Source organism: Scrofimicrobium canadense, from assembly GCF_009696615.1.
In the GTDB taxonomy this organism is placed as follows: Bacteria; Actinomycetota; Actinomycetes; order Actinomycetales; family Actinomycetaceae; genus Scrofimicrobium; species Scrofimicrobium canadense.
On the sequence record NZ_VULO01000010.1, the window covers coordinates 57,672 to 115,342 of the forward strand.

General features: G+C 51.7%; 52 protein-coding genes and 2 tRNA genes (2 of these 54 cut by a window edge). 19 read left to right on the forward strand and 35 right to left on the reverse strand.

Annotated elements, in window-relative coordinates; translation table 11 throughout:
• Positions 1 to 40: the 3' end of an aspartate kinase gene (locus FYJ24_RS08880; protein WP_154545606.1), read on the forward strand. 1,274 nt of this gene lie to the left of the window's left edge; only the last 40 of its 1,314 coding nucleotides appear in the window; its start codon lies beyond the left edge, outside the window; it ends in the stop codon at positions 38 to 40.
• Here FYJ24_RS08880 and metX read toward each other — a convergent pair.
• Both metX and FYJ24_RS08890 read right to left on the reverse strand, forming a co-directional pair.
• Positions 37 to 1,191, reverse strand: coding sequence for a homoserine O-acetyltransferase MetX (gene metX / locus FYJ24_RS08885; RefSeq protein ID WP_225872094.1), 1,155 nt, complete (start codon positions 1,189 to 1,191; stop codon positions 37 to 39). The genes FYJ24_RS08880 and metX overlap by 4 nt on opposite strands.
• Positions 1,169 to 2,491: a bifunctional o-acetylhomoserine/o-acetylserine sulfhydrylase gene (locus FYJ24_RS08890; RefSeq protein WP_154545609.1), complete on the reverse strand. Its 1,323-nt coding sequence runs from the start codon at positions 2,489 to 2,491 to the stop codon at positions 1,169 to 1,171. The genes metX and FYJ24_RS08890 overlap by 23 nt, the downstream gene beginning before the upstream one ends.
• 339 nt (positions 2,492 to 2,830) lie before the next feature.
• On the opposite strand from FYJ24_RS08890, the gene FYJ24_RS08895 reads away from it, so the two are divergent.
• Positions 2,831 to 3,286: a hypothetical protein gene (locus FYJ24_RS08895; RefSeq protein WP_154545611.1), complete on the forward strand. Its 456-nt coding sequence runs from the start codon at positions 2,831 to 2,833 to the stop codon at positions 3,284 to 3,286.
• Positions 3,287 to 3,291: 5 nt separating this feature from the next.
• On the opposite strand, the gene FYJ24_RS08900 is transcribed toward FYJ24_RS08895, so the two are convergent.
• From FYJ24_RS08900 to FYJ24_RS08910, 3 genes are read right to left on the reverse strand one after another with little or no spacing between them, the layout of a single operon-like run.
• Positions 3,292 to 3,642, reverse strand: coding sequence for a hypothetical protein (locus FYJ24_RS08900; protein WP_154545612.1), 351 nt, complete (start codon positions 3,640 to 3,642; stop codon positions 3,292 to 3,294).
• 45 nt (positions 3,643 to 3,687) lie between these two features.
• The gene (locus FYJ24_RS08905) at positions 3,688 to 4,764 is read right to left on the reverse strand and encodes a hypothetical protein (protein ID WP_154545614.1); all 1,077 of its coding nucleotides are present in this window, start codon (positions 4,762 to 4,764) and stop codon (positions 3,688 to 3,690) included.
• The gene (locus FYJ24_RS08910; protein WP_154545616.1) at positions 4,764 to 7,283 is read right to left on the reverse strand and encodes an AAA family ATPase; all 2,520 of its coding nucleotides are present in this window, start codon (positions 7,281 to 7,283) and stop codon (positions 4,764 to 4,766) included. The genes FYJ24_RS08905 and FYJ24_RS08910 overlap by 1 nt, the downstream gene beginning before the upstream one ends.
• 100 nt (positions 7,284 to 7,383) lie before the next feature.
• Between FYJ24_RS08910 and FYJ24_RS08915 the strand changes: the two genes are divergently transcribed.
• The gene (locus FYJ24_RS08915) at positions 7,384 to 8,442 is read left to right on the forward strand and encodes a DUF2804 domain-containing protein (RefSeq protein ID WP_154545618.1); all 1,059 of its coding nucleotides are present in this window, start codon (positions 7,384 to 7,386) and stop codon (positions 8,440 to 8,442) included.
• A 71-nt stretch (positions 8,443 to 8,513) separates the two neighbouring features.
• On the opposite strand, the gene FYJ24_RS08920 is transcribed toward FYJ24_RS08915, so the two are convergent.
• The gene (locus FYJ24_RS08920) at positions 8,514 to 10,313 is read right to left on the reverse strand and encodes an oleate hydratase (RefSeq protein ID WP_154545620.1); all 1,800 of its coding nucleotides are present in this window, start codon (positions 10,311 to 10,313) and stop codon (positions 8,514 to 8,516) included.
• Between the two features lie 42 nt (positions 10,314 to 10,355).
• On the opposite strand from FYJ24_RS08920, the gene FYJ24_RS08925 reads away from it, so the two are divergent.
• On the forward strand, positions 10,356 to 10,751 hold the full coding sequence (locus FYJ24_RS08925; RefSeq protein ID WP_154545622.1) for an ASCH domain-containing protein: 396 nt from the start codon (positions 10,356 to 10,358) through the stop codon (positions 10,749 to 10,751).
• On the opposite strand, the gene FYJ24_RS08930 is transcribed toward FYJ24_RS08925, so the two are convergent.
• Positions 10,748 to 11,602: a cytochrome c biogenesis CcdA family protein gene (locus tag FYJ24_RS08930; protein ID WP_154545624.1), complete on the reverse strand. Its 855-nt coding sequence runs from the start codon at positions 11,600 to 11,602 to the stop codon at positions 10,748 to 10,750. The genes FYJ24_RS08925 and FYJ24_RS08930 overlap by 4 nt on opposite strands.
• Positions 11,603 to 12,355, reverse strand: a complete 753-nt coding sequence (locus FYJ24_RS08935) for a DsbA family protein (protein ID WP_154545626.1) — start codon at positions 12,353 to 12,355, stop codon at positions 11,603 to 11,605. It lies immediately after the preceding gene.
• Positions 12,356 to 12,429: 74 nt separating this feature from the next.
• On the opposite strand from FYJ24_RS08935, the gene FYJ24_RS08940 reads away from it, so the two are divergent.
• Both FYJ24_RS08940 and FYJ24_RS08945 read left to right on the forward strand, forming a co-directional pair.
• Positions 12,430 to 12,957: a YbhB/YbcL family Raf kinase inhibitor-like protein gene (locus FYJ24_RS08940; RefSeq protein ID WP_154545628.1), complete on the forward strand. Its 528-nt coding sequence runs from the start codon at positions 12,430 to 12,432 to the stop codon at positions 12,955 to 12,957.
• Between the two features lie 28 nt (positions 12,958 to 12,985).
• Positions 12,986 to 13,759 (forward strand): nitroreductase family protein, encoded by a 774-nt coding sequence (locus FYJ24_RS08945; protein WP_154545630.1) that lies wholly within the window; start codon positions 12,986 to 12,988, stop codon positions 13,757 to 13,759.
• A gap of 12 nt (positions 13,760 to 13,771) precedes the next feature.
• On the opposite strand, the gene FYJ24_RS08950 is transcribed toward FYJ24_RS08945, so the two are convergent.
• The 7 genes from FYJ24_RS08950 to purC form a co-directional block, all read right to left on the reverse strand.
• On the reverse strand, positions 13,772 to 14,230 hold the full coding sequence (locus FYJ24_RS08950; RefSeq protein ID WP_206192612.1) for a hypothetical protein: 459 nt from the start codon (positions 14,228 to 14,230) through the stop codon (positions 13,772 to 13,774).
• 171 nt (positions 14,231 to 14,401) lie between these two features.
• The gene (gene purK, locus FYJ24_RS08955) at positions 14,402 to 15,463 is read right to left on the reverse strand and encodes a 5-(carboxyamino)imidazole ribonucleotide synthase (RefSeq protein WP_154545634.1); all 1,062 of its coding nucleotides are present in this window, start codon (positions 15,461 to 15,463) and stop codon (positions 14,402 to 14,404) included.
• Positions 15,456 to 15,938: a 5-(carboxyamino)imidazole ribonucleotide mutase gene (purE, locus tag FYJ24_RS08960; protein WP_450097630.1), complete on the reverse strand. Its 483-nt coding sequence runs from the start codon at positions 15,936 to 15,938 to the stop codon at positions 15,456 to 15,458. The genes purK and purE overlap by 8 nt, the downstream gene beginning before the upstream one ends.
• Entirely contained in the window at positions 15,935 to 16,471 is a 537-nt protein-coding gene (purN, locus tag FYJ24_RS08965) for a phosphoribosylglycinamide formyltransferase (protein ID WP_318656617.1), read from the reverse strand. Before purN ends, purE begins: the two co-directional genes overlap by 4 nt.
• Positions 16,462 to 17,490: a phosphoribosylformylglycinamidine cyclo-ligase gene (purM, locus tag FYJ24_RS08970; RefSeq protein ID WP_154545636.1), complete on the reverse strand. Its 1,029-nt coding sequence runs from the start codon at positions 17,488 to 17,490 to the stop codon at positions 16,462 to 16,464. The genes purN and purM overlap by 10 nt, the downstream gene beginning before the upstream one ends.
• A gap of 12 nt (positions 17,491 to 17,502) precedes the next feature.
• Positions 17,503 to 18,939, reverse strand: coding sequence for an amidophosphoribosyltransferase (purF, locus tag FYJ24_RS08975; RefSeq protein ID WP_318656618.1), 1,437 nt, complete (start codon positions 18,937 to 18,939; stop codon positions 17,503 to 17,505).
• Positions 18,936 to 19,658 carry a phosphoribosylaminoimidazolesuccinocarboxamide synthase gene (purC, locus tag FYJ24_RS08980; protein WP_318656619.1) on the reverse strand — a complete coding sequence of 241 codons (723 nt, stop codon included), beginning with the start codon at positions 19,656 to 19,658 and terminating at the stop codon, positions 18,936 to 18,938. Before purC ends, purF begins: the two co-directional genes overlap by 4 nt.
• Positions 19,659 to 19,820: 162 nt before the next feature.
• Here purC and FYJ24_RS08985 point away from each other — a divergent pair, with 162 nt between their 5' ends.
• From FYJ24_RS08985 to FYJ24_RS12645, 3 genes are all read left to right on the forward strand, one after another.
• Positions 19,821 to 20,795, forward strand: coding sequence for an aldo/keto reductase (locus FYJ24_RS08985; RefSeq protein WP_154545640.1), 975 nt, complete (start codon positions 19,821 to 19,823; stop codon positions 20,793 to 20,795).
• A gap of 74 nt (positions 20,796 to 20,869) precedes the next feature.
• On the forward strand, positions 20,870 to 21,784 hold the full coding sequence (locus tag FYJ24_RS08990; RefSeq protein WP_154545642.1) for an SPFH domain-containing protein: 915 nt from the start codon (positions 20,870 to 20,872) through the stop codon (positions 21,782 to 21,784).
• Positions 21,777 to 21,935 carry a hypothetical protein gene (locus FYJ24_RS12645; RefSeq protein WP_206192614.1) on the forward strand — a complete coding sequence of 53 codons (159 nt, stop codon included), beginning with the start codon at positions 21,777 to 21,779 and terminating at the stop codon, positions 21,933 to 21,935. The genes FYJ24_RS08990 and FYJ24_RS12645 overlap by 8 nt, the downstream gene beginning before the upstream one ends.
• Positions 21,936 to 22,087: 152 nt before the next feature.
• On the opposite strand, the gene FYJ24_RS08995 is transcribed toward FYJ24_RS12645, so the two are convergent.
• From FYJ24_RS08995 to FYJ24_RS09025, 7 genes are all read right to left on the reverse strand, one after another.
• Positions 22,088 to 23,080 carry a bifunctional riboflavin kinase/FAD synthetase gene (locus FYJ24_RS08995; RefSeq protein ID WP_318656620.1) on the reverse strand — a complete coding sequence of 331 codons (993 nt, stop codon included), beginning with the start codon at positions 23,078 to 23,080 and terminating at the stop codon, positions 22,088 to 22,090.
• Positions 23,081 to 23,256: 176 nt separating this feature from the next.
• Complete coding sequence (truB, locus tag FYJ24_RS09000) at positions 23,257 to 24,129, reverse strand: tRNA pseudouridine(55) synthase TruB (RefSeq protein ID WP_154545644.1); 873 nt, start codon at positions 24,127 to 24,129, stop codon at positions 23,257 to 23,259.
• Positions 24,113 to 24,541: a 30S ribosome-binding factor RbfA gene (gene rbfA / locus FYJ24_RS09005; protein WP_154545646.1), complete on the reverse strand. Its 429-nt coding sequence runs from the start codon at positions 24,539 to 24,541 to the stop codon at positions 24,113 to 24,115. Before rbfA ends, truB begins: the two co-directional genes overlap by 17 nt.
• 4 nt (positions 24,542 to 24,545) lie before the next feature.
• Complete coding sequence (infB, locus tag FYJ24_RS09010; RefSeq protein ID WP_318656621.1) at positions 24,546 to 27,302, reverse strand: translation initiation factor IF-2; 2,757 nt, start codon at positions 27,300 to 27,302, stop codon at positions 24,546 to 24,548.
• A 55-nt stretch (positions 27,303 to 27,357) separates the two neighbouring features.
• Positions 27,358 to 27,669 carry a YlxR family protein gene (locus FYJ24_RS09015; protein WP_154545727.1) on the reverse strand — a complete coding sequence of 104 codons (312 nt, stop codon included), beginning with the start codon at positions 27,667 to 27,669 and terminating at the stop codon, positions 27,358 to 27,360.
• A 50-nt stretch (positions 27,670 to 27,719) separates the two neighbouring features.
• Positions 27,720 to 28,778 (reverse strand): transcription termination factor NusA, encoded by a 1,059-nt coding sequence (nusA, locus tag FYJ24_RS09020; protein ID WP_154545648.1) that lies wholly within the window; start codon positions 28,776 to 28,778, stop codon positions 27,720 to 27,722.
• A 9-nt stretch (positions 28,779 to 28,787) separates the two neighbouring features.
• A complete protein-coding gene (locus FYJ24_RS09025) occupies positions 28,788 to 29,249 on the reverse strand; it encodes a ribosome maturation factor RimP (RefSeq protein ID WP_154545650.1) in 462 nt (153 codons plus the stop codon).
• A 78-nt stretch (positions 29,250 to 29,327) separates the two neighbouring features.
• Between FYJ24_RS09025 and FYJ24_RS09030 the strand changes: the two genes are divergently transcribed.
• Both FYJ24_RS09030 and FYJ24_RS09035 read left to right on the forward strand, forming a co-directional pair.
• Positions 29,328 to 30,323, forward strand: a complete 996-nt coding sequence (locus tag FYJ24_RS09030) for a hypothetical protein (protein WP_154545652.1) — start codon at positions 29,328 to 29,330, stop codon at positions 30,321 to 30,323.
• 6 nt (positions 30,324 to 30,329) lie between these two features.
• Positions 30,330 to 30,575: a hypothetical protein gene (locus FYJ24_RS09035; protein ID WP_154545654.1), complete on the forward strand. Its 246-nt coding sequence runs from the start codon at positions 30,330 to 30,332 to the stop codon at positions 30,573 to 30,575.
• Between the two features lie 14 nt (positions 30,576 to 30,589).
• Here FYJ24_RS09035 and FYJ24_RS09040 read toward each other — a convergent pair whose 3' ends face one another.
• Positions 30,590 to 31,297 (reverse strand): SGNH/GDSL hydrolase family protein, encoded by a 708-nt coding sequence (locus FYJ24_RS09040; protein ID WP_318656622.1) that lies wholly within the window; start codon positions 31,295 to 31,297, stop codon positions 30,590 to 30,592.
• A gap of 375 nt (positions 31,298 to 31,672) precedes the next feature.
• Here FYJ24_RS09040 and FYJ24_RS09045 point away from each other — a divergent pair, with 375 nt between their 5' ends.
• Positions 31,673 to 34,849, forward strand: coding sequence for a hypothetical protein (locus tag FYJ24_RS09045; RefSeq protein ID WP_154545656.1), 3,177 nt, complete (start codon positions 31,673 to 31,675; stop codon positions 34,847 to 34,849).
• A 126-nt stretch (positions 34,850 to 34,975) separates the two neighbouring features.
• The gene (locus FYJ24_RS13185; protein WP_263970227.1) at positions 34,976 to 35,110 is read left to right on the forward strand and encodes a hypothetical protein; all 135 of its coding nucleotides are present in this window, start codon (positions 34,976 to 34,978) and stop codon (positions 35,108 to 35,110) included.
• A 188-nt stretch (positions 35,111 to 35,298) separates the two neighbouring features.
• Here the strand turns inward: FYJ24_RS13185 and FYJ24_RS12650 are convergent, their stop codons facing one another.
• The 3 genes from FYJ24_RS12650 to FYJ24_RS09060 form a co-directional block, all read right to left on the reverse strand.
• Positions 35,299 to 35,499, reverse strand: a complete 201-nt coding sequence (locus FYJ24_RS12650) for a hypothetical protein (RefSeq protein ID WP_206192615.1) — start codon at positions 35,497 to 35,499, stop codon at positions 35,299 to 35,301.
• A gap of 817 nt (positions 35,500 to 36,316) precedes the next feature.
• Positions 36,317 to 36,388: transfer RNA gene (locus FYJ24_RS09055), tRNA-Asn, on the reverse strand.
• Between the two features lie 56 nt (positions 36,389 to 36,444).
• Positions 36,445 to 36,900: a hypothetical protein gene (locus FYJ24_RS09060; RefSeq protein WP_154545660.1), complete on the reverse strand. Its 456-nt coding sequence runs from the start codon at positions 36,898 to 36,900 to the stop codon at positions 36,445 to 36,447.
• 62 nt (positions 36,901 to 36,962) lie between these two features.
• On the opposite strand from FYJ24_RS09060, the gene FYJ24_RS09065 reads away from it, so the two are divergent.
• Positions 36,963 to 37,039: transfer RNA gene (locus FYJ24_RS09065), tRNA-Ile, on the forward strand.
• A 301-nt stretch (positions 37,040 to 37,340) separates the two neighbouring features.
• Here the strand turns inward: FYJ24_RS09065 and FYJ24_RS09070 are convergent.
• Both FYJ24_RS09070 and FYJ24_RS09075 read right to left on the reverse strand, forming a co-directional pair.
• On the reverse strand, positions 37,341 to 39,995 hold the full coding sequence (locus FYJ24_RS09070) for a DEAD/DEAH box helicase (protein ID WP_154545662.1): 2,655 nt from the start codon (positions 39,993 to 39,995) through the stop codon (positions 37,341 to 37,343).
• Between the two features lie 14 nt (positions 39,996 to 40,009).
• Positions 40,010 to 41,971 (reverse strand): site-specific DNA-methyltransferase, encoded by a 1,962-nt coding sequence (locus tag FYJ24_RS09075; RefSeq protein WP_154545664.1) that lies wholly within the window; start codon positions 41,969 to 41,971, stop codon positions 40,010 to 40,012.
• A gap of 695 nt (positions 41,972 to 42,666) precedes the next feature.
• Between FYJ24_RS09075 and FYJ24_RS09080 the strand changes: the two genes are divergently transcribed.
• The gene (locus FYJ24_RS09080; RefSeq protein ID WP_318656623.1) at positions 42,667 to 43,998 is read left to right on the forward strand and encodes a DUF2130 domain-containing protein; all 1,332 of its coding nucleotides are present in this window, start codon (positions 42,667 to 42,669) and stop codon (positions 43,996 to 43,998) included.
• A gap of 37 nt (positions 43,999 to 44,035) precedes the next feature.
• On the opposite strand, the gene malQ is transcribed toward FYJ24_RS09080, so the two are convergent.
• Complete coding sequence (gene malQ / locus FYJ24_RS09085; RefSeq protein WP_154545666.1) at positions 44,036 to 46,144, reverse strand: 4-alpha-glucanotransferase; 2,109 nt, start codon at positions 46,142 to 46,144, stop codon at positions 44,036 to 44,038.
• A 90-nt stretch (positions 46,145 to 46,234) separates the two neighbouring features.
• Here malQ and FYJ24_RS09090 point away from each other — a divergent pair, with 90 nt between their 5' ends.
• Positions 46,235 to 47,161 (forward strand): acyl-CoA thioesterase, encoded by a 927-nt coding sequence (locus FYJ24_RS09090; protein ID WP_154545668.1) that lies wholly within the window; start codon positions 46,235 to 46,237, stop codon positions 47,159 to 47,161.
• Between the two features lie 95 nt (positions 47,162 to 47,256).
• Here the strand turns inward: FYJ24_RS09090 and ettA are convergent, their stop codons facing one another.
• A complete protein-coding gene (ettA, locus tag FYJ24_RS09095) occupies positions 47,257 to 48,939 on the reverse strand; it encodes an energy-dependent translational throttle protein EttA (protein ID WP_318656624.1) in 1,683 nt (560 codons plus the stop codon).
• 148 nt (positions 48,940 to 49,087) lie between these two features.
• On the opposite strand from ettA, the gene FYJ24_RS09100 reads away from it, so the two are divergent.
• A complete protein-coding gene (locus FYJ24_RS09100) occupies positions 49,088 to 50,692 on the forward strand; it encodes an ABC-F family ATP-binding cassette domain-containing protein (RefSeq protein ID WP_154545672.1) in 1,605 nt (534 codons plus the stop codon).
• Positions 50,693 to 50,882: 190 nt separating this feature from the next.
• Here FYJ24_RS09100 and FYJ24_RS09105 read toward each other — a convergent pair whose 3' ends face one another.
• Positions 50,883 to 51,266, reverse strand: coding sequence for a radical SAM family protein (locus tag FYJ24_RS09105; protein WP_206192616.1), 384 nt, complete (start codon positions 51,264 to 51,266; stop codon positions 50,883 to 50,885).
• 73 nt (positions 51,267 to 51,339) lie between these two features.
• On the opposite strand from FYJ24_RS09105, the gene FYJ24_RS13430 reads away from it, so the two are divergent.
• Complete coding sequence (locus FYJ24_RS13430) at positions 51,340 to 52,509, forward strand: histidine kinase (protein WP_206192617.1); 1,170 nt, start codon at positions 51,340 to 51,342, stop codon at positions 52,507 to 52,509.
• Positions 52,506 to 53,141: a response regulator transcription factor gene (locus FYJ24_RS09115; RefSeq protein WP_154545676.1), complete on the forward strand. Its 636-nt coding sequence runs from the start codon at positions 52,506 to 52,508 to the stop codon at positions 53,139 to 53,141. The genes FYJ24_RS13430 and FYJ24_RS09115 overlap by 4 nt, the downstream gene beginning before the upstream one ends.
• A 27-nt stretch (positions 53,142 to 53,168) precedes the next feature.
• On the opposite strand, the gene FYJ24_RS09120 is transcribed toward FYJ24_RS09115, so the two are convergent.
• The 4 genes from FYJ24_RS09120 to FYJ24_RS09135 all read right to left on the reverse strand — a co-directional run.
• The gene (locus tag FYJ24_RS09120) at positions 53,169 to 54,557 is read right to left on the reverse strand and encodes a PAS domain-containing protein (protein WP_154545677.1); all 1,389 of its coding nucleotides are present in this window, start codon (positions 54,555 to 54,557) and stop codon (positions 53,169 to 53,171) included.
• Positions 54,554 to 55,906, reverse strand: coding sequence for a hypothetical protein (locus tag FYJ24_RS09125; protein ID WP_154545679.1), 1,353 nt, complete (start codon positions 55,904 to 55,906; stop codon positions 54,554 to 54,556). The genes FYJ24_RS09120 and FYJ24_RS09125 overlap by 4 nt, the downstream gene beginning before the upstream one ends.
• Positions 55,907 to 56,064: 158 nt before the next feature.
• Positions 56,065 to 56,403 carry an NAD(P)H-dependent oxidoreductase gene (locus FYJ24_RS09130; RefSeq protein ID WP_206192618.1) on the reverse strand — a complete coding sequence of 113 codons (339 nt, stop codon included), beginning with the start codon at positions 56,401 to 56,403 and terminating at the stop codon, positions 56,065 to 56,067.
• Positions 56,404 to 56,951: 548 nt separating this feature from the next.
• On the reverse strand, positions 56,952 to 57,671 hold the 3' portion of the coding sequence (locus FYJ24_RS09135; RefSeq protein WP_206192619.1) for a bifunctional alpha,alpha-trehalose-phosphate synthase (UDP-forming)/trehalose-phosphatase. 1,554 nt of this gene lie beyond the right edge of the window; only the last 720 of its 2,274 coding nucleotides appear in the window; the start codon falls outside the window, past its right edge — the gene reads right to left on this strand; the stop codon is at positions 56,952 to 56,954.

A 57,671-nucleotide genomic window follows, 5' to 3' on the forward strand; every position in this document is an offset into this window, starting at 1 on the left:
CAACAATGCAATTGCAGCTATTGCCGAAGTCGAGTTTTAGACACTGAGAAAGTTACTCAGCAGCGGACCGAACTGATTAAATTCCAAGAGGAATCCGTCGTGCCCGCTACGAGAACGCACCAGCTCAACACCGGCGCAATGAGGTACACCCTCGGCTATGCGCTCAGACTCAGAGGGCAGGCACAGCCGGTCCGAATCCACTGCAACGACAAGAGTGTGAGCCGTTATCTCAGCTAATGCATCTTCTACACGGCCACGTCCTCGACCAAGATTATGAGACATGAAAGCTTCGGTTAGTACCTTGTAAGAATTGGCATCGAATCGACGAATAAGTTTATCGCCTTGGTATTCCAGGTATGACTGTACTGCGTAGCGCCCACCTTCCCATGGGTTTTCGTTTCCTTGTGGAGCTTGACCAAATCGTTCGCCAAATTCCTCGGCACTGCGATACGTTGTCTGGGCGATTTGGCGCGCAACAGACAGACCTTTATGTGGGCCCTTCCCAGGTCCCGCATCATAATAGTTGCCCTCATTAAACGCGGGATCAGCATCTATCGCTGCAAGTTGCGTATGGGCCCAGGCGATTTGGTCGGCGCTTGTTTGTGCGGTCGTTGCAACAGCGACGAGCTTCTCGACTCTGTGAGGATACATCACTGCCCACTCCAAGGCTCTCATTCCTCCAAAGGATCCTCCCAGAACAAGGCGCCACCGTGTAATACCTAAGGCATCGGCCAGTTTTGCTTCGGCAGTCACTGAATCACGAATTGTCAGAAAAGGAAACCTTGGCCCCCAAGGTTTCCCGTCAGGAGCACGTGAAGCAGGACCTGTAGTTCCTTGGCAGCCACCCAACACGTTCGGAGCGACAACATAGTATTTGTCCGTGTCAATTGGCGCGCCGGACCCTATAAGGTCAGTCCACCATCCGGAAGTAGGGTGTCCTGGAATGGCGTCACCTCGAATATGACTATCTCCTGTCAACGCATGAAGTACCAGCAGGGCATTATCACGCTGAGGGGACAAGGTGCCCCACGTCTCATACGCTATCGTCACGTCAGGGAGATAACTGCCCGACTCTAGCCCTAAGGCGCCAACTGAAAGAAACTTCCTCTTCCCCACTGGGTCTCCCTCCCGCCACGCCCCACTGGCGGGAGGGAGTAGACAGTGGTCCTCACCTATTTCGCGCTGCAGCAAAACCGACCTCCAAATCAGCGATGATGTCGTCAACGTCCTCCAGTCCGACAGCTAATCGGACTAATCCTGGGGTCACTCCTGACTTCGCCTGGTCTTCCGCACTCAGCTGACTGTGGGTCGTTGAGGCTGGATGGATAACCAGAGAACGCACATCACCAATATTTGCGACATTGGAGTGTAACTCAAGGGCATCGACAAAAGCACGACCTGCAGGCTCTCCCCCGTCGATCTCAAACGCGAGAACAGCTCCCGGCCCTTTCGGTGCATATTTTTCAGCCAGCTCGTAGTAGGGGCTTGATTGTAAACCCGGATAGGTAATAGAAATAACTTGGGGATGCTCTTCCAAGAACTGCGCCACCTTGAGAGCATTGTCCACATGGCGCTGCACTCTCAGGGACAGTGTCTCGATTCCCTGCGCAATCAAAAATGCGTTGAAGGGAGAAATGGATGCTCCCAAATCACGAAGAAGTTGAACTCTTGCTTTGAGAATAAATGAAACATTGGCTCCGAAAGGCCCGTCGGCGCCAAGATCTTTGGCATAGACAAGTCCGTTGTAGGAAGAATCGGGCTCATTGAAGCCTGGGAAACGGCTCGGTTCTTTGCCGTAGTCAAAAGTACCACCGTCCACGATGACGCCCCCCAAAGAAGTGCCATGTCCTCCCAAGTATTTCGTTGCTGAATGTACTACGACGTCAGCTCCCCACTCCAAAGGTCTCACCAAATAGGGCGTGGCAACAGTACTGTCAACAATGAGAGGCACGCCCACCTCGTGAGCCACCGATGCTATTGACTCGATATCCAAGATATCACCACGGGGATTAGGAATTACTTCTCCGAAAAACGCCTTCGTATTTGGACGAGCAGCAGCCCTCCATTGTTCGGGGTCAGCAGGGTCTTCCACAAACGTCGTTTCAATACCCAATCTACGAAGCGTCTGGTCAAGAAGATTATACGTTCCGCCGTATAGTGACGAGCTAGAGACAATATGGTCACCGGATCCAGCCACATTGAGGATTGCATATGTTTCCGCAGCCTGTCCCGAAGCAACAAGAAGTGCCCCTACTCCACCTTCCAAAGCAGCGATACGATTCTCAACCACCTCCGTCGTGGGATTTGTAATGCGAGTATAGATCGGACCTAAATCACTCAATGCAAATCTATTAGCAGCTTGATCTGCATTTTCGAATACGTATGAGGTTGTCTGATACAGAGGTAATGCTCTGGCACCAGTGGTGGGATCGGGAATTTGACCGGCATGAATTTGCTGAGTGTCAAAAGACCATTTTTCTCGATTAGACATGATTCTCCTGGATGAGTTTAAAAGAAATTGTCCTAACTCCACAGGAAGATTGTCCGGAATGACCGATACTCTGCGGAGATTCGGACGCGGACTGCGAATATAATTCCAGCACTGAAAGGCGAGGCGTCCTTTCAGTAACACATTCGATTCTGGAACATGCACTCACTCTACGGTCCGACTCGGCTTCTTCGCTTCCCAGTGTCCATATAGTGAAATGCCACAAGGTCTCTGTCGAATAGCTTGCACATACGGACATCGCATACACAACGCAGTATGAACAGACTACGATGCTGATAGCAATAATATCCCCGCATCACGGTATTCCTTTCAAGGAGAAATATGGCTGACGGCGCTGTCCCACCCTTTCCAGGAAGTCGTATGTCTCGCCGACGCGACAAGGACAAAAAGTCATCATCTGAACTGCCATCCAATAAGAAAAAGCCCCGCGGAATACTTGCCGTGATTCTCGCAGTCGCAGGGGTAATTATTGTGGCCTGCATTATTATTGGCGTGATTATATGGACGCAGAAACCACATTCGTCGGCCCCAGCTTCCGAAGACGCTACGGTTTCACAGTCAAATACCCAATTCTCAGTTCAGCCGTCGAATAAAGACGTCGCTATTTTGTATCAAGAATGCAGCGAAGGCATAATGCTTTCTTGCGATCAACTCTATTTTGAAGCGCCAGTTGGATCTGAAGAAGAAGCCTTTGGAGATACGTGCGGCAACACTCAAAACCCCGGTTCCTATTGCCAAGCAAATCCTGATCGCCCCCAATCGACCCCTCAAAGCTAATCTCTTTATTGGGACTTCGGAAAGAGTTTCAGTAATTCTTCTGCCGCTGCCCGCACCTGTTCGTATCCGTATTGAGCTGCCCGCTCTTCGGCCGCAATAAGTCCCGATCGATAGACATTCTTGTAGTCGCCAAATGGGAAAGAATAAGCACTTTTGGTTTCTGGATTTGCGGATGGATTGATACCCAAGTGCCATTGCGCGAATGCGTCGATTCCTTTATCTTCGATGTAGACATCTTGCTGGTCGGCATCTGGATTGATCGTTCCCCACTCACCGTGGAGATCGTCAACCACACGACCCGATTTTATTAGTCCTTCTGCAAAGATAAATGCTTCATCATTCAGTTCGATAGCCATGATAGAAGCATAAAACGTACGCTGTGGTTTTGCCTGGCGACTATGCTAGTCTTTGATCTTCCATTCAGCCCAACTCATGTCCGCGCTATTCCGGATAAGAGATTCATCTTCGCGCATCTTCCTTACGTGTTCAGGACGCCACGCGTACGAATAGCTGAAACCTGAGTCATAAGCAATCGTTGGATGCGCTAAGCGATCCAGACCTTCGTCAAGCTTAAATCCCAGTGAGTCCCCGAACCGAATGTGTCGATTGTGGGGGTGAGTCTTGGCTCGCCATTGAACACCACACACCTCAATCGTCTCGATTCTGCCGTCTTCCAGTGGCGCCCAATGTCTATCTATGAGGTCCAGCGCCGAGTCCGCATCGATAGGCCCATACCCATCTGCACGAGGATTTTCCAACTGGGTATAGATAGTGACGCGAGTACCAGGAGGCGATATATAATCAAGTCTGCTCAGAAACCACACTAGATGTTCCGGGGCTTTAAACTGTGCTGATGTACCCCGTGATTCCCTATTGACCAGTTCAGTTAATACATACCGATCTAAAATAGAGACCCGTGGAAAACGCGCAGCAAGTGAGGCAAAGAGATCGTTCCATACTTTTTCCCGCGCCGTGCCTGAAGAGAAGTTCTGCGCTTGGGCTAATTCTTGGAGTTTCTGTAACTGAGTAGCCTGTGAAACGGTCTCTCCCACCGTTACCTCAGCACCATCACGGATATGCGCCAACCCCTCATTATTCTCTGGAAAAAGCCGGACAAACGTATCTCCGGGTACCACTGCTATCAGAGGTAGCATCTTATGCAACTCTTCTATATCTTTTGAAGTTTGTACTCTAGAAAGGGGGCCACTAAGTGGAGGATTTGCAGTGTCGATGCGATTTTCTTTTTTTAGTTTGGTGATAAGTGCCGTGAGACGTTTTTTCTCATCAACAGTCAAATCTGTTCCCCTGAGGATATCAATAAACCTCGCCATTTCTTCACGTGAGGACAGCAGAAGTGAACCGTGAGAACGCAGTACTTCAGAGAGGGCCTCCCACGCCAATCGGCTCCCAAATTTCCCTCCTTTTTGAGCACTAATATCGAGAAGAGCATCAGGTGACAAGCCAATATGCGCCAACATCAGTATTCTCCGAAAAGTTCTTCAAATTGCTCTACGAAAAAACCATGAGGCCATTCGTCAAGGAAGTCTCCACTATCATCCAAGCGCAACCGTCGAACGGTTCCCTTGCCTTCATGATTTTGATCAATGTAAATGATAGACACGTCATCGGCATCAATCGTCCCATCTTTGATTCGCCGCTGTAGTCGCAGTACAAGGTTTTCACTGTGAGTCTCGACAATTACCTGGTTTGCGTTTCCTGATGGATTCACAGAATCAATGAACAAGTCAGCCAGCTCGGCCTGCATGCCAGGGTGTAGGTGTATTTCCGGTTGCTCGACCATAATGATAGATTGTCGCCGTGCTGCCAGCTCAACAATGATCGGTAATACTTGAGAAACCCCAAAACCAACATCGGAAGGGCTCAAACGTACCCCTGTCCGAGAGTCCGTGAGAACAAGACCGGCCAATTCCCCAACGAGAGAATCTCCACTAGGGGTTACCACAGGAACCGCATCAAGCCGATAGTGCATTCCTAAGTCTTGAAGATGCTGCGAGATTATGCGCCGTTGAGAAACATTGTGGAGGAGGTGGAATGGTATATCCAAACCGTCGTCAACCATTCCACGCTGGCTAATGCGCGTTGGAGCCTGACGCAGTGGCCCTAAGTAAACGACTCGGTCAAGGAGCATTCCCAGTTCTTGCCCAACTTCGCTGACAAGACCACCGATTCTGTCAAGCAACGCGGCCGAGGTGCCGGCCCATGCCACGGAGGTATCATGAGCTTCTTTTAAACGTTGGAGGTCCGTGTCCGCCACGGTTGCTGGAAGTAGTCCGTTACGTTCGAATGTGAGAGAGCTAAGACCAGCGGATTCTAACGTTGACCCTAACTTACGATATACCGATATAGACCCTGGTTCTCCCCCACGTTCCCTTTCTGCCTCTTCTATCTCCGCAAGACGCATGAGTGCCTCGACAGAAAGGCGAAATGACTGGGAATCGGAATCAAGCGTCCATGTCACCTGTCGGCCTTGAAAAACCCCAGAGACTTCTTGAGGCAGTGCAGCTTGTTGGTCGCTATCCCAGTGAAAGCTCACATCGATCTCTCTGAGCCGCCCGGGCGCTGGCACGATACCGGATTCACCCAACACTGGGGCAAAAGTGATACCCCAATGGAATGGAAGCGAAAGGTCGTGCCCGTGTACAAGTCCCGCATACGATCCAAGACGCGCTTGAGGGCCATAGGGATTGAGAGTTGGCTGCCCCACCGACTGTTTCATAAGCAGTATCGATTGAAGAACCGATGATTTCCCAGCAGAGTTTTTCCCGAAGATCAGAGTAAGGGGGCTAAGGGGTATTGAAACAGCGTGACCAATACTCTTGAAATTCGCTAGCTTCAGTCGTGTGAGCAGGCGCTCCGACCGGCCTAGAGTACCAGGGCCCACAAGAATATCTGTCTCTTTTTCACGTCGTTCAAGAAGTGCCGATGGAAGGGCCGTATCCTGATGGAGCAGTTCTTCGACAGACATCGTCTGTGCAAGCCACTCAGGGACTTGTGGTTGTGTTCCATGCTGGAGCCATTCGACACAGGTGTGCACCGCACCAGCTGCCACATCCCACTCAAATTGATCGGCCCCCACGACTGCTGCCATATTCGCAACGAGAACTTGACCTTTCATATGTGGCACTTCTTCGGGACCACTTACCCATAGAACAGATGGGGCGTCGTTGTCGTGAATTGACTTTGCAGGCAACTCGATTATTGCTTGGAGCCGTCCGCTAGCAATCAGTTCTCGTCTAATCCTCGCTCCAGCACCAGCACGAGTAGCAGAAACCGCTGGCAACAATATGCATGCACGCCCACCTTTCGAAAGTACCTTTTGAGTTTGTTCAGACCACGAAAATTCTCGTCTGTCTGTCCTTCCAGATTCCTTCGTCAAGATTGCCTGGCGGGCTTTTGGAGGCGGAGATACGACTACGCCATCCCAGCGGTCCTGACGACCTTCAGGCTTCCACGCCTCCATATGGATACGAGCTGAAATACCAGCAAGCGCCAATCGTTGTGCCGCTAAGCGAGCAGCTTCAGTGTTCGATTCGAATCCGACAAGTTCTGCGTCAGGGGAATTGAGGCCTACAGCAAGCAAACACGTACCGATACCACAAGCTGGGTCAAGTATGCTCGCACCTTTTCCGACAAGTGCTGCCATCAAGTCTGCAATGATAGGAGTCGGACCTTGCCTAAGCCCAGCACCATCAAGCCTCTGAGCCCTAAGAACAAGAAGTTCCTCAAATACTTGCCGATGCTTTTCGGTGTCCGCACCCTCCAAGAGTCTTTTGACCTCATAGTGCATACGTTTTTTTGCGCTGCCACTGAGAGTACGCAAAGAATCATCGTCGAATTCCGAGCTCCCTTCAGCGTCCCTCCAATGGTCGTAGACCATCGTGCAAGCAGCAACCACCGCCACTTCAAAGGATTCTTGCTGAGACGTCCTTACCAAAGCATTGGCTATCTGAGTGGCGGTTAGCTGAGACTGCGTCATCCCACTATTCTAATTGCCCTTGCCTCTAATCGCCCTGCGGTATCCCCTTGTACGTATTACATTCGATCATTCATTCCACAAGTGAACTACTATCTACAGTATGGACACTCCCCATGAAATCACTTTTCCTACTCCACTTGTCAATGCAGACGGTCGCCTTAACCCTCATGCAATTGGGTGGATGAGGCAGCCTCTCATTGATACTTCAGGGATCAAGTCCTCGAGCAGGTGGGGACGGAACAAGCGATGGGAATATTGGTGTATCCTCACACCCGAGCATCTACTCGCTCTCACAGTCTCTTCCTTAGATTACGCTGGAGTGTACGAGGTATGGGTTCATGAACGTGCAACCGGCAAAAGCTGGGGAAAAACAGCTATCGCACCACTGCCCCTATTAAAGATCCCAAAGAACCTGGGGCAGGGAAATATCGATCTCACGCAACGAAGACTGAGTATCGGCATCCACGAATCACAGGAAGGTACGCGCCTTAGAGCCCGTATTCCCGGGGCTGCATTCGAAGTTTTTGTTCCTCTTCCGCCCGATCACGAGCGCTTGGGGGTGGTAGTACCCTGGTCGCGCGATCTTTTCCAATACACCGTCAAAGACCTAGGACGACCAGCGCGCGGCTGGGTGATGTGCGACAGGACGGCAACGCGATTTTCAGATGATTCGTGGGCTGTTCTTGATCACGGTCGCGGTAGGTGGCCGCGCGAGGTCGAATGGAATTGGGGTACCGCCAACGGAGAAGTCTCTGGCTGGAAAATACTCTTCGATAGAGACTATTTAGCTAGCCATCCTGATGCCCGCGAGTACACATATCGTTTGGGCATCCAGTTCGGAGCAAAGTGGACCGATGGCAGCGGCGTTACCGAAAACTCGGTCTTTTTCGATGGCCATATCTACAAAATTCATGATGACGTGACACTGACATATGACCTCGACAACCCACTTGAACCTTGGCGCATAGTCGGAGGCGGCCTCGACCTCACTCTTAAGCCTTTTCACAATAAACAGTCACGAACTGATGTGAAATATGTTGCCAGTCGTACAGACCAGCTTTTTGGCACCTATTCGGGAGTCGTCACGATTCCCGGCGTGGGAACAATGATGGTTACAGACTTGATCGGTTTCGCCGAAGATGTCATGCAGCGATGGTAGTTATGAAGAGAGGGAAGTTGTAAGTCGCCATACCGAGCCGCAACTCCCCTCTCTCAAAGACTCTTCGATCCCTATCCCCCTGTCGGGGTGACAGCACCACTGGGGCTCGGAACCTCATTATCTTTCTCGATCAGGCCGAATTGCGCCATTAGACGTCCGATTTCTCCCTTTTCCATATACTTACGGAAAGGACCAGCTATTGGTAGCGGCTTACCATCGCGCAGATAGGCAGTAGATTTTATAAGTTGACGTACATCGTATATTGAACCGAATACTTCTGGTACTCCTCGATCTACTTCTAATAGTTGATAGACAGCTTCCATTGCAGTACGTACAGAATACTCAGTAGTGAAAATACAGTCACGTGTGGATTCCGCAAACTGACCAATAAAAGCAAAATTCTTCACTCCTTCTGGAACTACTTTCGGTCTGTCGGTTCCATTGCGGGGCAAGAAAAATGCTGTAACAAAAGGCATCATGCAAGGGTTTGTGATGGCGCCGTCTTTTGCCAGTTCCTCGATCTCATCTATGGGAGCCCCCAGGTGATAAAGCCACTCTTGAGTGATCTCTTCACCTGTACAGTCACGCATCGGTTTCTTCACATAGTTACCTGGGCGATCGGTGAAGAGACCATATACCCAGACAACGGTCTCATCATCAGGTTGTGTAGGAAAATGTGGTTGGCGGTTAACAGTCCATGACATCAACCAATTCGAATCCATGACCGATACGATGCCACCGGTCACGACTTTGCCCGTATTAGTATCTCGCCGACAAATATCAGTAATCAGATGGCGAATGCGGTCGTCTTTGACTGTGACTGTTGCCGATTCCCACTGTGACTCTTCAACATGCGTACAAAATTTATCAGGATTACCAAAGCTGGGGTCTTGAGCCGCAACTTTACGCCACAGCCACCATGATCCGCCCTCATGAATCTCAGGGTCGAGCACCGCGGGTGTCTCGTGTGATCCCCAATTAGAGTTCTCTACCAACGAGCCATTAGTGAAGAAAACCAGGTCATCATCGGTAAGCTCTACAGTGTTTTCTTCTCCTGCATGAATCCACGTTATTGACCGCGCGCTTTTTGATTCCCCGTTAATCTCGAATTGGATATCCACGACTTTGGAGTCGTTACTAAAAATAACGCCCTGGTCCACAAGCCATTCCTTGAGTGGTCGGACCAACGAATCGTATTGGTTATATTTTGTGAATTTTAGTGCCGAAAAATCTGGGAGGCCCGCTATATGGTGAATGAAGCGTTGTACGTACAGTTTCATCTCCAACGCTGAATGCCATTCTTCAAAGGCAAACATGGTTCGCCAATAGAGCCAAAAATTCGAGCGAAGGAACTCTTTTCCAACTACCTCATTGATACGTTTATCGTAGAAGTCTTCCGGAATGGATAAAACCATCTCCATAATATCCTTGGCTCCAGCATCACCTAACGTGAATTTCTTGTCGGTTCCGCCGTCTTGGCCTCGATGCTTGGTTGCACGCATCAGAGAAAAATTGGGGTCTTCTTTGTTAAGCCAGTAGAACTCATCAAGGACTGAAGCGTCCTCAACCTCTAAGCTAGGGACGGACCGGAACAGGTCCCATAAACACTCGAAGTGGTTTTCCATTTCTCTGCCGCCCCGAATAAACCAGCCTTGTGCAGGAGTTCCCGTACCGTCAAGAGCTCCACCATCGACAGATGAAGCTTCGAGAATGGTGATGCGATCACCACTCATGCGTCCGTCACGCAACAAAAAACCTGCGGCGGCCATGGATGCCAAGCCTCCGCCAATCAGCCACGCACGTTTATCATCTACGCCCGCTGGCTTTTTGGGGCGAGCAAATGCCTCGTAATTTCCACTCGAATAGTACATACTTCGATCCTATAGCACCGTTGGTCCCGTAGAGTGATGAACATGAACTTTAATCAATCAGTATTACCTATCGATCAAAACGCAGTAGCTCTATTTTTCTCTGAGGCCTGGACAGCTTTGGGGTGGGACGGGATGCCTTCGATCATGGGAGAACAGACCTCAGATGGCCTCCTGCCACCGGCTTTTCAGTTCTCGGACAATCGCGAGGAAGCCACCCACATTGCTCATGACGTGGCCAACGGGAAAAAGACGAGTTTTTCTACACCGCGAAAAGATTTTGATGATGCTGGTGTAGCTCTTCCAGCGGTGGGAGATCTTTCGATCATTTGTGATGGGGAAGGAAAACCTGTCGCGCTCATAGAAGACAAAACCGTCGATACCAGTGACGATACTGTAGTTGAACACTTCGATTGTCGTTATCCCAAGGATCTTTCTTAGTCCGATATCGATGTTGACTCGCTGTCACCACCCATGACTCGAGTTATTTTCGCTCTTCGATTCCCAACTCTTGCAGCGAAGAATGCAATACCGATAAGGGCCAGAGCGATGACGATCACCAACCAGTTGGGTACAGCCCCTGCTGTAATCATCGCCCATGACTCCACATGGTACTGGTCAGTGGCAGACAGTATTCCTTGGTTTATGGAACCTCCGCTCACAAAGAGGAATAGACCGATTGCAACGGAAATTAATCCGCTAATTACCTGAGTCCATGTATTGTGCCAAGGGCCAATCGTGAGCTCGCGAGGACGCAACCATCCTTGAATGCGGTGAAATCGTGACCATAGGAAGGAAAGAATCAGTAGAGGAACTATCATCCCGCATGCAAAAATCAGGAGTACCACGCCTCCGTATAGCGCCGATCCCCCCATCGCAGCCAATGCCAAGACAGCTCCCAGAATGGGTCCAGTGCACGCACCAGTAAGACCATAGACGGTACCCAGTAGATAGACCGCTAGTGGCCCGGTTCCCTCCGTGTGTGTCTTCGACGTAAAACTTGGAACTTCGATGCCCAATAGCTGGATAAAACCAAATACGATGATTGCGGCTGCAGCGACGCGGATGAGTAACACCTGGTTTTCCGTCACGAACGATCCAACTGTGCCTGCTAGCACTCCTACAGGTACCAGTGTCGATATGAGACCAAGATAGAAGATACCGGTGCGAGACAATAGCTGCCCAGACTGCGAAAAAGCATAGGAAAAGAATGCAGGAAGCAGCATCACTGAACAAGGGCTGAGCAGTGTGAGGATTCCCCCTAGGAACGCACTGGCGAAACCAATATCCATCTATTCACCAAGTTGTTCATCGATAAGCTGACGGAAAGTCTCGAGAGGTTGCGCGCCGGAGAAATACTGACCGGCAACAACAAAGGCTGGGACTCCCTGGATTCCCCACTGCTGGGCTTGAGATTGACTCGACTGAACTGCTTCATAGAGATCTGGTGAGTCCAGGTCGCTTTGGAACTTGGCCATATCTGAAACACCCGCAGCCTCGGCAAAACCGATCAGTTTTTCGCGAGGCATATCTGGATGACCCTGTTCAGGGGCGTCCGCATATAGTGCTTCCATGAAGTCTAGGTATTTTCCTTGATTGGCCGCCGCCCGAGCCGCGACAGCTGCTGAGAGAGAGTCTTCCCCAAAGAATGCCACATCGTTGAACTCGATACGTAGAAGCCCTTTATCCACATACTCCTGAACTAGTCTCGGCAATGTTTCATTAGTGAAGACTGCGCAGAACGGACACCTATAGTCGGTCCATTCCACCATGACCACTGGAGCATCAACGTCGCCGATCGCCATGGGGTCCCCCTCGATACCTCGAATATATGGCGTCTGTTGGTTTGGCTGTTGTGCTTCCGATTGGGTGCTGGCCACATCGTGGTCGTCGGACTGTACCCCAGCAAATGGAGTGGCCCCCCGAGTCGCCTGGGCAACAACCACGATGAGAAGAAAGACTACGATAACAGCTAATATCACGATGGCCATCCGTGATCGACGTAGACGCGCTTGTAGATGATGAGTTGGGGTTGCTTGTGTCATTGTTTCACTCTATGCTTTTTTACTCTCTTTTCTCAAACGCTCCCATATAAGCCACAGTGAGGCACAATATCACTATGGATCTCCACAAGCGCCCCGTTGCCCCAGTTCCCTACAATCAGCTTCCTCCGGTGCCATCGTTCCGTGTGGAGTCGCAGTCGTTCGTTGATGGAGGGGTTCTCGCTCCCCGCCTAGGCGGTGATTCTGGCAACACCTCCCCGCATCTGGCTTGGAGTGGCCTTCCCGCTGACACAAAGAGCCTTATGATCAATTGCTTCGATCCCGATGCTCCTACACCAGCAGGGTATTGGCATTGGTCAGTTGTCGATCTCCCGGCGGCAACTACCTCACTCGATTGTGGGGCTGGGGCTTCTGATAGCACGCTGCCAGCGGGGTTTCATGTGCGCAACGATAACGGCAGTTTTCATTATGATGGCCCCTACCCACCACAAGGTGACCGTCCCCATCGTTACTATTTCGCTGTCCATGCCCTCGATACACCGACTCTGAATCTTTCAGTAGATGCATCACCCACCGAGGTAGCGTTCAACGCGTTGTTCCATACGTTGGCCCGTGGCGTAATCATGGGAACGTACCAACGTTGACACTCCTCTGTGAGAGACAATAGGAGCCATGGAATATCGTCAACAACTACCAGTGTCCACCCCAGCAATTGATGTGATGACTTCCCACCATTCGGTGCGAAGATACGCTGATGAGCCCATCAGTGAAGATCATCTTCTCGCTATATTGGCAAGTGCAAGTTCGGCCGCCACTTCCTCAAATCAAAACTCATGGAGTGTTATTGTAGTGCGCGACCGCGATCTCAAACATGACCTTATGGAAGCCACCGGCAAGAATCCTTTTATCGCGCAGGCCCCCGTATTTCTAGTTTGGGTAGCAGATTTATCACGCGCTCATCGCCTCGCAGAGAAAAAGCACGCTGTGGTGGATGCCCTCCAATATCAAGAAGCCCTATTAGTGGGCACAATTGACGCAACTCTAGCTGCTCAAAATGCTGTCGTCGCAGCAGAATCATTTGGCATGGGAACCTGCTATGTGGGCGGGATTCGAACGAACATTGAAAAGGTCTGCGGTCTACTCAATCTGCCTGAGTACTCATATCCCGTCGTGGGGCTCGCTTTAGGGTGGCCTGCAGACCAAGCTGGCGTAAAACCACGTCTTCCTCTCAGCTCTGTGGCATTCAATGAAACGTACGATGTTGCAGCGGCTGATGCTGGCATTGAGGAACTTGACCGTACGACTGCAGAGTACTTCGAATCGCAAGGATTCCCAGGAGTCGTATGGTCACAAAAGGCTCTCCAACGTTGGGCTGGACCTGAAGTGATGAACGGTCGCGAAAAAAACCGTGAAGTAATCGCAAGAAGGGGTTTGCTGGATTTGTAGTGTGCGTTAAACCTAGCTTCTGCGCTCTTCAAAGATCACTCTGATCTCAGAAGGCATATTTTCACATGTCACCGTGACAGGGTTCGATTCAGTGACTTCAACTGATCCGAACTCAAAAAGCGTGCTCCCTTCTCCGGGGGTGTTGAGTCCAGTGTTGCTGGGTTCAAAGGGATTTCCATTCAAGTGACAATCTCGCGGGTCCAGAGTCGTTAATACGTCCCGCTCGCCCACAACAACGGCCCTACCAGGCCCAGCGGGCGTAAGAGTCACACTTCCATTTTCGAGGTCGAACGTGGTCAAACGTTCGAGGTGTTCCACTGCCGCCTGATCCTCAAGTGATGCTTGTTTTTCCAGTGAATCCATATCTGAGCAGCCTGTCATTGCTGCCGCCAAAAGCAATGCCGTTAATCCGCTTGAGGTCTTCTTCGAAATCGCCATGATTCCTGTTCCTGCTTTCGTCGATACATCCACGCTATCGCGCAGACCTGCATCACATCTATCAGGGTTTCCCCTGATCTATCCCTCAGCACGGCATCAGCTTTATGAGCATTTTCAGAAGCCCGACCACGTTTCACATCTGAAAAGCGATACTGGGGTGTTCTCTCGCCATTGAAATAAACACCCCAGTATCGGCTATTCCCCTCACATCTCCAATGTGGTGATGTGCCCCATTTTTCTGTTTTCCTGTGCTCTGTTCTTCCCATAGAGGTGAACGTGCCACTGAGCCTGCGTAGGAATCATCTGCACCACCTCGTCCATGTCCTGTCCCAATATATTAATCATAGTAGCCGAGGAAAGTAACTGTGGTTCTCCGATTTCCCACCCACAGATTCCTCGAATGTGCGCATCGAACTGGCTGAAGTCACAGGCTTCAATCGTATAATGCCCTGAATTATGGGGACGAGGTGCCAGCTCGTTGACAAAAAGCTCTTCTTCGGGGGTCACAAACATCTCTACCCCCATTACACCTACCAGAGTCAGATTCTCGGCGATGGCACGTGCGATATCTAGAGCTCGAGTCTCAACCTGGGTGCTTATATGCGCTGGGACCGTTGTACTGTGGAGAATATTATGATGGTGCTCATTTTCCCCAATGGGGAAACACCGGTAGTTTCCATATTGATCGCCGGCAACCACGACAGATATCTCGCGCTCAAATGGAATCCATTTCTCAATCACACAGGACACCGATAATAACTCTTGGGCCTTTTCACGGTCCTCATCAGCTCTTACGACGACTTGCCCTTTACCGTCGTATCCTCCGCGAGTGGTTTTTACGACACATGGATAGCCGAGCTCTTCAATTGCTTCTTCAAGCGAACTAATCGAGTCGACCTGTCGGTACGGTGCCACCGGCACACCCGCCTCCGTAAGAAAAGCCTTTTCAAAAAGACGATCCTGACTGATGGTCAGGGCCTTCGCCCCTTGAGGGAAATACCCTCCGGCACTTTCAAGAGTGTCGGCTGAGACATTTTCAAACTCATAAGTGAGAACATCACATTGGTTAGCTAACTTCTTGAGAGCATCGGCATCGTCGTAATGTGCAACTATGTGCTCGGCTACTAAAGACGCGGGGCACCCTTCTGTCGGATCAAGCACTGATACGCGGTAGCCCATTTCCACAGCCGAGGCGGCCATCATTTGGCCCAGCTGTCCCCCACCGACAATTCCGATTCTTGAACCTGGAGCGATGTACTTAGACAAGTTGACTACTACTTTCTTCCGCCACTTTCGCAGCGTTTTGTCGGCGGTCATGCAGTCGTTGGGCCAAGGAAGCATCGGTGACAGCAAGAATTTCTGCGGCTAGGAGACCTGCGTTTGTTGCTCCAGCTTTGCCGATAGCCACTGTGGCAACGGGGACTCCAGCTGGCATCTGCACAATGGACAACAAAGAATCAAGACCATTGAGAGCGCGACTCTGGACCGGTACGCCAATGACCGGAAGAGTTGTTTTTGCGGCAACCATACCGGGCAAATGTGCGGCCCCTCCTGCCCCAGCAATAATCACACCAATACCGTTCTCACGTGCATCCTGGGCAAAAGCGAACATAAGATCGGGAGTGCGGTGGGCTGAGATCACGCTCTTTTCAACTTCAACACCCAGCTCTTCTAATGCTACGCATGCATGCTTCATCGTTTCCCAGTCGGAACTCGATCCCATGATTACTGCGGCTTTCACGTATTTTCCTCCATGATCTGAGCCAATACTTCCGGATAGAGTCGGTGCTCGACGCTATGAATAGCATTTTCCAATGCATCAAGGCTGTCCTGCATCGGAACCTTCTCTTGAGCAATAATAGGCCCGGTATCGATTCCCTCATCTACGTAATGGATCGTAACGCCGGTTTCGGCTACCTTCGCCTCGAATGCCTGTGTGATCGCATCTCTTCCAGGAAAGGCGGGCAATAATGAGGGATGGATGTTGACGATGCGCCCTGGAAGTGCCTGTAAGAGAGGCCGCCCAACCACTCTCATATAACCGGCCAATGCCACGATATCTATAGCAAACTCTTCTACCAAAGCGGCTAAGGCTTCTTCATAGTCTTCACGACTGGTGAAGTCCATTGGCTTAAAAGTGCGCGACGGTACCGACTCAAGAATAGTAAGTGCTCGGGCCTGCGCGCGATCAGAAAAAACTAACGATACCGGTAGCCGTGCAGCTATAGCTTCAAGATTGGTGCCTTGTCCTGAAGCAAATACTGCTAGTCGCACAACACAACCCGTTCGCTATCGTGATTGATCACCTGCCCGATAACGAAGAAAGGTTCCTCTCGTGAGGTAAGTGACTGCTGAACCCTTTCAAGTTTCTCAGGAGCAACCGCTAATACCATTCCCACTCCCATATTGAAGATTTCGTACATTTCCTTCTCTGGTACATTACCGAGACCCTGTAATTGTGCGAATACCTCTAACACTGGCCACGAACCAATCTCAACCTTGGCGGCGACACCATCAGGTAACATTCGGGGAAGATTTTCTACGAAACCACCACCGGTGATATGAGAAATTCCGTCAATAAGGTGATCCTTGACAAGAGGAAGTAGAGCATTCACGTAGATCCGCGTGGGCTCCAGCAATACCTCTGCCACCGTCTTCCCGCAGAAAGGCGAATCTACATGCAACCCAGCTTGGTCAAAAATAATGTTGCGCACCAACGAGAATCCGTTAGAGTGCACGCCTGTTGAAGGCAAACCAATCAAAACGTGTCCAGCTGAGATATCCTCGCCAGTCACGAGATCTGATTTTTCAGCCAGCCCGACGGCGAAACCCGCGAGATCGTATTCGTCAGGCGAGTACATCCCCGGCATTTCAGCCGTCTCGCCACCGATAAGTGCGGCTCCAGCCTGCACACACCCGTCTGCTACTCCCGTAACGACCTGTTCCAGGACAAGTGGATCATTCTTTCCGCACGCAATGTAATCAAGGAAATATAGTGGCTCGGCCCCCTGAGCAATAATGTCGTTGACACACATGGCAACACAGTCGATTCCAATGGTGTTGTGAATCTGGGCCAAATGGGCCACAAGGAGCTTGGTGCCGACACCATCAGTACCAGAAACCAGCACCGGTTCTTTTAGGTCAAACTGTGAAAGATCAAAACAACCACCAAACCCGCCCAGAGATCCCATCACACCAAGACGCTTGGTACGAGTCGCATGCGAAGAAATCCGCCGCACTACTTCATATCCTGCCTCGACATCGACACCAGCTCGTGAATATGCATTTGCCATGGGGGCTCTCCTCTAGACGGCCGAGTTGGCCAATGACTTGCGGTATTCCTCTTCGTAATCGTAGAGGGGGGTCGGATAGTCTCCGTTAAAGTAGGCCATACACAGACCCTGATATGGGGCATCTAGTCCCAAGCCGATCGCATCAACGAGCCCTTCTTCCGAAAGGTATTCAAGTGAGTCGGCCCCAATAATCTGGCGAATCTCGTCAACGGTGTGATTGCCCGCAATCAGTTCTTCCCGTTTTTGAATGTCGATGCCATAAAAACATGGATATTTCAGTGGTGGAGAGGCGATCCGAACGTGTACTTCTGCGGCGCCAGCTTCTTTAAGCAGACTGACAATACGGCGACACGTTGTTCCTCGAACAATCGAGTCATCAACCATTACCACGCGTTTACCAGCAATAACACCTCTCACGGGAGATAGCTTCATGCGAACCCCCTGTTCGCGTAGCTCCTGTGTGGGTTGGATAAAAGTGCGGGCCACATACTGATTCTTGACCAGCCCCAGTTCATTGGGTAGTCCCGATGCCTCGGCATAACCCGATGCCGCAGAAATTGAGGAGTTTGGCACCCCAATCACCATGTCGGCATCGACTGGTGCTTCCTCAGCCAAGCGCGCACCCATAGATTTTCTGGCTGCATGGACGTTGACTCCAGCAATATTCGAGTCGGGACGCGCAAAGTAAATAAACTCCATAGAGCAGATAGCAGGCTGAGTATCCCACGTGAAATGTTCAACGCGGTAACCATCGTCGTTGACGACGACGAGCTCTCCAGGTTTGATGTCGCGAATAAATTCCGCACCCACGGTGTCAAGAGCACAAGTTTCAGATGCTATAACTATCGCCCCAGACGCGGTTTTGCCCATTGCCAATGGTCTAAATCCGTTGGGATCTAGCGCTGCATACATTGCATCCTTCGTCAAAAGGATATATGCAAACCCACCATGTACTGTATTGAGTGCTTCTTTGAGTTGTTCTTCAAAAGTGTCTCGATGGCTGCGGCGGATCAGATGCATGAGTATCTCTGTATCGGAATCAGAGTGGAAGATTCCGCCTTGAGATTCTAATTTTTTCCGCAAACTATATGCGTTGGTGAGGTTGCCGTTGTGGGCTAAGCCAACAGACTCATCTGCAAATCGAAAAAGTAACGGCTGCACATTGTCTACGCTGCTGGTTCCAGCGGTAGCGTATCGCACATGTCCGATAGCAGCCTCACCGCGTAAGCGTTCTAGCTGAGCTTCCTGTTTGAACACTTGGGAAACAAGTCCAAGGCCGCGGTGTCCCTTGAGGACCCCATGGTTATTCGCAACGATTCCTGCGCCCTCTTGTCCGCGATGCTGCAGTGCGCGCAGACCAAAATATGTAAGTCGTGCAGCTTCGCGATGACCCCAAATTCCAAAAACGCCACATTCCTCATTGAGGCTGCTTTCATCTGAAAATGTCACTGGCCTAGTTTCTCTTTCAAACGCGCATAGACCTTTTCATAGACAGGAACCAAGTCACCCAAGTCCCTCCGATAGACATCCTTATCTAAGTGTTCACCAGTCTGGGCATCCCATAGACGACAGGTATCTGGAGAAACTTCATCAGACAGAAGAATATGCCCTTGAGTATCCCGCCCAAATTCCAGCTTGAAATCCACCAACTGGATTCCAACTTCACCGAACAGCTCAATAAGAGAGTGGTTCACCTGTAATGCTTGCTCACGAATCTGTGCTAGTTCTTCAGGCGAAGCAAGGTCAAGCATCGCAATATGGTCATCGTTGATGAGTGGATCACCCAAGGCGTCGTCTTTGTAATACAACTCGATGACTGTACGGGGAAGCCGCCTCCCCTCTGGGATCCCTAATCGCTGTGAGATACTTCCAGCTGCGACATTGCGGACAACAACTTCGAGAGGAACTATCTGCACCTGACGTACAAGTTGTTCTGAATCAGACAGCGTCTCAATCAAATGGTTGGGGATTCCTTGAGACGTCAACCATTGGAAGATGAGAGAGCTGATCTTGTTATTCAGGTTTCCCTTGCCACCGATCAAGTCTTTCTTCTCGCCATTAAAAGCTGTAGCTTGATCCATATATTCGACCCAGAGGACCGCTTCTTGGTCGGTGTGAAAAAGACGCTTTGCTTTGCCTTCGTAGAGAAGGTCACCTTTATTTGGCACGTTTCGAGAGTAGCGATTTTCTATAGCTCGGTCAAAGAGTGCCCGCATGATGGTGACCTCACAGGGACATCCATAATATGTACTGTCAGCTACCTCACAAAGACCCAACCTAATCGTCTTGAACACACGAAAAGGTTCGGACGATCATCTAGGGTTGAGATCATGGAGCTAAGAAATGTAGGAAACTCTGGTCTTCGCGTCTCAAAAGTGGGGCTGGGCTGCAATAACCTAGGGCGTTCCGGGACGCGTACCGAACACTATGATGGCGCTCTAGACGTTGTCCGGGCCGCGCTAGACGCAGGAATCACTCTTTTTGACACCGCCGACAACTACGGAAAAGAACCAGGACTATCCGAGACACTCTTGGGAAAAGCCTTGGGTCACGATCGAGACAAGGTTGTTGTAGCGACAAAATTTGGCATGGATGTTGCTGGGGCCAATGGTCCGGACTTTGGGGCCCGTGGATCACGCAAGTACATTATCCAAGCGGTCGAAGCATCCCTCAGACGTCTCGAAACAGATTGGATAGACCTCTACCAATTCCACACTCCTGACCCTAGCACCCCTATAGAAGAAACACTCAGCGCTCTTGATGTCTTAGTGAAGTCCGGTAAAGTCCGCTATATTGGCCATTCGAACCGAGCCGGATGGCAAATATCTCAAGCAGCACACATTGCCAGTGACAATAATGTGGTTCCGTTCATTAGCGCACAAAACCATTACAATCTGCTAGACCGCCGAGCTGAGCTAGAAGTAATTCCCGCTGCCCGCCAGTATGGCCTGGGAGTTCTCCCCTATTTTCCGCTAGCTAACGGGTTACTCACAGGAAAATACAGCTCAGGAGTAGCACCTGCTGGGTCACGACTCACTCGCACACGACAGCACCTACTCAAGACCACCAATATGGACCAGCTGCGCCAATTCGGAGATTTCGCCCGCGAAAGGAACCTTACCGAAATACAAGTCGCATTTTCATGGCTCGCAGCTAACCCAGTGATTCCTTCAGTCATCGCTGGCGCTACTAGCCCCGATCAGGTCACTGAAAATGCTCTAGCCGCAGATTGGATTCCGTCAGCCAAAGATTTGACGGAACTCGATGGGATCTTCCCTGCCCCGTCACCGATCGCACTCTTCTAGAATTCTCCACAGATATTGGTAGAAAACACTAATGATGCTAGAGTGATATCACTTTCATATCAAACGGAGTCACTATGCGACCATCTGTACCCACGATAGAAGAGAGTAGGGCTTGGTCCATTTCTGGTGGACTAGCTTATCTCTCATTGGCGTTGTCATTCGTACTTATAGGCCTATCTACCTGGGCTTTCATCATCGGAATTATGCAGTTAGATGGCGGCAAAAGCGTGGGAGGATTTCTTCTAGCTGCCGGAATACTGGGGTGGTTACTTGCAATCTTTGCGTGGACATCGTTAGTAATAGTGAGTCCCGGCATGACATCTGTCAGGCAGTTCTTTGGACGGTATATAGGCACGGTGCGTAATACTGGATTGTCAATCGTCATGCCATTTTCAAATGGAGTGAAAGTCTCAGCCCGCGTCCACAACTTCGAGACAAATGAGCTCAAAGTCAACGATGCTGACGGCAACCCAGTCAATATCGCAGCGATCGTCGTCTGGAGAGTAGCAGATACCGCAAAAGCCGCATTCGCAGTAGAAGACTACGAAGAATTCGTCCACACACAATCCGAGTCAGCTTTGCGTCATGTAGCATCAACCCACCCCTATGATGGCGCTGATGCCGGAGAGATTTCCTTACGAGGCGGCACTGAAGAAGTCTCTGATGAGCTAGCTCGTGAGGTGGCTGATCGGATCGCAATCGCCGGTTTGGAAATCATCGAAGTGCGAATTTCAAGTCTTGCATATGCTCCTGAAATTGCTCAAGCAATGCTGCGTCGCCAGCAGGCAGCAGCTGTAATAGCGGCGCGAGAGAAGATCGTTGAAGGCTCAGTTACCATGGTTCAGGATGCGTTAGCACGGCTTGAGAAGGAAAATGTCGTGGAGATGGATGATGAGCGCCGCGCTCATATGGTGTCCAACCTCCTCGTTGTTTTATGTTCCGAACAGCCAGCAACGCCGGTAGTAAATTCAGGCACTCTGTATGGCTAAAGCACCACGCAAGCAGATTCCTTTGCGCTTAGATCCATTGATCTACCAGGCTCTTGCTACATGGGCTGCTGACGATCTACGCAGCATTAATGCTCAAATCGAAATGATTCTAAGAGAGACTCTGCGGAAAAACGGAAGACTACCCCGGTAAAGGGCAAACGTAAAAATTAGTCCGGGGGGCGGTGTTGGCGTCCGCCCCCCGGTATTGGTGTTGGATTCTAGCTCATTGACTCCCTGCTGGGAATGGAATTAGCATACATTGACTCGACTGGTGATGCTATCACCAGCACATATGTGTCACAATTACTGTTCTTCACCCGCAGTGACGGCTCCGATAGGAGCACGTCCAGCCTTTTTCACTCCAAGTGCGAGAGCTGTCGCTAAAAGATCTGCATCCATTTGCTCTAGAAGCTCTTCTACCGAACTAAACTTGAGCATCCCGCGCAATCGCTTCACCAAAGCCAAAGTTACGGTCTCTCCGTACAAATCCAAGTCGGTTCGACCGAGAACATGTGCCTCGACTGTACGGGTATCGCCAGAAAACTGTGGATTCATACCTATTGAAATCGCTGCTGGCAAGAACGCCTGTCCGCCAGCAAAGTCTCTGATAAGCCAGCCTGCATACACGCCGTCTGCAGGGATCATTACCCCCTCAGAAACTGCCACATTAGCAGTAGGAAATCCCAATAGACGACCTCGTTTGTGCCCGTGTTCAACTATTCCTGTCAGACGCGGATCACGACCCAAAATGTAGGCAGCTTCTTCAACGTCACCTGCAGCTAAACACTGGCGAACCCACGAAGAAGACCATCTCTTTCCGTCAGGACCTTGAATATCTGAAACCATGACCACATCGAAGTCATAGCGTTTGCCCAACATCCGCAATGTCTCGATATCGCCTTCATTTCCCCTACCGAAGCGAAAATCCTCTCCGACAACGACCTCGCGAGCCCCCAACGCATCAACGAGGTATTTTACTGCGAACTCTTCAGCGCTCAGTGAATAGAGGGACCGGTCATACCGGGCAACAAGAACTGCATCAACCCCAGTAACAGCAATCGCATCAAGGCGATCGGCCAACGGCATTATCAGCGCGAGTTCGCTCTCTGGATGGTGTACTACCCGCGGATGGGGATCAAAAGTAACTGCGACACTTGAGACGTCCCTGCGATGAGCTCTATCAACGCAGGCTGCCAACACTCTAGTGTGCCCTCGGTGCATCCCATCAAAGTTTCCAATCGTCACTACTGATTGCAGCGACGAAGGAATCTGCTGGACGGCGGTCCAGATCTCCACGCGAACCGCTCCTCTTGAAAACTGGTAATACCTAAGGTCTCGATATCTGACTACTCAGCGCGTAGTCCAAGATTTGTCCGGCCCTCATCGTCCACAGGCTGACCTTCACGACCCTTTTTCTTTCCTTCTCCACCGCAACCACAGTTGCCGCATCCGCACCCACTCATTTTTCCTCCTCAAGCTGGGTCTATTATAAATAACGCCTTTATCTTACCGTGTAAGGCACCGACGATTCCTAAAACCTTCGTTTCCAACTTTACGCTGGCCATACTATTTCCGTCGGATACTAAGCCATGAGAGAACTGGACACCCCCATGACGAAATTGCAGTGCTTCTTTACCATCAACACTGCATGCCTGGGGAACCAAATCTACGCATGCTTGCTCCAGACTACGTAGTTCTTCACTGGCTTGTTCAATTCTCCACGGTCCCACCGCAGTACGTCGTAGAGCCGTGAGGTGTCCCCCGACGCCTAGGTCATTACCAATATCCCGAGCCAAAGCGCGAATATAGGTTCCTGAAGAACACCGAACTCTCACATCAAGATCGAGGTATCCCTCAACAAGGCGAGGTTCTCCGACTATGTCAAGAGCGCTCACAGTCACGGGCCTGGCTTTAAGCTGAACGACCTCGCCAGCTCGTACCCGAGCATAAGCACGTTTTCCGTCGACTTTTATCGCCGAGACTGAGGAAGGTATTTGCTCGATGTCACCACGGTACCTAGCTAGCACCGCTTCCAGATCTGGTATTGAATTACAGCCTGGTGAATCTAAGATCTCGCCCTCTGCGTCATCAGTTGTGGTTGATGCCCCTAACCGAATCGTTGCCTTGTACTCTTTGTCCAAGCCAACTGCCAAACTCAAGAGTTTAGTTCCCCGCCCTATGCCTAAAACCAATAAACCCGTTGCCATTGGGTCAAGCGTTCCGGCATGCCCAACCTTGCGCGTTGCTAGACGACACCGCGTCCGAGCTACCACATCATGACTGGTCAGGCCTTTTGGCTTGTCAACAAGAAGTAAGCCTCTGGGTTCGCTATTCGTCTTCATCATCCTTGCGGTAGGGGTCAGCACCGCCAGCAAACTTCTTGCCTTCACGTTCTCGAGCGATCTCAGCGTCACGCTCTCGAGCTTCCCGAAGTTTGTCTTCAATCGATGCGGCAGCTTCAGGAATTGCGTCAGCTTCAAAAGTGAGCGTCGGCGTCAGCCTGGTTCCGAGTGAACGACCCACCTCTGAGCGAATCAAACCCGTAGCTGAGCGCAGGGCCTTTGCCGTGTCCCTAGCAGAGTTTTCATCGCCGAGAACCGTGTAAAACACCGTCGCATGTTGCAGGTCGCGGGTGACCCGCACCTCGGTAATTGTCACAAAACCGAGGCGCGGATCCTTTACGCTACGTTCAAGAGCACGAGTCACTGTGCCGCGGATATTCTCTGCGACACGGCGAACGCGAGCATCGTCGGCCATGAATCTAGTCCCTTGCCTTTTCTACAATTTCCCAAGTCTCGATAACGTCGCCCTCACGAATATCTTTGAATCCTAGAGTAATACCGCATTCAAAGCCTTCACGGACCTCAGTCACGTCGTCCTTCTCACGTCGCAACGACTCGATGGTGAGGTTATCGGCCAACACCACTCCATCACGAACCAGACGGGCTTTCGCTCCCCGCTTAATGGTGCCCTTGCGAACGATTGAACCCGCAATGTTTCCGAACTTGCCGGAACGGAAGACCTGACGGATCTCCGCGGAGCCCTGGTCAATGTCTTCATAGATGGGCTTGAGCATACCCTTCATCGCTTGTTCAATGTCTTCAAGTGCTCGGTAGATTACCGTGTAGTACTTGATTTCTACGCCTTCAGAGTTAGCAAGTTCTTGCACTCTCTCTGCAGGACGGACATTGAATGCGATGATAACTGCGTTATCAACTGTTGCCAGATTGACATCGTTTTGAGTAACTGCCCCAACTCCTCGGTGAATAACACGCAATTGCACGTCTTCTCCGACATCAATTTTGAGTAGTGAATCCTCCAGTGCTTCGACAGCACCCGAAACGTCACCTTTAATGATGAGGTTGAGAGTATCGACTTTGCCCTCTTCCAGCATCCTGTTGAAGTCCTCAAGAGTCGTCCCGCGTCTAGCTGCAAGTTGTGCTTGACGCTCAGCTGCTGCACGCTTATCGGCGATTTGCCGAGCCGTGCGATCATCGCTAGCAACGAGGAAAGAGTCGCCAGCACGAGGAACCGAAGTCAAGCCCAAAACCTGCACGGGACGTGAAGGAGTTGCTTCCTCAACATTGCGGCCATTTTCATCGAACATAGCACGCACACGACCGTGAGCTGATCCGACCACTACCGCATCTCCAACGTGAAGGGTGCCGCGCTCAACCAACATAGTTGCAACAGCGCCACGTCCTCTGTCGAGATTTGCTTCAATAGCGACCCCGCGTGCCTCGGTATTGGGATTCGCACTCAAATCGAGAGCTGCATCAGCGGTAAGTAGAACAGCTTCCAGTAGTTCAGGCATACCCTGACGGTTCTTTGCAGACACGTCAACAAACATCACGTCTCCGCCGTATTCTTCAGGAACCAAACCGTATTCGGTGAGTTGTCCGCGAATCTTGTCTGGATTGGCTTCTTCTTTATCGACCTTGTTGACAGCTACCACGATAGGAACGTCAGCTGCCTGAGCATGGTTGATTGCCTCAACTGTCTGTGGCATCACTCCGTCATCTGCTGCAACAACCAATATCGCGATATCGGTAACCTTAGTTCCGCGAGCACGCATCGCTGTAAAAGCTTCGTGACCAGGTGTATCAATGAAGGTCACTGCACGTGGCGTGCCATCATGGTCCACCTTCACCTGGTATGCACCAATGTGCTGCGTAATACCACCATGTTCAGACTCGACAACGTCGGTGCTGCGAATGGCATCGAGTAGCTTCGTCTTACCGTGGTCGACGTGTCCCATCACAGTGACAACAGGAGGACGTGGCATCAACGAATCCGCATCGGAGCGCTCTTCAGCATCTAAGTCAATGTCGAACGATTCCAGAAGCTCGCGGTCTTCATCTTCTGGTGACACGACAGAAATCTGGTAGCCGAGCTCGGCGCCTAGAGCTTCGAAGGTCCCCTGATCGAGAGACTGCGTAGCAGTAGCCATTTCACCAAGGTGGAAAAGAACGGTCACCAGAGCGGCGGGATTGACATTGATTTTGTCAGCAAAATCGGCCAGCGACGCACCCTGTCGAATACGCACTTCTTGTCCGTTACCGCGAGGAATTGACACGCCGCCAATAGCTGGCGCTGACTGCTCTTCAAATTCTTGGCGTTTGGCGCGCTTTGATTTACGCCCCTTACCGCCTCTTGGTCCGCCTCCACGGCCAAATGCCCCTGGAGCAGAGCCACGAGTGCCACCACGGCCACCACGGGGTGGCCCAGCAAAAGCGCCAGGCATTTGCTGGACACCGGGTGCGCCTCCTGAGCGATTTCCACCGCCGCGACCACGGCCACCGCCGTTACCGCCACGCTGGCCTTGCCCACCACCGCGCGCTGGAGCTGAATCACGCGTGAAACTTGCCGATCCAGGCATCATTCCTGGATTAGGACGAGAACCCCTTCCGCCTGACGATCCTTGCCCTTGACCTTGTCCACCGCGACCCCTTGGAGGTCTAGGACCTGCACCGCCACCGGGGCGAGGCATACCTTGCGTTGACGCATAGGGGTTGTTACCAGGACGCGGACCACCGGGGCGCGGTCCCGGCCTTGGCGCAGAGGGTCGAGGAGCAGGGCTAGCTGGCTTTGGTGCGGTAGCTTTTGGTGGCTCTGGAGACCCTGGTTTAGGTGGTTTGGGAGCAGGACGACGCGGACCAGGCATTCCTGGTTTCGGAGCTGGTCGTGCTGGAGTTGGTCCAGGTGTCGGTATACCAGGTTTAGTCTCTGCAGGTTTGCTCTTTGCCTCTGTCACAGTCGAAGCCGGAGTCGGTTTCGGAGAAGGTACAGATGTCTTTGGTGACGAAGCCGGTTTGGGCGTTGAAGTCTTTTCTTTATCTTTTGCCGGATTTGCCTCAGCCTTATTGCCAAGATCTTCGCGAACCTGTCGCACAATAGGTGCCTCAATCGTCGAGGACGCTGCCTTGACGAACTCACCTTTTTCTTTCAAATAAGCAAGTAAATCCTTGCTTGTAATCCCGAGCTCTTTCGCAAGCTCATGGACCCGTAGTTTAGCCACAATTCTCCTGTTCGGTTCGCCTCACAGGAGACGAACGCCTAATACTGCTGGCAGCTCATCGCTGGGTACTCATCGGGTGCCCATCAGCTTCCAACCCGCTCTTTCTTGGTCTCGGTCCAGTTTCGACTTCTTCCAGTTGCAGAGTCCCCGTATCAATGGGGCCATCCGCGCGTAGCGTCCTGTTGAGACGGCCTGGCGATTTCACCATGCCGCGCAGACAGGAAGGATCGGGATGTAACCACGCCCCTCTACCGTGTAGAGAAGTCTGATAGTCAACTACCAATCTTCCTGTTTCTGCCAGAACCAACCGAAAAAGCTGCTCTCGTGAAGCACGTTGCCCACAACCCACACATGTGCGGATGGACATATGACTCACATCTGCCGCCAATCAGTCGAGAAGACGAATACCCCTCTATCCTAGTCCAGGTCCAAGGTGTCCCAAGACTCAGAATCTGAGCTAATGGTCACGTCCGCCATGGACGAGCGAGAAGTCTCTGCCTCTCCCCCCTCGGCCGTATCAGAATGAATGTCAATATGGAAACCGGTGAGCCGCGCAGCTAGCCGTGCGTTTTGTCCCTCTTTCCCGATTGCTAAAGAAAGCTGAAAGTCCGGTACGACCGCGGTTGCTGTCTTGTTGTCTTCAGAATGCACTACTACCCGCGAGACTCTCGCCGGAGAAAGAGCATTGGCAACAAATTTGCTTGAATCAGCGGACCAGTCGACTATGTCGATCTTCTCTCCGCCCAGTTCAGCCATCACGTTTCGCACCCGTCCCCCCATGGGACCGATGCACGCACCTTTCGCCTTCACTCCATCACGTTTGGCTGCAACAGCGATTTTTGTTCGATGTCCAGCTTCTCTGGCCACCGCCTTAATCTCTACCAGGCCCTCCTGAATCTCAGGGACTTCCTTTTCGAAAAGGCCTTGCACTAGGCCCGGGTGGGTGCGTGAAAGAATAATGCGAGGTCCTTTTTCTCCACGCTCCACACTGACAACATACGCACGGATACGGTCGCCATGTTCGTATCGTTCGCCAGGAACCTTTTCGCCCTCAGGTATGACAGCTTCAAAATCGTCGCCTAGCTTGACAACTGTTGTCACCCCATCGCGACTCTGTTGAACAACACCAGTGACGACGGTCCCTTCTTTGTCTGAATAGGTGCCGAGAACGCGATTATCCTCTGCATCACGCAGGCGCTGGGCAATAATCGACCGAGCCGTTGCAGTAGCGATACGACCAAAATTCGACGGCGTGTCATCGAACTCACCGATCGGGTTGCCTTCGTCGTCCTCATCAACAGCCCAAACAGTCGCTTTACCCGTTTTGCGATCAATTTCGATGCGAGCCTGGTCAATTGCCCCAGGTAGATTATGGTACGCCCGCAAGAGGGCCTCTTCGATGGCATCGACCAGGGTATTGAGGCTTACGCCTTTTTCCTGCTCGACCATCCGCAATACGGCCATATCAATTTCCATTGAAGTCTCCTAGCGGAACTGTACGCGGGGTTTTGCACGTTTGACATCAGAATAGTCAAAATAGCGTAAACCCTTGTCCGTCGCCAAAGTGAAAGACGTTGCGGAAGCCGACTCAAGAGTCCCTTCCAGTGTCTCACCGGAAACCAGTTTCACCTTGAGCTTCCTACCGATATTGCGCTCATAGTGGCGCCTCTGCGTCAAGGGAGATTCGGCCCCCGGAGTTGATACTTCTAACACATATTCTTGCTCAATGAGATCATCCTCATTATCGAGAAGCTCACCAATAAGCCTAGAAATCTCCCCAATCTCATCCAAATTGAGAGATTCTGTTCCTTCTGTTCTGTCAACAGTTACCTGCAATGTGGGTGGTTGAGTCCGAATGTCGTATTTCACTAGTTCAACTACAGCCCCTATAGCGCCAACCGGTGCAAGGACGTCCGTCACGCGTTGCGGGATCTTTTCTAATTCCATCGCCCCTCCTTAACTCATTCCATGGTAGCCGTCTGGCTAGCGGTAATCACTATCTACACAACGTGCGATGATTTGACTATGGAAAAACAACGTCTGCTGAGATTGTTGGTGCTTGGAAGTCTGTTGCTCGGTGGCTGCGCTACTTTCATGCACGCAGAAAGTATGCCCGGGGCCACCCCCAATCTTCCTGAGCTCCCAAAACTCAACCAGGAGCAGTCAATCCGCGACGACATTGCTCGCTCAGAAGAAGCTATTGCACTCTCCGCACGCGACATGGCTGAAATAGCGACGCAATGCGCTGACTGCGCAACGATGCTTTCCGAAGTCGCTGACGATGCGCAAACACGACTAACCGTCTCAGGAGGGATGTGGGAGCCGTGGGAAGGGCAGCAAAGTGGTCAGTTTCTTCCGCATCCTGCAGACGTTGGAGAAGCTCCTACCACTCCCAAAGGCCTTGTGGGATACATGATGGGCAGCGCGGTTGCGCAGCTCAATGACATTGTTACTTATGGCTCACCAGATGCATCCACTCTCTCGTCACTATTGGCAGGACGCATTGCATCGGCACTGACGCTAGCAAAACTCTATGATGTTGATGTAAACGAGGCTGTTGAAAACCTCCCCAAGGAGGCGTTGGCAACCTCTGTCAGCCCCACTGAAATCAGTCAGTCTGGTGTCGAGGCGAATGAAATGCATAGGGCTCAGTCCGATGTAGAGGACTCTATAGGAGAAAAGGCCCTATTCGAATATGACTGCTTGACCACAGCGTTGGGCCGTTCATCCCTGGTTCGGCAGCATTCTGATATCGAAACCACGCTGCGCATGAGTCTCATTGAACGCAGCCAAAAGCTTGTTGAGGCAGTTCAGAGCGATTCTCGCAGTATTCGTTGTATGCCTTCAACATCCGATTCGGGCGAGTTTATGACCCAATTGGTAGGGACCGATCTCACTCTTATTGAGTCTCCCGACTCGAGACTTCGATCGTTGGCGCGTGAATTTCTCATCGACGATGTGAGAACATGGAATCGCGTAGGAGAGGTACCTAAGGTAACTCCCGGCATGACCGAAGGATGAGAATTCATGGCAGAAGTTAGAACTCGTCTCCAACGAGCACAGCGAAATCATCGTATCTCTATTGCTGTCCTTGTTCTGTTACTAATCGCATTCCTTGCGACATCGTTATTATTTGGATCAGCAGGAGCCGCGCAAAGCACACTACTAGTCCTCATTGGCATTGCCGGATTAGCTTTGGCGATGACCACAATGGTGGTAATGATCAACAAGTGCCCCGATGCAGAACCTGATGGGGCACCAGTAAAGCAGTAGCCTTCTCAACTAGACTATTGATTCTTCTGTGGGAAGAGCGAGTCGACGAGCATCTTGGCAGCGAATTCATATCCTATGCGACTGGGATGGAACCCGTCAGTAGCCCAGAAACCTTCTGGCAGGGGTGCCCGTGAAACATTGGTAAAAGGCACTCCTCTTTCTCTACATATTTCTATGCTCGCTTCAGTTTGTGCATCAATCTGCCGCCCCAATGCTTCACGGAGCGCCTTGGGTAATGCTGGAGAATTGTGCGGCTGTCCTGAGCTGCACACAAACACTTTCTGTCCTCTGGTGAGCGCCTCATCAAGTGTCGCAGAAAGGTCGTCGCACCACTCCTGTATCGAACGCCGAGCCATAATATCGTTCGTTCCCGCACATATGAAAAGGTAATCGGGCTTCCCGGTCACCTCGGGCAAATATCTGTACCGTACCCGCCTTATTGTTGCTCCCAATTGTGCTCGAGTTTCCCATTTCACTGGCGCGCCGACGGTCTGCGCGATTAGACCGGCGAGTAGTGGCGTCAGTGCTTCAGATTGATGATCAACGCCGCTGCCTGCAACTAAAGAATCACCGACAGCAACCAGATGGAGGGGCCTCCCGGGCTGGGATAATCCAGAAACTCCACATCGCTCTCCCGGCGGTTCAGGAGCGAGTTTAACTGAGCGTTGCGCCCATAATGCTTCTGCTGAGATCAGTAATCTCTCAAACGGATTCACCAACACATCACCGCTTCTGTCACTTTTGCCAACAAAAATCACCGAGAAGTTATCGTGTTTTAGGTTAGATGATTTTCCTCTTTACGGAGTCGCCGACCACCGTGAGGATAACAAAGTGATCCTCGCCATAGCACCTTCTTCTTCATCGTAACTTTGTTTGACACACACCTCTTATTTACGCATTGTCTACCAACTAGAACCAATGTGTCTACCATCACATAGCCCTCGTGATCTGCAAGTATCTTTACAACTTGATACATAACAATGTTGCGTAAAGCGAAAGTTGTATGCACTCCTAGTTTTCCAGTTGAAGGAACTTCTGTGTTCCTTTAATCCAGCATGCAGGCACGTACCCCGTGCCACTGATTGAGGTGACGATAGGTGACATATAGCAAAACATATCCACGGCAAAAGAGGGGTTCTTTACTACTCATCTCTCTATTGCTGGCGCTACTTGGATTACCCGCGATAACAAACGCTGAAGCCATTAGTGCCGAGATCTCGGAATCTCCTCCTTCCACCACTTCTGCATCTAACCACCAACAATCTGGTGGCCATCACCTGCCATCCAGCCAGCACTCGAGTTTAGAAACGTCTGGCTCTGACATGGTCGATGAGGTTGATGAGAGCTTGCCTCTGTTTTCTCCAGATGGGCCGTTGACTAGGGCTTTGTCGCCGATTGTAGGGCCAATCCAGGCTGATGGTGCGCCTCGCACTGGTGTGGGCTATGAGTGGAATCGGCAGATTGGGAACGCAACCTGGCACTGGCTTGGCGCCCAGACAACGGGGAATGGGTTGGAGTGGTGCACTAACTTAGATTCACTTTCCCCTACCGGGCCTGGGGATATTCTTCTGAACCCCACGCCGAACCCAGTACAGGGTTTTCAAAACGATTACTGGACGATTACCCCTGCGCAGATGGGGTACATTTTCAAGAATCATCAGGAAAACAATGCGGAAACACGCGCCGCTATCTCGTGGCTGGTTCACGGCCTCTATGAAACAGGGGCAGGCCGGGCGCACGCTGGCGCGCTGGTGGGAGATGTTCTCAACCATGCACCTGCTATCAGTAATCGAGCTAAAGAACTCATCAACGAAGCACGCACATCAGCTGTGGTGGCAGTTAAAGTCGATGATGTCACCGTTACCCCGTCAAAAATGGGTTTCACACTATCAAGTTTTGGCGTGAAATCTGAAAGCGGAGCCTGGGTTGATGGCATTCCTTTCAAGGTGACACTCACCGGCCCCGCGGTCTTTGACAACGGTTCGCAGACTTACAGTGGAACGACGTCTTCTGGCCTCACCCTTTCAGGGCATTCAACCGGCAACGGAACGGCACATGCTAAGTATGAATTCTTCCCCAACTGGGTTGGTATCATGCTTCGTGAACGCCTAGGCACACAAACAACCCTCACCATGCAACCAGGCAATCCTGCATGGTTGCCGGGTGAAGGGCGTCCGTTTGATTTGGTTTTTGATTTTCAGCCGGTGGTGTCGTCTGTGGTGACATCAAAGTTTGTTGCTGCTGGGTCGGATTTTGTGGATACGATTTCTATGAAGGCTGACTCCTCGTATGGGGACGGCACCTGGACACAGGTTGATGGTAAACCCGTTCCCGCAACTGTAACGACGGATGTGTACTACGCGGGTTCTGTAGCCCCCACAGTTAGTGATGAGGTTCCGGCCGATGCGGTCAAAGTCGGCTCAGTGTCGTCAACGTTTAATGGTGCTGGCGATCAGAAAATCACAGTACCCACGGATGGTCGTGGCGGCTATTTTGTTGCGAAAACACGGTTTGAGAAGAACGCCCAACCAGAGAAATGGCGGCAGTATTTCCACGGGGACGCTACGTATCAGTGGGGACTGGCCAGTGAAACCACGGTCATGCAGGTGACCCCAACTATCACAACCAAAGCATCAGATAAGCGCGTAGAAGCGGGGGTGGAAACCTCAGACATGGTGACCATTCACCTGAAAGAGGGCGAGAAATGGCCTACGGGTGCCACGTTGAAAGCGAAAGGCACCAGGTATGGGCCGTTCAGCACGCCGCTTCCTCAATCCTCTACTGTGCCTGCGAGTGCGCCGGTAGCTGGCACGGCCGACCTTGAGTTCACCGCCAACGGGCAAACCAAGTCCGTCCCATGGAGTGCAGACACAAGCGGCGTATACACGTGGGTGTGGCAGATCGATAAGGACACGCAGACAAACCCTGACCTATGGGCCACGTCTTTCCGTGATGATTTCATGATCCATGCCGAAACCACAGTTGTTCCGTGGAATATTGAGCATTCTTCCATGGCCCGTGAGTACAACGTACACGTGGACGGGCGAGCATTCGACACGGTGAACATTTCTAATTTGCCTGGTGATCATGGTACCTATGAGGGCGACGACTATTGGATGGCCGACGTCAAAGAAGCACGCGTTGTTGTCTACGACGCTGGCCCCGACACAGACTGGGCAAACCAGGACGAGGAGATTCCTCCACACGCTCAGATTCACTGGGAAACCACCGTCGAAGCAGTCAACGGTGTGTTCAATATTGGCTACGACGACAACAATCCGATCACCAGCTTCAATCCAGGACACGACTACGTGTTCGTCTACCATTTCGAGGGCGACGACCGCGTCAACAGTTTCCACAGTCCTTTCAATGACATTCTTGAACGCTTCCACGTACCAGGCCAAACGCCAGTGCCTCCTACGGTTGCTACCCAGGCACAAAAGGATGTCATGGTTGGTGAACCCTTTGGTGACACTGCTTTAGTGATGGGAGACGTTGAAGAAGGATCAACTCTTGTGTTTGAGGCTTTTGGGCCACAACCCGAAGATGAAACACCCTCGTGTGAAGCACCGTTCTTCACCTCTGACCCCATCGCTGTCAGTGGTGCTGGCTACTACGACTCGCCAACAACCACCGTGGACAAGCCTGGCGTGGTGTATTGGATGGAAACCCTCTACGGGCCAGACGGCAGCATAATCCACACAGGCACGTGCGGTGTCCCCTCAGAAACCACCACAGTGATCCCGTATGAGCCACACATCAGCACAACAGCTGTTGCTGGCGCAGACAACCCCATGGTCGGAGATGAAATCTGGGACACCCTCAACGCCGGCTGGAAGAGTCCTGACGGCCATGATGTCACTGACCCTGCCGTGACACCCTGGCCCTACCCAGTAGGTAGCACCACCACTGTGGATTTGTACTGGGCCGACCACCAAGACAACCTCACCTGCCAGGGTGACCCACTCTGGAGTGCAGACCCAGTCAACCTCGTTGAAGGCACCACCAAGTACACCACCAACAAATACACCACTGATAAGGCTGGTGTTTACACATTCGTAGAAACCACACGCAACCCCGAAGGCGTCATAGTCTCTCAAGGAACCTGTGGTGACCCAGACGAGACACTCACCATCGGCACACCACCCCCACCACCGGCCCTCGCAAAAACCGGGAGTTCCGGAACCTGGCTTCTCGGAGGGTTCTCGGTCTCTTTATTCGTATTGGGCGCAGGTTTAAGGGCTTTTCATAAGTATCAGTCGAAAGCCAAGTAAAATCCCGCGCTATTTCGACATGCCACTCGCAACTCCCCCTACATGACTCCACCAGGTGGGGGGAGCATTACAACTTCAACTACTTTCGAAGCCCTCCATACCTTTCGAATACGCACTAGGAACAACATGAAATCATCAACTAATCCCGCCCCTCAATCTGCTATGAAACATGGTTTCCAGCTATTTGGTCTTCTTTTCGCATCCGTTGTTGGGATGGCATCCCTTTCAGTCCTGTCGCTCTTTGCTGATGACATATCCTGACCCGCCATCAGGACAGAGACTATTGGCGAGCCGTCTAGTCCTCGCCAATGGTGGCCATCAAGAATGATCGACTTAGCATGGGCAAACCAATTCGTGCAAACACTGCAACGGTGAGGACCAATATTCCAAGCTTCCCTAGCCCACATTCGTTTCGTAATAGTCCTACGGATAGCCAGCAGAACCATAACCTAATGCTCGTTGTTCTCAGAAATCTGTTGCAAAGTAGCAGGCAATATCACCTCCCCCAGTTTACGAGTTGCGGCGAGCGTTGCAGGAAATTGCGGCATTGGTTGTTCGAATGGACTGGCACCAGCCAAGGCGCGGGCTGCTATGCTCTTGGCAATAGTAAGAATCTCATTCGCTTGCTCTTCTTCCCAGTATCCAGGCACACCGATTTTTTCCTCGAAAGACTCTTTGTCTTTAACAATAACGCGGTGATTTTGATCAACGATGACATCAGGCTCATGGTCTATGACTATGACTGCACCGTCACAAAAATGAGTGCATTTCTAGATTCACATACCAACCCAAGAAGTTGGCGTCACAATCGTATGTCGACCACACAGAATATGATTCATTAAAAGGGAAGAACACGAAAGCATTCCCCATCTTCCATTGTGATGGAATCATCCTATATCCGCCTCCAGGCCTGTCTTGCGGGAGAACATCTCTGAGATGGTGATTATGCGGAACATCTGCACGAAGAACCTCACTACCGGTACTAACGGCTGCAAGCACGCCTATAGAGTCACCTTGCACAGCTTCCATCGGCTCCACTTGGCTAAGGTGTCCTCCTATGTACAAGTGCCAGTTGAGAATTGAGCACTCCACAACCATCCGCAGCCTTTGCTCGACCAATGAATCCGGTTCTATTTCCACGTCGCTGGCTCACCACTATTCTTTCTGGCTCTTTGAGGAACCTGCCGGACCGATCACGTCCCGACTCTTGGGATCCTAGCGACGTATCGGATCCCCTCGCTGTATTTCCATGTGCGGGAGGTGATGAGGCTCCGCACGTAGTGGTGTGCGGCACCGGCACATGCCAAATCGTTAGGATGGGGGAAAAAGGGTATCGGGTTCACTCCCGCTAGGATTCTTAGACAATTCAAAGCGCAGAAAGAACCGCAATCGCCATGCTTCGTGCCAGCACGCCTCGATAAAATCAAAATGGACCGGAACCCTGAGGATTCCGGTCCATCTTCGTCGCTCCCGCGGTTGGACTCGAACCAACAACCGTTCGATTAACAGTCGAATGCTCTGCCATTGAGCTACGCGGGATCGCACAAACGATAGTAGCGGGGAACCGCAGGCGACGGCAAGTTTAGAAGCGTCGCCTATCTCACGTTCAGCTCTTTTAGGAGCTGCTTCTCTAATGCATCCGCAACATTCTCATCGGACTGTAATACCTCTCCACGTGCAAGAACGGTCGTAAAGATCTCTCCATCTGCACGGCGTCTGGCCGTTGCAGTGAGCGTGGTTCCTGATGGAAGTGTGACCGACCTTGACCCGATAATCGTTCGGTCAACGCTGTATGTCATGCGCTTGAGGAAATTTTTCGGTTCTTTATCGGCTGTGATTCTTGTAATACCTGGACGATCCGGCTCGACCCACACAACAACAAGTTTGCGAGTCTCGTGGTTCCAATGAGCATATTGCACCTCATACCACATCCCTGCATCCACGATTTTGCCGTCACGTTCAACAAAAATTGCGTGCCGTCCTGCAATAAGACGATCACCTTCTTCCGTGTCGGCAAACGGAGCGCGGAGATCATGTGAAGGAAGTTCCATAACCAAAGTCTATCTGGATTGGTTTTGGTGTGAAGAAGAAGGACCGGTAAAGTAGTGGCGTTGCCCCTGTAGCTCAGTCGGTTAGAGCAGCGGACTCATAATCCGTTTGTCCTGGGTTCGAGCCCCAGCGGGGGCACCAGGACTCTCCATTGAAAAGCCAATGGAAGGTCCTTTTCTCTTTCCCATCGTGAACACAATAGAACACCAGATTCTCGAGCCCTGTGGCCAGAATGCATGCTTTTACTCTGGTGTGACTTAACGACTGTATTCGGCCCTCCTATTTCTATTTCTGGTCCCAAGTACTCTTTCGGTCTTGAGTCCAGTGTCGTTTTGTTTGGGACCCAGTCGCTGTGATTGACGTCATCTTTTGAGAATCACTCTGAAAGGGGACCAAATATTCACAATTGCTTAGTAAGCCATACTGATTCTGCGATCTCTGGCTAGAGGTTTTCAAGGCGTCCCAGGAAGTCTGAGGTGGTAAATGCGCCGGGCAGTGGGTCTACCCCATCTTTGAATACCATGTAGTAGCGGTATGTCGGCCCCGCCGCGTTGGCCCATTTTTCGCCGAGCTTGATCTTCGCGCGTGAGTCATCGTTTTTTAGGTGCTCACCTTTGGACTCAACCATGATGATCTTGCCTTTGGTGGTGCAGACAATGAAGTCTGGGTAGTGATTAATCGGACCGTTGATGTAGAACTCGCCTGGGGCTTTTTCGTTCACCCGGTGCCACCATGCCACGTTGTCTAGTGCGGCGACGCTCATAATCAGGTCACGTTCCGGAGTGTTCATGCTGCCCTCAGCCTCATACAGGGAACCACCAACAGAAGTCGTGGGGGCACTGAGCGTAATTGAAGCAGGCAATTGGTACGTAGATCGCACTTGAATGGACTCGTCGTCCAACCGTTTCTCGAACTGCTCCAGACGGTATTCAGTTAGGAAAGAGTCGATACGTTCGCGAACCTTGTTTGCCACTGCTAGCGGAGAGGTCTCTAAGGTCTTGAGTTGGGCTCCGTCCAGATTCTCCACCACCCTCGTCACATAGTCTTTGAGGTCGGACGTGGAAATACAGTCGTAGCGAGGTTTGTCGAGTCTTGCTATCACTAGTTCACAAGCCTGACGGACCCGCCCTTCTTCAGGCAGGGAATCGAAATATGAACGTATTTCTTGCTGTTGGCGTGCATTGGTTTTGTATGCTTTTGGCGTGTCAGCATTGTCTTCACGTACGTCAACTAGTTCTATTTGGTCGGTAGCGTGACTGATGTCGAGGTTGGAGTCGCGCCCTTTCAGGCTGAATCCGCTGGTGAGTCCAGGTGGGGAGAGCAGTGAACCGGCGTCGTATTCAATGGATGCGAGCAGATCAGAGACCGGGACGTAGAACTGAGGGATCCGTATTTTGCGTGCCTCTTCTTCAAATGAGGGCAGCATTCCGTAGTGTGGCACCTTATCCTCCAGATCGATTGGTAGATCGTTGTGACTTGCCGCAGCCAGTGATGCTCGGGCTGTGTTCTCATAGTCGTCGTTCAGCTCTTCGGCCGCCCGAACCATGACCTCCACAGTCTCAGGAATATCACTCATCTCATTTGACCCAATCCGGCGTGCAACGACATTCACATCGAAATTCGCAAGCTCTTCCTCGCTCTGTCCAGTTTCGATTTCCTGTTCTTGGATTGCGATGTCGGCAGGCGTCAGAAGCGGTTCTTGCACTTGTGATACATCAGGGATCGGCAATTCATCTGCCAAGCGGTAGTCCCGGGACGTGAATCCTGCTGCGTTCAACCCGGAGACTACATTGTCGACAGTTGCCTGGAAGTCATTGGAAGAGGTTAACACGTAGGACATGTTCAATAGGCCACTGGCATGGCGTCTGGTGTGAGGTTGGCGCAGTATGCGGCCCAGAATCTGCTCAACATCAACTGCGCTGGTTTTGTTTGCAAGAGAGGCCAGGACATACGCGAAAGGACAGTCCCACCCCTCCTTCAAAGCATTCACGGTAATGATGAATCGGATTGGGCACTCAGAGCTAAGGAGATCAATATTTTTCAGTTCGTTGACGTCGGCAGTCTTTATCGCAATCTGGTCCTCAGGTACCCCCGCCTCCACCAGTTTCGTGCGCACCTTTTCAAACGAGGTGGCATCGGCCGCTGCGCGTGGTTGGGCTTGGAACAAGACAATCGGACGAATATAGTCTCCGCCTGCGGCTTGCTGCGCGTCGGCTTCACGTTCCAAGACACGACGAATATCTATCGCGTCCATGATCACGTCGGTCTGGGTGGCCTTGTTGTACACCACCACCGGCAGTTTCACCATGTTCTCAGCCTTCAAAGCCAAAGCGTCAACGTAAGAAATGATGTTCGACTCTGCTTTTGGAGTGGCTGTCAGATCAAGAACGAAAGACGGGTTGAAGTTGCGCAACATCTCCTTGGACAGGTCACTGCGTGCATGGTGAGACTCATCAACGATTACCACCGGTTCAAGCTGGTTGAGCACCTGAAACAGTGCAGCCTCATCGGCACCTTCAATCGGTAGGTCAGGCATGCCAAAGAATCTACGAAATGCCTCTAAGGCACCATTGGCCTGAAAGGCTCTTCGACCGTCTTTCGTTTTGGACCGGAACGAGTCATACGACAAGACCATCACCGAAAGCTGCTCAGTCACAGTCGTTGGGCTAAAGTTCTGTCCGGCCAACAACTCTTCCTTGGAGTAGACCTCAACTCGGGATCCGAAGTCTAAGTTCAACTGTTGCCGATACAAGTGATGAGGGTCTTTCAGAGCGGCAAGCGTCTGAGTGAGGATCGCATCTGAGGGCACCAGCCATACAACTGCTTTGGGTTTTCCCGTGGGCAGCGAGTCGATAATCGGCTTGATAGATGCGCAAGCCAACAGAGTCTTACCTCCTCCCGTCGGAACCTTGTAACAAACGTGGGGAACTTGGTCGATTATGTTCTGATACGCAGGTATCCCGTCAAACCCGACAGGGACTTGCTTGGACGCCCAGAACTCTCGGTATGCCTCAGACAAAGAATCTGTCTCAGTGAGAAATGAAAGATAAGACGAAAGATCACTGATCACACGCTTTTGATACTTTTTCAGTTCCATGAAAGTTCCTCACCTTAAAGTCTTGTAATATCGCGCGGAATCTTCTTGAACGTGACATTCAACGCCGAAAGCTCAGCAGTACTCAACGTGCAGGTGTCCGCATAGATTACCTGAGCATCCGCCAGAACCTTTGGCGTCAGAGAAGCCAAATATGACCGGTCCAGGTTTGTCGCTGCCTCAACGTCATAAATGAAGTGATAAGCAGTATCCCTGTAGATGCCAAGGAAGAACGGACACTCAGGTACCTTTGAAGGTCTCAACGGGGTCTGCGTCTCAGTGAACCACACATACTCCCGCACTTGCTCCACCGGCACCGCAGGGTTCAAATCTCCATCTAACAGCAATGGCGAACCTAGCTCATAGAAGGAGAAAGAGCCACCCGTCCCCGACACGTCGTGGTCGTGGACCTGTGTGGCAACCACCTGAACGGAGGACGAACCAGTCTTTCCCTTGACCGTTGTCACCACCTTGGGGCGTGATACCTTCGCGTACTGGCCCGCGGCATCATCAGCAATCTTTGAGGCCTCATTCAGAATCTCTGGCGCCTTCTTCAAAGCAGCAACCGTTAGTTTTTGATCGAATAGGACAACCTCTTCTTCTGTTTGCCGTTTGAATCCCTGAATTGTGCGACGTATTCGCTCGGCCGTCACCGTGTCGGCGTAATCGCCCAGCTCGATGAGAATGAATCGGCGATTTCCACCATCTTTCTTGTTTAGATTCAAGACAGCGTGAGCAGTAGTTCCAGACCCAGCGAATGAATCAAGGACGAGGCCGTCAGGACTTGTCGCGATTTGCAGTACTCTCTCGACCAGGCGCGATGGCTTAGGAGTATCAAACGCGACGCGCCCATCGAATATTGCGCGAATCTCTTTCTTTGCCTCATCGGTGTGGCCTGCAACTTCATATGACCAAAAGTTTGTCGGCAATGCCCCGCCAACGCTATCCAGATAGGTCTTGCGACGAACCCCGCCAAGACCGCCTTTGGTGAAATAGAACCGAGGCCACTGACCGCGTTCATACACCGCTTCAGCGTCCGCTCGCGCCTCATCCAGAGATTTGGAAAGGACGATCCCTTGGACGCCAGTTTTCACGTCTTCGACTGGAACCCCGCAGACTCGGGCGCGCTCGTCGGCATCGTCTAGGTCACGCAGCTCATAGTCAGTCCACCCCGAGAAAATACGCAGCATTTCTTCTTGCTGATATCTCCAACAATTACCAGTTCCTGGGTAGATCATCTTGCCAGTGAATGGGTGCTGAATGGCATAAACCATGCCCTGGTGTGTCGCAGCGCCAGGAGCGAACGGGTTATCACTGGTCCACGTTCCACGATCGTTGTCAGGGTTCTTGTATATGGAGTTCATCTCTTCACTCCGCTCGAGCTTCCGGGGATTCCAACCTGGCTGTTTAGAGAATGCCAATATATGCTCAACCTCGGCGGGGATGCCCTTTGAGTCGTTTCGGGTGGAGTAGTTACGTTGCCACGAAATATCGGCAACGAAACAGTGAGCACCGAAGATCTCGTTGCAAACCAAGCGCAGATTGGCGGCTTCGTTGTCGTCGATGGAAATGAAGATAGCGCCAGTAGGTGCCAACAGACGGTGCAGCAAGCGCAGTCTGGGGTACATCATGCAGAGCCATTTGTCGTGGCGCGAGAGGTCCTCTCCCTCTTTACCGACAACGTCTCCAAGCCATCTCTTGATCCGCGGATCATTGACGTTGTCGTTATAGACCCATCCCTCATTGCCAGTGTTGTAGGGAGGATCAATGTAAATACAGTCAACTTTCCCCTCGTACTGAGGAAGAAGAGCTTTTAGGGCCTCCAGATTGTCACCATGGATGATCATGTTTGGTGAGCCGTTATCATCCTCATGTTGGCCCTCTTCATCAAAAGAGTATTGCCGATCCAAAACCCGGTAGGGCACGTCCATGTGATGAGTGACGACCTTGTCTTTACCGACCCAGTTCAGCTCGGGCATTTGGCTCCTAACGCGCTACGTGGAAGGGCACGGGCAATACCATGTCCCTGATTTGCCATTTTACTATCTGTTTAGAGAAAGAGTCTGACGCGCGATCCGGTAAGGCGCAGGTTTCAAGCGGCTTCGCTGATCGAACAAAAGACGCCTAATCGTGGCCGCTTTCACCAACGGATATTTTTCAGCCCCGCGGACGCGGGTCTCAGAAGTCTGTTCTAGGACAGTACTTGCGGTGTAAATACGACGCATTCATGCGAGCAGGGCTGCCAGTGCCGTCTGCGCTGTCCCCTTTTCTTGACCCTATGCCACTCACAACACGAGTCATGAACATGACTTCACGAGTTCGCACCAGCTCATTTGGTATCTGAGCGTCGTCCGGTAACTATATCGCAGAAGGTGATACTGATCTGCCGAGCGCTTCCGATTTTGAGGATTGGTATTTCGGTCAATGGGAATTACTCTACTAACTACGCCGATAGCGGCTCTCCATGATCGAGCGGCAAGCTGACATGGCATGGACGATGCCGCACCGATACCCTGGGGATAGCTAGAAGAACTAGACCGAAGCTGCTTCACTCGAAGATAATGGGCATGCCAAGCCGCAAGAAAGAAGTGATATCGTGCATCACATCAAATGCCCGCACTGTGGAACAACCTTCACGATAGACAAGGCTGGATATGCCGATATCGTCAGGCAAGTGCGGGACAAGGAGTTTGAAAAGCAGATTCATGAGCGCCTTCAACTTGCCGAACAAGACAAAGAACGAGCCCTCGACCTAGCAGCAGCCAAAGCTGAAGCGCAACTCAAGGAAGAAGCCGCGGCAAAGAGCGCTCAAATACAAGAGCTACAGGCACAGTTAGAGGCCCGTGAAACGCAGGAAAAACTTGCTATCGCAGAAGCTCTGAGTGCGATTGAAAAAGATCGCGATGCGATGAAAATCCGCGTGGAACAGCTCGAAGAAGAAAAGAATACTGCTATTGAACTGACTCGGGCGCATATGAAGAGCGAAATGCAGCAAGTCGCGATCGAAAAAGATCAGCAAATCCAGCAACTCACAGCCAAGCTGGAAGCAATCGAAGTATCCAAAGAGCTCGAACTCACACAGGCATTGTCAACACTTGAAAAAGAACGCGATCAGCTGAAAAACTCTCTCAGCAGCACTGAGCTGGAACGCCAGTTAGCCGAGAAAGCTCTCAAGGACAAATACGAAACGCAGATCAAAGACCGCGATGACGCGATCGAGCGTCTGCGTGACCTCAAGGCCAAGCTCTCAACGAAGATGGTGGGAGAGACTTTAGAGCAACATTGTGAAATCGAGTTCAACCGCATTCGGGCAACAGCATTCCCCCATGCCTACTTCGAAAAAGACAATGACGCTAGGACTGGAAGCAAAGGCGACTTTATTTTTCGTGACTACAACGAAGCTGGCCTAGAGGTCGTGTCCATCATGTTCGAGATGAAAAACGAGGCTGACACCACAGCGACAAAAAGAAAGAACGAAGACTTTTTCAAAGAACTCGATAAGGATCGGACGGAAAAAGGCTGCGAGTACGCGATTCTTGTCTCGTTACTTGAGCCTGACAATGACTTTTACAACACGGGAATAGTTGACGTCTCATATCGATACCCCAAAATGTATGTGATTCGCCCACAGTTCTTCATTCAGATGATCACCCTGCTACGTGATGCCGCATTGAATTCTTTGCAGTACAAGACAGAACTGGAACAGGTTCGCGCACAAAACATTGACATCACCAATTTTGAGAGTCAACTTGAAGCATTCAAGAATGCTTTCGGCCGTAACTGGCGTCTGGCATCAGATGGCTTCGAAGAAGCAATCAAGCGTATTGACGAGGCGATAAAAGACTTAGAGAAGGTCAAGCAGGCACTGCATAAGTCAGCGAATAACCTTAGGCTAGCCAACGATAAGGCAGACGATCTGACGATCAAGAAGCTAACGCGAGGTAACCCGACAATGGCCGCGAAATTTGCGCAACTGGAGGCACCTCAAAATATTGACGAGGCGTAGTCCATTTCATTGCCGTTGCCTCGCATGCCCCTCGAGGTTAGCGCCCTCTCTCCTGCCTCATAACCGCAAATAGGCGCTGGAGGTCGGTGCGCTCGGCAAGATTCTCCAGCAGGACCTCATTACCTTGGCTATCGCTAAGGGGAATCCTCCAATTGGGATACTCGTGGTTGGTTCCCGGCAAGTTTTGAGGTTGCTTCTCCCCCACTGCGTCCACCAATGCTGCAGCTACCAAACGCGATGGCGTGCGGCAAATATATCGATGAAGTGCTTCTATTTCTTCACTTCGGGGGACACTCACATGAGGATCCTCTGGAAGCAATCCCACTTCGCGCAGGCGCGCTCGCATAGCAGTTTGTTCTGCCTCATCAGAGTCGCGAACGTGTTCGACCGGATCGGTCAGTAGCCCTAAGCTCTGTCTCAAGGTGGTTTGGATTCCACTCATGTACCCGGCAGTGGGCGGTAAATCGTGCGTATTAACAGTAGCTAATACATTCTCTCGGTATTGTTCTGGCAGCAAGGGCTTTCCTTGATTGTCTTTCTCAAACCAGAGGACAGAGGTTCCTAAGATGCCACGGTCGGCCAGATAGCTTCTCACCCAGGGTTCTACCGTCCCCAAGTCTTCGCCGATGACGATTGCACCGTGGCGTTGCGCTTCCAAAAGCAAAATACCGACCATCGCCTCATGGTCAAAACTCACATACGTGCCGTTGTCGGGTGTTTCGCCCCGCGGTATCCACCAAAGACGGAATAGTCCCAGAATGTGATCAATACGCAGAGCGGATGACAAATCTAAAGCAGCGCGTAGCACACCGATAAACGGCGCATAGCCGGACTGTTCCAACGCCCGTGGACTCCAAGGCGGTTGTGACCAGTCTTGCCCCTGCTGGGCATACATATCAGGAGGCGCACCAACCGACATCCCAGCTGCGAATTCCCCAGGTTCTGCCCAATACTCAGCCCCATGAGGGTGTACGCCAACAGCCAAGTCCGACATGATGCCAATCGGCATTCCCAGCCGTTTTGCTACCCTATTTGGCGTCTGCAACTGTTCACGGGCGATCCACTGCGCCCATTGGTAGAAATGAACGCGGCCTTCTACAGCATCGGCTGAGTCTAGGGCATCTGGTGGTAGCTGTACCGTTCCGAAGTGTTCGACGAGTGCACACCATAAGGCAAACCTTTGGAGTTCAGCACCCCCCTCGTCAATAAATGCTTTGAGCTCAGCTTCACGGTGGATCGGGCGTGGCAAAGGGTAGATGAGTTCCAATGCTCGCAAGCGCGCCTCCCAGGAGGCATCCCGGTTGATCCCTCCGCCTCTGTTGGGCTTTGCCTGCGCAGCGTCGCTTCGTAAGCGTTCGATAGTGGCTCGAGCGCGGGGTCCTAGCTGCGCATATTCGGGTATTGCTTCGGGTCGAATGTAGGTGAGGGCAAGCCAACGCCTCGATACAGGCAGGTAAGGTGAGTCTTCAATGGGGGCTATGGGCTGAGATGCGTGCAAGGGATTGATGAGGACGAAGTCTGATCCTTGCTGAGCGCATATTGCTGTCAGATCGGCGAGGTCGCTAGCGTCGCCTATCCCCCATGATGCCACCGAGCGGACTGAATATGCTTGGACATTGACTCCCCAATAGCGTTGGTTGCCTGCCAGCACGTCGGGGGTGAGTCGTTCGGGCACTACGTAGAGGAAGCCGTATTGGGGTTCCCCACCATCGATAGAGGCTCCGAGGCGATGGTATCCCAGGGGAAGGTCCTGAGGGATCGCGAATGTGGCCTCACCGGTGAGTACCTTATCGATGAGACGCGGTTCCACCCACTTGTCTACCTGCCAGCAGTCCACTCCTCGACCGTCTTCAAGCTCTACCCACACGTGGACCGGCAGTCCGTGGGGAAGGTGAATGGGAACGTGATATTCGCTATGTTCTCTCACGACGGAGCATGGCGGTACCACCGAGCGCCAAGTGCGGTCTTCACTCCATTGGATTGCTGATTCTATTGTGGGCAAATCGCTTAGCAGGTCAACTGGTACTCCCAAAGCGTTGAGTACGGAGAGGAGAGTTTTTGGTGAGGTGAAACGTTGTTTACCGGACCAATCCCAAAATTCTGTAGCAACTCCATTGATGTGCGCCAACTGCTGCAACTGCTCCATGTGTCCCCTATCGGTGTGGTCACCTTAAGGATAGCGGGGAAGTGACGGACGAGTTTTGCTGGGTCCGCGCTTGGGCGCACAATAGTGGGTATGCCCGATGTATTGAGCGTCCCTGTCGTTGATGAAGAGCCTATTGCCTCCGTGTTGCGGTCATTGCAGTTAGAAATGCTGGAGCCTGGCCGTTTCCGCGCGTATTCTTTGCCGCAAGTGCGGCGTATTTATGGTGGTCAGGTTATTGGTCAGGCCCTCTTGGCGGCTTCTGCGACTGTGGAGGATGAGGCGCGTCTGCCACATTCGTTGCATGCGTATTTTTTACGAGGCGGTGATCCAGATGCTGCACTTGATTTGAGTGTTCGTCGCCTCCATGATGGGCGGTCTTTTTCCACTCGGCATGTGGCGTGCACTCAAGATGAACGTGAGATTCTCACTTTGGAGGCCTCTTTCCAGGGGGTAGAGGGTGGAGTGGAGTTTTCTCCATCCGCCCCCGATGTTCCAAGTCCGACAAATCTCACGTCGGCTTTGGAGATTTTTCGGACGATGGATCATCCGGTGGCTAAATTCTTAGGGAAGACCGCTGCTTTTGATGTGCGTCACGTGCAGAGAAATCTCTATACGGGATCGGATCCACAACAGCGTGCAACCCAAGAGTTGTGGATGCGTCCGCGCCATGCATTACCAGAAGATATGTCGCAGCGTTTGCACCGGGTTCTTCTGGCATATGTGGTGGATCAGGTAATGATGGAGCCTGCGCTGAGGGCTACCGGATTGTCGTGGATCACTCCGGGCATGTCGTTGGCGTCATTGGATCACGCCATGTGGTTTCATCGCAACGTGGATATCAACCAGTGGCTGCTTTTTTCTGGGCAGGCTTTGTCTGCTGGGGGTGGGCGGGCGACCTGCACAGTCAGTATCTATTCTCAAGATGGAGTGCGCGTTGCGTCCGCCAGCCAGGAGGGGATGGTTCGGGTACCTGATGGCGACGGTGCAGGCTCAGGTCGCTGGGGATTGGCTGGTTAAGACTGCTGCGCTTAAGTGATACTTGTAAAGAGCGCATACTGTGGCCCCCACAACCGAAGAAAAAGAAGTTGTGAGGGCCACCCGCAAGCTAGGGACTAGTCGCGTTTGAGTCTGCGGTGTGTCACACGTTTAGGGCGAGCCGCCTCGGCTCCAAGGCGTTCCACCTTGTTGTTCTCGTAGGCTTCAAAGTTTCCTTCGAACCAATACCATTGGTCGGGGTTTTCATCGGTGCCTTCCCACGCCAAGATGTGTGTGGCAACTCGGTCGAGGAACCAGCGGTCGTGAGTGACGACCACGGCGCATCCGGGGAACTGTTGTAGAGCATTTTCCAAAGAGGCCAGCGTTTCGACATCGAGGTCGTTTGTTGGCTCGTCAAGGAGCAGCAGGTTTCCGCCCTCTTTGAGAGTGAGAGCCAGATTCAGCCGGTTACGTTCACCGCCAGAGAGCACTCCTGCGGGTTTTTGTTGGTCGGCTCCTTTGAAACCGAATGCGGAGACGTAAGCGCGCGATGGCATCTCCACGTTTCCGACCTGAATATAGTCCAGGCCCTCAGATACCACTTCCCATAAGGGCTTTTCTGGGTCGATTCCGGCGCGATTCTGGTCAACATAGGAAATCTTCACTGTCTCACCAATGGTGAGGTCTCCCCCATCCAGGGGCTCTAAACCAACCATTGTTTTGAACAGCGTAGTCTTACCCACGCCATTGGGACCGATGACACCAACAATGCCATTTCTTGGAAGTGTGAAACTCAAGCCGGAAATAAGCGAGCGATCGCCGAACCCCTTCTCTAGATTCTTTGCTTCTAAGACGACAGAGCCTAGGCGTGGCCCTGGTGGAATCTGAATTTCTTCAAAGTCTAGCTTGCGGGTTTTTTCCGCTTCAACGGCCATTTCCTCATAACGATCTAGGCGGGCCTTCGATTTGGCTTGGCGTCCTTTAGGACTGGTACGCACCCAGTCAAGTTCTTCTTTCAAGCGCTTTGCCAGTTTGGCATCTTTCTTACCCTGAACTTCAAGACGTTTTTCTTTCGTCTCCAGATAGCTGGTGTAGTTTCCCTCGTAAGCGTAGAGGCGACCGCGGTCGACTTCGGCTATCCACTCGGCAACATGATCAAGGAAATACCTGTCGTGAGTAATCGCAATGACAGCGCCAGCATAGGTCTTGAGATGTTGCTCTAGCCACAAGACAGATTCTGCGTCCAAATGGTTTGTTGGTTCGTCAAGAAGCAACAGATCAGGTGCTTCGAGAAGTAGCCGACACAATGCAACACGTCGCCGCTCTCCACCTGAGAGAACATTCACCGGGGTGTCCGGCGGCGGGCAACGCAAAGCGTCCATTGCTTGATCCAACTGCGAATCCAGATCCCATGCGCCTGCGGCATCAATTTCGGTTTGCAGGACCCCCATTTCTTCCATGAGGGCATCGAAGTCTGCATCAGGATTTGCCATTTCCTCAGAGATCTCGTTGTAGCGGTGCAGCTTACGCATAATCTCACCGGCACCCAATTGGACATTCTCTAGGACGGTCTTGTCCTCATCCAGTTTAGGCTCCTGCTCTAAAATCCCCACACTATAGCCAGCCGAAAGCCGCGCCTCCCCATTGCTGGGTTCATCAAGGCCCGCCATGATCCGCAGAATAGACGACTTGCCAGCGCCGTTGGGGCCAACCATACCGATCTTGGCTCCTGGCAAAAATGCCATAGTTACGTCATCCAAGATCACCTTGTCTCCATGTGCTTTGCGCGCTTTCACCATGGAGTAGATGTATTCAGCCACTTTTCTCCGTTCACACGATAGTCGGTCCCTTGACATCTTACCCGGGGTTCAGGTTATGCTGTCGTTGCTATGTTGAGCTAATGATTCTTCCAATCCTGCGACCGCGGCATTGCCCGGCAGGACCTTTTCCACCCACGGAGAATCAATCATGCCCCCATCGACACATATTGCCGTTCGTGACGTTTCAGTTTCTTTGGGACAGCACAGAGTCTTATCAGGTGTGTCTTTTACTGCACCTACAGGAAAAGTAACTGGCATCATCGGCGAAAACGGCTCAGGTAAGAGCACACTATTGCGTGTGATGGCGGGACTATTCAAACCCGATGCGGGCCACGTAGAATCCTCAGGCACGGTTGGACTTTTATACCAAGAAGTCCCGTTCTCTCTCCAAGACACCATTTCTCAGGTCGTAAGCGATGCGATTGCTCCTGCCCTGCACGCTCTTGACCGCATGGAGGTGGCTGCCCACTCATTGAAGGATAACGACGTATCGTCCCAGAAGGAATATGCGGATGCATTGGACGAGGCAGAAAGACGCGACGCCTGGAATGTCACCTCTCTTGCCGAGGAAATGCTGGTTGGCCTGGGTCTGCAAAACCTTGACCGGAACTGCGCAACTGAGTTTCTCTCAGGAGGAGAAAGGGCTCGCTTATCACTTGCGTGGCTGTTGCTTCGCAAACCAGATGTTCTCCTTTTAGATGAGCCAACCAACCATTTGGATGCCCGCGCAGTTGCATATCTGATCGAGGTGTTGCAGCGCTGGCGTGGACCGGTTGTGATGGCTTCACATGACCGAGCTTTTTTGGACGAGTGCGCGCGTTTCCTTGTCGATCTTGATCCCGTGGCATCGCGCCTGGGAGAAGATGTGATTCAGACGTTTTCTGGCACCTACTCCGATTATGTGCTTCACCGGTTAGACGCAACAGAGCGTTGGCATAGGCAATACCGCGAACAACAAAATACACTGCGCAAAGCACGTGCTGCGGTACGTGATAGTACGAAGGTGGGACATCCGGGGGCCGCACCTCGTACAGAAGTGAAAATGGCGAAAAAATTCTATGCGGATCGTGCAGCTACCGTGGCAACGAGACGCTTAGGAAATTCAAGAATGCGCTTAGAACGCGTTGAGAAGGAACAAATTCGTAAGCCTCCATCAGAACTGCGTTTTTGTGGTATCCCTGATCCTCAGGATTCGCCTAATACTCTGAGTCTGCGTGACGTTTCAGTTCCGGGGCGTCTGGGTCCAGTGAGCCAGACCTTTGGTCCTGGAGAAAAATGGCTGGTAACTGGCGTCAATGGCAGTGGTAAGTCAACACTTCTGCAGGTCCTCGCCGGCGCACTGAAACATGAAGGCGTGGCCAATATCGATCCTCGCCACACTGGGTTGCTATCACAAGAGCCCTCTATCTCAGCTTTACTCACTCGCGGCAAAGACACCACTGCGCAAGAAGCCTTTGAGGACCTGAGTGAGGTTGGCGCATCGCTGACAGGTTTCGGGCTCGTGCCTCCAAGAGAACTGCATAGACCGGTTCGCCTACTCAGCGTGGGAACCAGACGACGTCTGGAGCTCGCTTTGCTAGTGGCTGCTCCTCCCCCGATTCTGCTACTTGACGAACCTACGAACCATATTTCTTTGGTCTTAGCAACCGAACTTGAGGACGCGGTTTCAACGTACGCAGGCACCACGATTGTTGCAACTCATGACCGTTGGCTCATTGATCGTTGGCCTGGGAAGAGGCTTCATTTGTCTTAGGCGCTGGCTACACTGCTCAATCAGCTAAATCGGGACTGTAATCCTAGCCCCTCTATAATCGGGATAATTCGAGCTGCTAACTCCCGCCGATATTCTTTCGATGCGGTCGATGCGGTCCCGGGATAGAGCTGGCGATAGAGCGGAACGGCCTCTGGATAGTGCTGCTCTAGCCATTCCATAAACCATGGTTTCACGTGTTTGCGCAAGTGAAGAGGCGCATAGAGAACAGATGCTGCCCCGCCAGTACTTCGGCCGCGTTTGTCTTCACCACGATCTGTGAATCAAAATCTGATCCTGTATCAAAATCTAAATAGCGATGTGATCCACGCGCAAAACAATAGACGCAGGCATGCGAGCAACCTCGATATGGATTAATGCTCCAGCGAAAGGGCATCCCTGATGACGGAGGAACCTGATTGAGGACACTCTTAGCCAGCACCTCGTGAAATGTGACACCACTAAAGCTCGGTAGCGAAATGGAACGCAGGTGCCCTGGGATGGGTGCCAGTTCATTCAAAGAAAGACCTGGTAATGTTCCTTCATCGCAGTCAATCTTTTGACGTTCCCAACGCATAATCACAGTCGAACACATGTTCTATTTTTATGCAAGTTGGCAGAGTCGGTATCACGCCCAGCACAATGGGAAGGTGAATAGGTCTGGACTCATCGATAAGGCCACCGAATGGTATGCCCGTTGGAAACCATGGATTTGGGGGATTTGTGCCATTGGGTGGTTTCTTCTATGCATTGGCACCAGCGGCCGTGTCGACTCAGTTTTCTTTTTACTGTCAGCACTCACAAGTTCGGCCATTATCGGACTGCGCGTTCCCCTGCCTGGGGTATCGCTCATACTTGCATGGATTACAGCTTTCTTCGTAATGCTTCCGCCTGGCTTAGTAACAGGATTTCCCTCAGTCGCAATACTTATCGCTTTGACTTCAGCTGCTCATCGAGGATCGGTCTGGACCAAACGATTCGCTGCCATCTCTGTGCCTTCAGGAGCGATAATCGGCGGTCTATATCTGTCGGTCTATCCCATGGGCTCAGAATTCGCTTCAGCACAGACGGCTTCAAGAGATGGTTTCCTTAACTCCGCGGTGTTGATGTTTCTTCTTCTGGGGTTCTCCTGGGCGATTGGAACCATAGGAGCTGTTCTCGACAACAATCGTGATCGGATGCTGCAGGTCGAAACCGCCCAACGTGAATCTGCCTCGCAGAAAGAACGAGCCAATCTGGCTCGAGATATGCATGACGTCGTCGCACATTCGCTGTCAGTGATGATCTCTCTTTCAGACGGAGCTCGCCTCTCCTCCAAAGAGCTGCCCCAGGAAACCAAAGAAACGCTTGAACGAATTTCACAGGTGGGTCGCACATCTCTTACCGAAGTGCGTTCCCTCCTAGCTCAGCTCAGAGATCCTTCCTCGGCGAGAACAGAAAGCCTCAATACTGTAGAGGGAATGGTGAGAGACTTACACGATGCTGGCACACCAGTCGAGTTGACCGTCACCGGCCCTGAACCTGACATTGCATCGCCCCACTACGCAACAGTCACCTACGTTCTACGCGAAGCTCTCACAAACGCACTACGACACGGCCTACCCAATGTCCCTATTAATGTCACCATTGATTGGGATAATATGCGGCTGACCGTGGAGAATCCTATCGATCCCCATGGGCCGCAATCGAGTGGCGAGGGTTGGGGCATTGTCGGTATGCGGGAACGCGCCGAGTTACTTGGTGGTTCACTTAAATCAGGGCCCCTCGGCGCTTCCTGGCTTGTGCAAGCACATCTATCTGGAGAAAATGAGTCCCAATGAAGATATTCCTCGTTGATGATCAACAACTATTTCTTGCTGGCCTCGCAATGGTCCTGCAATCACAAGATGATTTCGATATCGTAGGCGAAGCTCACGACGGTTTCGCTGCACTGCAAGCAATTCCGCCTGTACAACCCGACGTCGTCCTCATGGATATTCGGATGCCACGCCTCGACGGACTGCAATGTACTCGCAAACTACGCGCACTCTATGAAGACTCCGGGAAGGTTGCGCCACGCATCCTCATTCTCACGACCCTTGAGACCGCGGAGTCAGCGCAACAGGCGCTAGAGGTGGGCGCCGACGGATTTATGGTCAAGAATGCTGAGCCTGACCTGCTTATCGCTGCCGTTCGCGCGTTAGGTAAGGGCACACGTGTTTTTGCTGCTCCGCAATTGCCGAAAACCAATAGGCGAGAACTACCGGCAGATTTCTTGACCCTTACAGACCGCGAACGCGATGTGTTTGTATCCCTCAGCCACGGACTCAACAACCGGGAAATAGCCGATTCCCTTTCACTGTCTGAGGCAACAGTGAAAACTCACATCAGCGCAATTCTATCTAAGCTTAATTTGCGCGATCGAGTCCAGATGGTGGTGTATGCCTATCACAATGGAATCATTGATTCATAAATGTCAGCTAAAACCCTTATAACAAGGTCACCTACCTACCACTGAGGCATCCCCGACCAAAGAAAGTGCCCCGTAAGCAACGACAGGAATGGGCTCCATGAGTGCTGAGGGATTCACTCCCTGTAAGGCCGTAAAAAATGATGCTGCTAATTGAGTCAAAGACTGCACTTGACCGTGCAAGTTATCCTGCTGGTCCTCGATATCCTCAATAATTTGCGCAAGTTGTTGATCATAGCCCTTTCGAGCCACCGCCATCTGCCAGGCAGCAAGGAACTCTCTTACATGCTGCAAAGCTCCATTGGCTTCGTCGGTTCGATTACCCACATTTATGAGCTCGCGTTGCAGCACGTCAAGCTTTCCTGCAAGTCCCTCAACATCACCCATCATGGTGTGACACAGCAGAGGAACGCTTCCCAGAGGATTTGCATCGCTAGTAGTAGTCAAGGCTTCGTTGGCGAATGACAAGACCATTTCGTTATGGAGACTGTTAAGGCAAATATCAAAACGTGCTTCGCGTATACGCAAGCTTACATCTGATAGGGGTTCTTCAATGGCTTCGAGAGCGCTGACAGCCCTAAATACCCACTCGCGAATCGCCAGCGCACTATTGACAATCGAAGGCGGTAAGCCCGGAATGGATTGACAGGTTTCCACCGCCATCCCGGCAAGTCTCAATAAGTTCTTTTGCGCAACCTCAGCGCCTGCCAGCGTCTCCCGAATCTGAGATGACACCTGATTGAGGCTTACTAGTCTTTCTAGAAGTGCGTTAACGTGAACTCGTATTGCCTGGGCTCCACCCACTATTGCGCTGAGCGGTGACTGAGAATCGACGTTAATAGTTGGGCTGGTTGAGAGCAGTTCTCGTTGAGCAACTTCCGCAGGCAGGGCTGCCAACATAAATTCGTCGAAGGACGGGAAACCTGCTTGTGCCAAGCCGTCATTAAGAGAGGCCATACCTACCCGTGCAGCATCGATACGTCGAGCTCCCTGCCGGGTGGCAGCCACCTCAATAGGCCGCGCCGTCCGATATAGCGTGTCTGAAGCCTGCCACAGAGGTTCGTAAACAGGGCGAGTACGAACCGAGAGGAAACTGGAAGATGCTGGCGTGACCGTCGCGAAAACCCAATAAAAGCGCCCATCTTTTGCACGATTTTTGACGTAGGCCGCTACAGATTTTCCGTCAAGAAGCCGGTCCCACATGATTTGAAAGACACCCCCAGGCATATCGTCATGCCTGATGATGTTGTGAGGGGCCCCCATTAACTCTGGGAAACTGTACTGAGATAAATCTGCAAAGGTTTGGTTTGCCCCCGTAATTACACCCTTACGGTCAGTAGTGGAAAAGAAGATTTGGCGAATACCAACTATTCTCTCAACATCAGTTTGTCCGCCATCAGGAAAGCGAAGCTCAGTCACGCTCGTCCTTCACCCGCATAGTCAACATGCGCTGCCCCATTGGGTCCCTGTGATAGCTCGGACGATTCGTGAAAGTCTGGCTCATGGCGTCTCTTCATAAACTCACGCAAGTCAACATAGAGCGGATCGTCAATCGCACCCGCTCCTTCAGTTTGTAGAATCTGATTATCGGAGTAATCCTCAACTCCATTCATAATCTCCGCCAATTGGCGGTCACGCTCTAGCCTAGAAGAAACCTCCCTGTACAGAGGTGGTAACTCCACCATTGCTGGCTTACTAGGCGCAAGCTTCGCGGCTGCCGCAATCTGATCACTAAAAGAAGTGAGGCCAGAGCTGCCCACCATGTCGCGCCATGACTGCGATTCGCTCACCTGTGACCCAAAAACAGCATTTTTAGCCATAGGTGCCGATGTCTTAGCTGACGTAGTCTGGTGATCAACGGCGGCCGGAGTGAGAGTGAGAATATATTCGTAGCCGCCAGAGCGCGTACGTTGAACTTGCAACGTGGCATTGAGCTCTCGTGCAAGAATTCCCGCAACAGAAAGTACCTTGAGGACCGGATCGCGAGATACCTCATTAGCAGAAGCCACAGCCCGTGAAAGCTCATTCAAATCTGCATCAGTAATTGGAGAGCCTTGTGCCCGTACACCAAAAACTGGAGCTCCGCCAACAAGATCAACAGCTAGACAGAAACGTCCAAAACGATTTGCCAGCGCTAATGCCTCAAGAAGTTGAGCGAGGAGCAGTCGCAATGGGCGGCAAACTTCTGCTTTCAACAGTGGTTCAGCCTTGATATTCAAGCGGATGTTTTCCATTGCAGGGCTACTCTGCATAGCAAGTCGGGCAATATCATCAGCCTTTTGAGGCTCCGTATCCGAGTCGAGAAGAATATGTTCACGCGCAAGGGCAGATTCTGCTTCAAATGTGACGCGCGCATTCAAATGACGCAATCGATAAATGTGAAAGATCAGATCAGGATCGGCAGCTATTTCCTCCATGCGATTGAGAACGTCTTCTTGTTGAGCCGCTAATTCTGAAGTTACCACCGCAACTGCACTAATAGGACTAACCGACTCGGAATGAGTTACATTAGGAACTCTGACCGGATCTTCCCGTTCCACTGGGTGTTCCTTGGTGGGCTGGAAAACTTCTGGTTCTACCGATGGCCTGGTGAGCACGGGCGCATTCGCCTGCTCTTCTTCATGATCCTGAAAAGGTTCCCGCTCTAAGTCTTTAGCTTCACGCCGCCGTCTAGCTACAACACTCCGTAGGGCATTGCCCAACAAGCCGCCACCTACTAAGCCTGCGACTCCCCCTATAGCAATTAGGATCAAACTTGTTGTGTCCATGTTTCCCCTCCACACACTACTAGGTCAGTTTAGCGCCTTACTAACCGCCCGGAAAGCCTTAGTTTAGTGAGGGGAACTACACTTTCAGTCTTTTTGAGCCAGAATCTTAAGCAAAGGTGCCATATCTTGCACCGCCATTTCAACGTGTCCGCACACATCTAAATTGAAGAGGTGCGTCCGACCAAAATCCCCACTTGCGGCAAAAACACTGGCAAAGGCGGTATATGCCAGAAAAATGCGAAGAGGGTGCGTAAGTGCGCTTCTATCATCACTGCATGCCTTTCACTGCTACCAGCAGCTGCAAGGAAAACGGAAGTATTCGCCAAGGAAGAGACGCCTACCAAATCGAAGAAATATTTAAACAATCCGGAGTAAGACCCCCTAAATACCGAGGAACCTATAACGACCGTGTCAGCATTTTCTACCGCTTCTAAAGAATTACGGAGGTGCTTTGCAGCATTCTCCCGGTCTAATGCGATACCGAGTTCATGTCCCAAACCCCCGATAGAAACACATCGTGTCTCCATCGGAACAATCCATGAAATCTACTGCACAACAAGGTCATAAGTGCGCCTATTTTCGACTCTTTCGTATAGCTTCTATTTATGGCAACAACCTTCAGTATCGCTGATGCCCATAAGCCTCATACTAGGTCAGTATTTTGTCGATTTTTTGCGCCAGACTGCCCACAAAGAGCGCACCTGCTAGAGAGGCCAATTCTTCATAGGCTTGTTGAGACATGTGCTGTCCCTGCCAGCGTTGATGGAAGTTCTCCATCAATCGGTAGCAAAATATGGATAAGAAATATCGATAGCTTTTTGAGAGGTACCCGCAACAAAGCCCGGACTATTGACTAATACAGCCAACTCATTTCACCAAAACCTGTTGTGCGTTCCGTCTGCCAGTAGGGATCGACAACAGACTTGAAGCCCTCAATTCGGCCCCCGAAAAATTCCAAAGCCATTGGTAGCCTCTGTAAGTCAGCTCTGACAGCCAACTTAGGCCTGCCGCCAGAATCGCAAATTCGGCGGTAGGCCCAATCGACTCATAGTGTATAGTCGCCGATCACAGTTCCGGTACGAAGCTCAGCAAGAAGTGCCAATACTGCAGCCGCCGTAACTGCGTCGGGAACTCTCTCAGTCGCCACGCTCTCACCTTCCCCGACCTTCACCCCAACGTCGTCAGACCTTAAGATAGCGAAAGCATCTTCGTCAGTTACGTCATCTCCTAAGAAAAGCACCGGAGAATCTGGGAAATGGCGACGTATCTGTTCAAGAGACGCTCCCTTGTCGCTACGCCGAACAGAGAACTCGCGGACTTCTTTGCCTTTTCTCAGTTCTATGCCCAGCTCGCCAGCAAGTTCAGAGGCTGCAGCTAACACTTCTTCCGATCTATCCGCGTTCTTTACCTGTCTGGTATGGACGGCAACGCCAAACGGTTTACTTTCGAGGCGCACACCGGGCTCATTACCAAAGACGCGATTGAGCCTACGTTCTAGACGGCCCAAGCGTCTAGCCTCCGACGCGTCAAGATGCGGAAGTGATGGCTGCTCTCCCTCAATACCTACTAACTCAGCCCCGTGCGAGCCTGAGAGTATCCAGTTTTCCCCCTCAGCACCTACTTTTCTGAGACTCGCAACGGCTCGGCCAGAAAGGATTGCGACCTGCACTCCTGGAGCTTGAGAAAGCACCTGCAGAGCACTCTTGGCGCGAGGTAGCATTCGTGCGCGCGCTGGATCGTCGACAAATGGAGCAAGCGTTCCGTC

Coding starts and splice junctions, on each gene's coding strand:
- FYJ24_RS09025 (WP_154545650.1), bottom strand. CDS start 29,249: ATGGAATTAGAAAAGATCCCGCAACGCGTGACGGACGTCCTTGCACCG.
- FYJ24_RS09060 (WP_154545660.1), bottom strand. CDS start 36,900: ATGGAACTTCCTTCACATGATCTCCGCGCTCCGTTTGCCGACACGGAA.
- FYJ24_RS09030 (WP_154545652.1), top strand. CDS start 29,328: ATGGAAAAACAACGTCTGCTGAGATTGTTGGTGCTTGGAAGTCTGTTG.
- FYJ24_RS09105 (WP_206192616.1), bottom strand. CDS start 51,266: ATGCGTTGGGAACGTCAAAAGATTGACTGCGATGAAGGAACATTACCA.
- purM (WP_154545636.1), bottom strand. CDS start 17,490: ATGGCAAATGCATATTCACGAGCTGGTGTCGATGTCGAGGCAGGATAT.
- FYJ24_RS08910 (WP_154545616.1), bottom strand. CDS start 7,283: ATGACGCAGTCTCAGCTAACCGCCACTCAGATAGCCAATGCTTTGGTA.
- FYJ24_RS09125 (WP_154545679.1), bottom strand. CDS start 55,906: ATGGACACAACAAGTTTGATCCTAATTGCTATAGGGGGAGTCGCAGGC.
- nusA (WP_154545648.1), bottom strand. CDS start 28,778: ATGGAAATTGATATGGCCGTATTGCGGATGGTCGAGCAGGAAAAAGGC.
- FYJ24_RS08985 (WP_154545640.1), top strand. CDS start 19,821: ATGGAGCTAAGAAATGTAGGAAACTCTGGTCTTCGCGTCTCAAAAGTG.
- FYJ24_RS08890 (WP_154545609.1), bottom strand. CDS start 2,491: ATGTCTAATCGAGAAAAATGGTCTTTTGACACTCAGCAAATTCATGCC.
- FYJ24_RS09075 (WP_154545664.1), bottom strand. CDS start 41,971: ATGCCCGAGCTGAACTGGGTCGGTAAAGACAAGGTCGTCACTCATCAC.
- FYJ24_RS09090 (WP_154545668.1), top strand. CDS start 46,235: ATGCCCGATGTATTGAGCGTCCCTGTCGTTGATGAAGAGCCTATTGCC.
- FYJ24_RS09115 (WP_154545676.1), top strand. CDS start 52,506: ATGAAGATATTCCTCGTTGATGATCAACAACTATTTCTTGCTGGCCTC.
- FYJ24_RS09015 (WP_154545727.1), bottom strand. CDS start 27,669: ATGTCCATCCGCACATGTGTGGGTTGTGGGCAACGTGCTTCACGAGAG.
- FYJ24_RS08925 (WP_154545622.1), top strand. CDS start 10,356: ATGAACTTTAATCAATCAGTATTACCTATCGATCAAAACGCAGTAGCT.
- FYJ24_RS08905 (WP_154545614.1), bottom strand. CDS start 4,764: ATGTTGGCGCATATTGGCTTGTCACCTGATGCTCTTCTCGATATTAGT.
- FYJ24_RS08940 (WP_154545628.1), top strand. CDS start 12,430: ATGGATCTCCACAAGCGCCCCGTTGCCCCAGTTCCCTACAATCAGCTT.
- FYJ24_RS13185 (WP_263970227.1), top strand. CDS start 34,976: ATGAAATCATCAACTAATCCCGCCCCTCAATCTGCTATGAAACATGGT.
- rbfA (WP_154545646.1), bottom strand. CDS start 24,541: ATGGCCGACGATGCTCGCGTTCGCCGTGTCGCAGAGAATATCCGCGGC.
- FYJ24_RS12645 (WP_206192614.1), top strand. CDS start 21,777: ATGGCTAAAGCACCACGCAAGCAGATTCCTTTGCGCTTAGATCCATTG.
- FYJ24_RS08915 (WP_154545618.1), top strand. CDS start 7,384: ATGGACACTCCCCATGAAATCACTTTTCCTACTCCACTTGTCAATGCA.
- FYJ24_RS08945 (WP_154545630.1), top strand. CDS start 12,986: ATGGAATATCGTCAACAACTACCAGTGTCCACCCCAGCAATTGATGTG.
- FYJ24_RS08930 (WP_154545624.1), bottom strand. CDS start 11,602: ATGGATATTGGTTTCGCCAGTGCGTTCCTAGGGGGAATCCTCACACTG.
- FYJ24_RS08935 (WP_154545626.1), bottom strand. CDS start 12,355: ATGACACAAGCAACCCCAACTCATCATCTACAAGCGCGTCTACGTCGA.
- truB (WP_154545644.1), bottom strand. CDS start 24,129: ATGATGAAGACGAATAGCGAACCCAGAGGCTTACTTCTTGTTGACAAG.
- FYJ24_RS08920 (WP_154545620.1), bottom strand. CDS start 10,313: ATGTACTATTCGAGTGGAAATTACGAGGCATTTGCTCGCCCCAAAAAG.
- FYJ24_RS08900 (WP_154545612.1), bottom strand. CDS start 3,642: ATGGCTATCGAACTGAATGATGAAGCATTTATCTTTGCAGAAGGACTA.
- FYJ24_RS09035 (WP_154545654.1), top strand. CDS start 30,330: ATGGCAGAAGTTAGAACTCGTCTCCAACGAGCACAGCGAAATCATCGT.
- FYJ24_RS08895 (WP_154545611.1), top strand. CDS start 2,831: ATGGCTGACGGCGCTGTCCCACCCTTTCCAGGAAGTCGTATGTCTCGC.
- FYJ24_RS09070 (WP_154545662.1), bottom strand. CDS start 39,995: ATGGAACTGAAAAAGTATCAAAAGCGTGTGATCAGTGATCTTTCGTCT.
- FYJ24_RS09100 (WP_154545672.1), top strand. CDS start 49,088: ATGCCCCCATCGACACATATTGCCGTTCGTGACGTTTCAGTTTCTTTG.
- FYJ24_RS08990 (WP_154545642.1), top strand. CDS start 20,870: ATGCGACCATCTGTACCCACGATAGAAGAGAGTAGGGCTTGGTCCATT.
- malQ (WP_154545666.1), bottom strand. CDS start 46,144: ATGGAGCAGTTGCAGCAGTTGGCGCACATCAATGGAGTTGCTACAGAA.